Annotated in this window: 58 protein-coding genes, 1 pseudogene and 1 other annotated feature (1 of these 60 cut by a window edge); of the genes and pseudogenes, 23 read left to right on the top strand and 36 right to left on the bottom strand. The window is 66.0% G+C overall.

Translation table 11 applies throughout. The features are described 5' to 3' along the window. On the top strand, nucleotides 1–1074 hold the 3' portion of the coding sequence (locus ACFMRZ_RS31865; protein ID WP_400181926.1) for a hypothetical protein. It extends 3699 nt beyond the left edge of the window; 1074 of the gene's 4773 nt are visible here — the last part of the coding sequence; the start codon falls outside the window, past its left edge; its stop codon occupies nucleotides 1072–1074. Between the two features lie 184 nt (nucleotides 1075–1258). Here the strand turns inward: ACFMRZ_RS31865 and ACFMRZ_RS31860 are convergent, their stop codons facing one another. Next, nucleotides 1259–1471 carry a hypothetical protein gene (locus ACFMRZ_RS31860; RefSeq protein WP_400181925.1) on the bottom strand — a complete coding sequence of 71 codons (213 nt, stop codon included), beginning with the start codon at nucleotides 1469–1471 and terminating at the stop codon, nucleotides 1259–1261. A gap of 78 nt (nucleotides 1472–1549) precedes the next feature. Here ACFMRZ_RS31860 and ACFMRZ_RS31855 point away from each other — a divergent pair, with 78 nt between their 5' ends. After that, nucleotides 1550–2710, top strand: a complete 1161-nt coding sequence (locus ACFMRZ_RS31855; protein WP_400181924.1) for a pentapeptide repeat-containing protein — start codon at nucleotides 1550–1552, stop codon at nucleotides 2708–2710. A gap of 261 nt (nucleotides 2711–2971) precedes the next feature. On the opposite strand, the gene ACFMRZ_RS31850 is transcribed toward ACFMRZ_RS31855, so the two are convergent. The 3 genes from ACFMRZ_RS31850 to ACFMRZ_RS31840 all read right to left on the bottom strand — a co-directional run bounded on the left by ACFMRZ_RS31850 (nucleotide 2972) and on the right by ACFMRZ_RS31840 (nucleotide 5844). Beyond that, nucleotides 2972–3334: a hypothetical protein gene (locus tag ACFMRZ_RS31850; protein WP_400181923.1), complete on the bottom strand. Its 363-nt coding sequence runs from the start codon at nucleotides 3332–3334 to the stop codon at nucleotides 2972–2974. A gap of 117 nt (nucleotides 3335–3451) precedes the next feature. Beyond that, the gene (locus ACFMRZ_RS31845; protein WP_400181922.1) at nucleotides 3452–3706 is read right to left on the bottom strand and encodes a hypothetical protein; all 255 of its coding nucleotides are present in this window, start codon (nucleotides 3704–3706) and stop codon (nucleotides 3452–3454) included. A 1214-nt stretch (nucleotides 3707–4920) separates the two neighbouring features. After that, nucleotides 4921–5844 carry a hypothetical protein gene (locus tag ACFMRZ_RS31840; RefSeq protein ID WP_400181921.1) on the bottom strand — a complete coding sequence of 308 codons (924 nt, stop codon included), beginning with the start codon at nucleotides 5842–5844 and terminating at the stop codon, nucleotides 4921–4923. 319 nt (nucleotides 5845–6163) lie between these two features. Here ACFMRZ_RS31840 and ACFMRZ_RS31835 point away from each other — a divergent pair. After that, a protein-coding gene (locus ACFMRZ_RS31835) for an IS3 family transposase (protein WP_400177736.1) occupies nucleotides 6164–7410 on the top strand; the annotation gives its coding sequence in 2 pieces (ribosomal slippage) (nucleotides 6164–6458 and nucleotides 6458–7410; 1248 coding nt in all). Then, nucleotides 6445–6576, top strand: a sequence feature (AL1L pseudoknot). (Overlaps the previous gene by 132 nt.) Before the next feature lie 132 nt (nucleotides 7411–7542). On the opposite strand, the gene ACFMRZ_RS31830 is transcribed toward ACFMRZ_RS31835, so the two are convergent. After that, nucleotides 7543–8298, bottom strand: coding sequence for a hypothetical protein (locus ACFMRZ_RS31830; RefSeq protein WP_400181920.1), 756 nt, complete (start codon nucleotides 8296–8298; stop codon nucleotides 7543–7545). A 223-nt stretch (nucleotides 8299–8521) separates the two neighbouring features. Next, nucleotides 8522–8926 carry a hypothetical protein gene (locus ACFMRZ_RS31825; RefSeq protein WP_400181919.1) on the bottom strand — a complete coding sequence of 135 codons (405 nt, stop codon included), beginning with the start codon at nucleotides 8924–8926 and terminating at the stop codon, nucleotides 8522–8524. A gap of 926 nt (nucleotides 8927–9852) precedes the next feature. Here ACFMRZ_RS31825 and ACFMRZ_RS31820 point away from each other — a divergent pair. Together ACFMRZ_RS31820 and ACFMRZ_RS31815 are read left to right on the top strand one after the other, a co-directional pair. After that, nucleotides 9853–11745 carry an NACHT domain-containing protein gene (locus ACFMRZ_RS31820; protein WP_400181918.1) on the top strand — a complete coding sequence of 631 codons (1893 nt, stop codon included), beginning with the start codon at nucleotides 9853–9855 and terminating at the stop codon, nucleotides 11743–11745. Between the two features lie 88 nt (nucleotides 11746–11833). Further along, a complete protein-coding gene (locus ACFMRZ_RS31815; protein ID WP_400181917.1) occupies nucleotides 11834–12706 on the top strand; it encodes a HEAT repeat domain-containing protein in 873 nt (290 codons plus the stop codon). 61 nt (nucleotides 12707–12767) lie between these two features. Here the strand turns inward: ACFMRZ_RS31815 and ACFMRZ_RS31810 are convergent, their stop codons facing one another. The 4 genes from ACFMRZ_RS31810 to ACFMRZ_RS31795 all read right to left on the bottom strand — a co-directional run bounded on the left by ACFMRZ_RS31810 (nucleotide 12768) and on the right by ACFMRZ_RS31795 (nucleotide 14756). Beyond that, nucleotides 12768–13214: a hypothetical protein gene (locus ACFMRZ_RS31810; RefSeq protein ID WP_400181916.1), complete on the bottom strand. Its 447-nt coding sequence runs from the start codon at nucleotides 13212–13214 to the stop codon at nucleotides 12768–12770. A 93-nt stretch (nucleotides 13215–13307) separates the two neighbouring features. Next, the gene (locus ACFMRZ_RS31805) at nucleotides 13308–14225 is read right to left on the bottom strand and encodes an IS3 family transposase (protein ID WP_400177742.1); all 918 of its coding nucleotides are present in this window, start codon (nucleotides 14223–14225) and stop codon (nucleotides 13308–13310) included. Next, nucleotides 14225–14548, bottom strand: coding sequence for a transposase (locus tag ACFMRZ_RS31800; RefSeq protein ID WP_280330709.1), 324 nt, complete (start codon nucleotides 14546–14548; stop codon nucleotides 14225–14227). The genes ACFMRZ_RS31805 and ACFMRZ_RS31800 overlap by 1 nt, the downstream gene beginning before the upstream one ends. 64 nt (nucleotides 14549–14612) lie before the next feature. Beyond that, nucleotides 14613–14756, bottom strand: coding sequence for a hypothetical protein (locus ACFMRZ_RS31795; RefSeq protein WP_400181915.1), 144 nt, complete (start codon nucleotides 14754–14756; stop codon nucleotides 14613–14615). A gap of 249 nt (nucleotides 14757–15005) precedes the next feature. On the opposite strand from ACFMRZ_RS31795, the gene ACFMRZ_RS31790 reads away from it, so the two are divergent. The 3 genes from ACFMRZ_RS31790 to ACFMRZ_RS31780 all read left to right on the top strand — a co-directional run bounded on the left by ACFMRZ_RS31790 (nucleotide 15006) and on the right by ACFMRZ_RS31780 (nucleotide 18851). Next, on the top strand, nucleotides 15006–15470 hold the full coding sequence (locus ACFMRZ_RS31790; RefSeq protein WP_400181914.1) for a hypothetical protein: 465 nt from the start codon (nucleotides 15006–15008) through the stop codon (nucleotides 15468–15470). A 280-nt stretch (nucleotides 15471–15750) separates the two neighbouring features. After that, nucleotides 15751–17238, top strand: coding sequence for a pentapeptide repeat-containing protein (locus ACFMRZ_RS31785; RefSeq protein WP_400181913.1), 1488 nt, complete (start codon nucleotides 15751–15753; stop codon nucleotides 17236–17238). Between the two features lie 254 nt (nucleotides 17239–17492). After that, nucleotides 17493–18851: a hypothetical protein gene (locus ACFMRZ_RS31780; RefSeq protein WP_400181912.1), complete on the top strand. Its 1359-nt coding sequence runs from the start codon at nucleotides 17493–17495 to the stop codon at nucleotides 18849–18851. Between the two features lie 175 nt (nucleotides 18852–19026). Here ACFMRZ_RS31780 and ACFMRZ_RS31775 read toward each other — a convergent pair whose 3' ends face one another. The 3 genes from ACFMRZ_RS31775 to ACFMRZ_RS31765 form a co-directional block, all read right to left on the bottom strand. Next, a complete protein-coding gene (locus tag ACFMRZ_RS31775; protein ID WP_400181911.1) occupies nucleotides 19027–19431 on the bottom strand; it encodes a hypothetical protein in 405 nt (134 codons plus the stop codon). A 598-nt stretch (nucleotides 19432–20029) separates the two neighbouring features. After that, on the bottom strand, nucleotides 20030–20590 hold the full coding sequence (locus tag ACFMRZ_RS31770) for a hypothetical protein (RefSeq protein ID WP_400181910.1): 561 nt from the start codon (nucleotides 20588–20590) through the stop codon (nucleotides 20030–20032). A gap of 43 nt (nucleotides 20591–20633) precedes the next feature. Next, on the bottom strand, nucleotides 20634–23672 hold the full coding sequence (locus ACFMRZ_RS31765; protein ID WP_400181908.1) for a helix-turn-helix domain-containing protein: 3039 nt from the start codon (nucleotides 23670–23672) through the stop codon (nucleotides 20634–20636). A 155-nt stretch (nucleotides 23673–23827) separates the two neighbouring features. On the opposite strand from ACFMRZ_RS31765, the gene ACFMRZ_RS31760 reads away from it, so the two are divergent. The 4 genes from ACFMRZ_RS31760 to ACFMRZ_RS31745 all read left to right on the top strand — a co-directional run bounded on the left by ACFMRZ_RS31760 (nucleotide 23828) and on the right by ACFMRZ_RS31745 (nucleotide 25334). Then, entirely contained in the window at nucleotides 23828–24016 is a 189-nt protein-coding gene (locus ACFMRZ_RS31760; protein WP_280367154.1) for a hypothetical protein, read from the top strand. Nucleotides 24017–24099: 83 nt separating this feature from the next. Beyond that, a complete protein-coding gene (locus ACFMRZ_RS31755; protein ID WP_400181907.1) occupies nucleotides 24100–24354 on the top strand; it encodes a hypothetical protein in 255 nt (84 codons plus the stop codon). Between the two features lie 146 nt (nucleotides 24355–24500). After that, entirely contained in the window at nucleotides 24501–24818 is a 318-nt protein-coding gene (locus tag ACFMRZ_RS31750) for a hypothetical protein (protein WP_400181906.1), read from the top strand. Between the two features lie 129 nt (nucleotides 24819–24947). Continuing rightward, the gene (locus tag ACFMRZ_RS31745) at nucleotides 24948–25334 is read left to right on the top strand and encodes a hypothetical protein (protein ID WP_400181905.1); all 387 of its coding nucleotides are present in this window, start codon (nucleotides 24948–24950) and stop codon (nucleotides 25332–25334) included. A gap of 15 nt (nucleotides 25335–25349) precedes the next feature. On the opposite strand, the gene ACFMRZ_RS31740 is transcribed toward ACFMRZ_RS31745, so the two are convergent. The 4 genes from ACFMRZ_RS31740 to ACFMRZ_RS31725 all read right to left on the bottom strand — a co-directional run bounded on the left by ACFMRZ_RS31740 (nucleotide 25350) and on the right by ACFMRZ_RS31725 (nucleotide 29034). Next, complete coding sequence (locus ACFMRZ_RS31740) at nucleotides 25350–27740, bottom strand: ATP-binding cassette domain-containing protein (protein WP_400181904.1); 2391 nt, start codon at nucleotides 27738–27740, stop codon at nucleotides 25350–25352. A gap of 34 nt (nucleotides 27741–27774) precedes the next feature. Next, nucleotides 27775–28185, bottom strand: coding sequence for a VOC family protein (locus ACFMRZ_RS31735; protein WP_400181903.1), 411 nt, complete (start codon nucleotides 28183–28185; stop codon nucleotides 27775–27777). 5 nt (nucleotides 28186–28190) lie between these two features. After that, nucleotides 28191–28640, bottom strand: coding sequence for a helix-turn-helix transcriptional regulator (locus ACFMRZ_RS31730; protein WP_400181901.1), 450 nt, complete (start codon nucleotides 28638–28640; stop codon nucleotides 28191–28193). Nucleotides 28641–28734: 94 nt separating this feature from the next. Then, complete coding sequence (locus tag ACFMRZ_RS31725; RefSeq protein ID WP_280271957.1) at nucleotides 28735–29034, bottom strand: hypothetical protein; 300 nt, start codon at nucleotides 29032–29034, stop codon at nucleotides 28735–28737. A 912-nt stretch (nucleotides 29035–29946) separates the two neighbouring features. Here ACFMRZ_RS31725 and ACFMRZ_RS31720 point away from each other — a divergent pair. Then, entirely contained in the window at nucleotides 29947–30249 is a 303-nt protein-coding gene (locus tag ACFMRZ_RS31720; RefSeq protein WP_280271959.1) for a hypothetical protein, read from the top strand. A gap of 35 nt (nucleotides 30250–30284) precedes the next feature. Here ACFMRZ_RS31720 and ACFMRZ_RS31715 read toward each other — a convergent pair whose 3' ends face one another. From ACFMRZ_RS31715 to ACFMRZ_RS31705, 3 genes are read right to left on the bottom strand one after another with little or no spacing between them, the layout of a single operon-like run. Next, on the bottom strand, nucleotides 30285–30983 hold the full coding sequence (locus ACFMRZ_RS31715) for a L,D-transpeptidase (RefSeq protein ID WP_400181900.1): 699 nt from the start codon (nucleotides 30981–30983) through the stop codon (nucleotides 30285–30287). 40 nt (nucleotides 30984–31023) lie between these two features. After that, a complete protein-coding gene (locus tag ACFMRZ_RS31710) occupies nucleotides 31024–31785 on the bottom strand; it encodes a class I SAM-dependent methyltransferase (RefSeq protein WP_400181899.1) in 762 nt (253 codons plus the stop codon). Nucleotides 31786–31837: 52 nt separating this feature from the next. Beyond that, a complete protein-coding gene (locus tag ACFMRZ_RS31705) occupies nucleotides 31838–32395 on the bottom strand; it encodes a TetR/AcrR family transcriptional regulator (RefSeq protein ID WP_400181897.1) in 558 nt (185 codons plus the stop codon). A 91-nt stretch (nucleotides 32396–32486) separates the two neighbouring features. Between ACFMRZ_RS31705 and ACFMRZ_RS31700 the strand changes: the two genes are divergently transcribed. Both ACFMRZ_RS31700 and ACFMRZ_RS31695 read left to right on the top strand, forming a co-directional pair. Then, complete coding sequence (locus ACFMRZ_RS31700; protein WP_400181896.1) at nucleotides 32487–33203, top strand: SDR family NAD(P)-dependent oxidoreductase; 717 nt, start codon at nucleotides 32487–32489, stop codon at nucleotides 33201–33203. 151 nt (nucleotides 33204–33354) lie between these two features. After that, nucleotides 33355–33600: a hypothetical protein gene (locus tag ACFMRZ_RS31695; protein ID WP_280270206.1), complete on the top strand. Its 246-nt coding sequence runs from the start codon at nucleotides 33355–33357 to the stop codon at nucleotides 33598–33600. A 15-nt stretch (nucleotides 33601–33615) separates the two neighbouring features. Here ACFMRZ_RS31695 and dnaG read toward each other — a convergent pair whose 3' ends face one another. The 7 genes and pseudogenes from dnaG to ACFMRZ_RS31660 all read right to left on the bottom strand — a co-directional run bounded on the left by dnaG (nucleotide 33616) and on the right by ACFMRZ_RS31660 (nucleotide 40747). After that, nucleotides 33616–35526 (bottom strand): DNA primase, encoded by a 1911-nt coding sequence (gene dnaG, locus ACFMRZ_RS31690; RefSeq protein WP_400181895.1) that lies wholly within the window; start codon nucleotides 35524–35526, stop codon nucleotides 33616–33618. Beyond that, complete coding sequence (locus tag ACFMRZ_RS31685) at nucleotides 35507–36802, bottom strand: deoxyguanosinetriphosphate triphosphohydrolase (protein WP_280270208.1); 1296 nt, start codon at nucleotides 36800–36802, stop codon at nucleotides 35507–35509. The genes dnaG and ACFMRZ_RS31685 overlap by 20 nt, the downstream gene beginning before the upstream one ends. Before the next feature lie 17 nt (nucleotides 36803–36819). Beyond that, on the bottom strand, nucleotides 36820–37512 hold the full coding sequence (locus tag ACFMRZ_RS31680; protein WP_400181894.1) for a YdcF family protein: 693 nt from the start codon (nucleotides 37510–37512) through the stop codon (nucleotides 36820–36822). Between the two features lie 68 nt (nucleotides 37513–37580). Then, nucleotides 37581–38258: an MBL fold metallo-hydrolase gene (locus tag ACFMRZ_RS31675; RefSeq protein ID WP_400181893.1), complete on the bottom strand. Its 678-nt coding sequence runs from the start codon at nucleotides 38256–38258 to the stop codon at nucleotides 37581–37583. Nucleotides 38259–38317: 59 nt separating this feature from the next. Beyond that, entirely contained in the window at nucleotides 38318–38731 is a 414-nt protein-coding gene (locus ACFMRZ_RS31670; protein WP_400181891.1) for a VOC family protein, read from the bottom strand. Between the two features lie 38 nt (nucleotides 38732–38769). Beyond that, nucleotides 38770–39691: pseudogene (locus ACFMRZ_RS31665) on the bottom strand (NADP-dependent oxidoreductase). Between the two features lie 117 nt (nucleotides 39692–39808). Further along, a complete protein-coding gene (locus ACFMRZ_RS31660) occupies nucleotides 39809–40747 on the bottom strand; it encodes an MBL fold metallo-hydrolase (RefSeq protein WP_400181890.1) in 939 nt (312 codons plus the stop codon). An 83-nt stretch (nucleotides 40748–40830) separates the two neighbouring features. On the opposite strand from ACFMRZ_RS31660, the gene ACFMRZ_RS31655 reads away from it, so the two are divergent. Then, a complete protein-coding gene (locus ACFMRZ_RS31655) occupies nucleotides 40831–41784 on the top strand; it encodes a LysR family transcriptional regulator (RefSeq protein ID WP_400181889.1) in 954 nt (317 codons plus the stop codon). Here the strand turns inward: ACFMRZ_RS31655 and ACFMRZ_RS31650 are convergent. Then, a complete protein-coding gene (locus ACFMRZ_RS31650) occupies nucleotides 41739–42638 on the bottom strand; it encodes a serine hydrolase (protein ID WP_400181888.1) in 900 nt (299 codons plus the stop codon). The genes ACFMRZ_RS31655 and ACFMRZ_RS31650 overlap by 46 nt on opposite strands. Before the next feature lie 28 nt (nucleotides 42639–42666). Beyond that, nucleotides 42667–44058 carry a glycine--tRNA ligase gene (locus ACFMRZ_RS31645; RefSeq protein ID WP_280270214.1) on the bottom strand — a complete coding sequence of 464 codons (1392 nt, stop codon included), beginning with the start codon at nucleotides 44056–44058 and terminating at the stop codon, nucleotides 42667–42669. A gap of 200 nt (nucleotides 44059–44258) precedes the next feature. On the opposite strand from ACFMRZ_RS31645, the gene ACFMRZ_RS31640 reads away from it, so the two are divergent. Beyond that, a complete protein-coding gene (locus tag ACFMRZ_RS31640) occupies nucleotides 44259–44654 on the top strand; it encodes a helix-turn-helix transcriptional regulator (protein ID WP_228823488.1) in 396 nt (131 codons plus the stop codon). Nucleotides 44655–44657: 3 nt separating this feature from the next. After that, nucleotides 44658–45101, top strand: a complete 444-nt coding sequence (locus tag ACFMRZ_RS31635) for a Fur family transcriptional regulator (RefSeq protein WP_400181887.1) — start codon at nucleotides 44658–44660, stop codon at nucleotides 45099–45101. A gap of 99 nt (nucleotides 45102–45200) precedes the next feature. Here the strand turns inward: ACFMRZ_RS31635 and ACFMRZ_RS31630 are convergent, their stop codons facing one another. After that, complete coding sequence (locus ACFMRZ_RS31630; protein ID WP_400181886.1) at nucleotides 45201–46157, bottom strand: hypothetical protein; 957 nt, start codon at nucleotides 46155–46157, stop codon at nucleotides 45201–45203. 103 nt (nucleotides 46158–46260) lie between these two features. Here ACFMRZ_RS31630 and ACFMRZ_RS31625 point away from each other — a divergent pair, with 103 nt between their 5' ends. Continuing rightward, entirely contained in the window at nucleotides 46261–46875 is a 615-nt protein-coding gene (locus ACFMRZ_RS31625; protein WP_400181885.1) for a TetR/AcrR family transcriptional regulator, read from the top strand. Between the two features lie 10 nt (nucleotides 46876–46885). Here the strand turns inward: ACFMRZ_RS31625 and ACFMRZ_RS31620 are convergent, their stop codons facing one another. From ACFMRZ_RS31620 to ACFMRZ_RS31610, 3 genes are read right to left on the bottom strand one after another with little or no spacing between them, the layout of a single operon-like run. Next, on the bottom strand, nucleotides 46886–47293 hold the full coding sequence (locus ACFMRZ_RS31620; RefSeq protein WP_400181884.1) for a hypothetical protein: 408 nt from the start codon (nucleotides 47291–47293) through the stop codon (nucleotides 46886–46888). Further along, nucleotides 47290–48099, bottom strand: a complete 810-nt coding sequence (locus ACFMRZ_RS31615) for an isoprenyl transferase (protein ID WP_280361178.1) — start codon at nucleotides 48097–48099, stop codon at nucleotides 47290–47292. The genes ACFMRZ_RS31620 and ACFMRZ_RS31615 overlap by 4 nt, the downstream gene beginning before the upstream one ends. Before the next feature lie 48 nt (nucleotides 48100–48147). Further along, nucleotides 48148–48798 carry a hypothetical protein gene (locus ACFMRZ_RS31610; RefSeq protein ID WP_280270252.1) on the bottom strand — a complete coding sequence of 217 codons (651 nt, stop codon included), beginning with the start codon at nucleotides 48796–48798 and terminating at the stop codon, nucleotides 48148–48150. A 91-nt stretch (nucleotides 48799–48889) separates the two neighbouring features. On the opposite strand from ACFMRZ_RS31610, the gene ACFMRZ_RS31605 reads away from it, so the two are divergent. Beyond that, nucleotides 48890–49510 (top strand): TetR/AcrR family transcriptional regulator, encoded by a 621-nt coding sequence (locus ACFMRZ_RS31605; RefSeq protein WP_280361180.1) that lies wholly within the window; start codon nucleotides 48890–48892, stop codon nucleotides 49508–49510. A gap of 82 nt (nucleotides 49511–49592) precedes the next feature. After that, nucleotides 49593–50345 (top strand): NYN domain-containing protein, encoded by a 753-nt coding sequence (locus tag ACFMRZ_RS31600; protein ID WP_400181882.1) that lies wholly within the window; start codon nucleotides 49593–49595, stop codon nucleotides 50343–50345. A 34-nt stretch (nucleotides 50346–50379) separates the two neighbouring features. Here ACFMRZ_RS31600 and ACFMRZ_RS31595 read toward each other — a convergent pair whose 3' ends face one another. Continuing rightward, entirely contained in the window at nucleotides 50380–51600 is a 1221-nt protein-coding gene (locus ACFMRZ_RS31595) for an erythromycin esterase family protein (protein WP_400181881.1), read from the bottom strand. 107 nt (nucleotides 51601–51707) lie between these two features. On the opposite strand from ACFMRZ_RS31595, the gene ACFMRZ_RS31590 reads away from it, so the two are divergent. Together ACFMRZ_RS31590 and ACFMRZ_RS31585 are read left to right on the top strand one after the other, a co-directional pair. After that, the gene (locus ACFMRZ_RS31590) at nucleotides 51708–52184 is read left to right on the top strand and encodes a MarR family winged helix-turn-helix transcriptional regulator (protein ID WP_280270256.1); all 477 of its coding nucleotides are present in this window, start codon (nucleotides 51708–51710) and stop codon (nucleotides 52182–52184) included. Continuing rightward, entirely contained in the window at nucleotides 52181–52672 is a 492-nt protein-coding gene (locus ACFMRZ_RS31585; protein ID WP_280270257.1) for a hypothetical protein, read from the top strand. Before ACFMRZ_RS31590 ends, ACFMRZ_RS31585 begins: the two co-directional genes overlap by 4 nt. On the opposite strand, the gene recO is transcribed toward ACFMRZ_RS31585, so the two are convergent. After that, nucleotides 52620–53387: a DNA repair protein RecO gene (gene recO / locus ACFMRZ_RS31580; protein WP_280270258.1), complete on the bottom strand. Its 768-nt coding sequence runs from the start codon at nucleotides 53385–53387 to the stop codon at nucleotides 52620–52622. The two genes, ACFMRZ_RS31585 and recO, sit on opposite strands and share 53 nt — an antisense overlap. A gap of 442 nt (nucleotides 53388–53829) precedes the next feature. Next, complete coding sequence (locus tag ACFMRZ_RS31575; RefSeq protein ID WP_400181880.1) at nucleotides 53830–54585, bottom strand: TIGR02391 family protein; 756 nt, start codon at nucleotides 54583–54585, stop codon at nucleotides 53830–53832. Nucleotides 54586–54634: the final 49 nt, after the last annotated feature.

The following is a 54634-nucleotide window of genomic DNA, read 5'->3' as shown; positions in this document are numbered from 1 at the left end:
GACCAACCGGACCTGCCCGAGGACATCGCCTCGGTTCCGATCCAGATCTGCGATCTCGGCCGTAACCCGACCGATGGCGAGGTCTGGCACGATCACCTCGTGGGTCAGGCCTACAGTCAGCCGCGGGGTGTCGCGCTCAATTCCGTTGCCGCGCTACTCGCTCCATCAGCTACGCGCGCCGGACGGCTGGCTCTTGTCAGACCGCTTCTGAAACGGGTGACAACAGACCCATCCGAAGCCGTACGGGTATTGGTGCCGCAAGCGCTGGCGATGACATGGTCGGAAGCACCCGAACTCGTTTTCGCGCTTGCGGAGAACTGGCTTGCCGCAGCAACTCCTGCCGTTTTCGAAGCCCCCCGACTTCCCGAGTTGACATGGCTGATGAGAGAGCGATACCCGGCGTCGACGGTGGGATTCCTGCGGAATATGGCGGCGTCACCGACCGCCCACATACGCGCCACCGCGGCCCGGATGGCCACGATGCTCGCTGTCGACAATGTCGAACTGCCAGGGTTCGACCGCCCCCTGCTCGAACAATTCCTGTCCGAGACCGACGTCAGAGCCGCCGTAGCCGACTGTCTGACCCAGTTGGTGAGCAGCCTGCAGCCCTACGACCCCGACGAGCCAGACACATCTCCCGGCCAAGGACTGCTACTCAGGCTGATGAACGACGAGTCGAAAGAGGTGCGCGACCAGACAACAGCGGTGGTCCAATACATGGAAGGCCCACTGTCTGCCTACACCGACCTACTCGAAAAGATACGGGGCACAAGAATGTTCCGCGAGGCACCCGCATCGGTGCTGGACGGGCTCAGCCGCCGATTGGGAGAGCTACCGGACAATGTTGTGGCGCTATGCGAGGACTGGCTCGAACGCTGGGGCGCCGACTCGGGTGATATCAGCACACACGCTGCGGCAGAAGCCTACGAAGTCACCAACATCGCTCTGGCGACCTACAGCGCGACATCATCGGAGACGGTGATCGAACGGTGCCTCGACGTAGTCGACCGCCTCGTCGAGAACGGCGCCGGCGGAGCCAACCTCAAAGCAGACGAAATAGCAGCGCGGCTCTAAACTGCCAAACAACCGTAGTGAACGGCCGCTAGCCGACGGTTTCTCGACATGCCCAAATGCTTGACCGGGTACGGAGAACGCCGGCCCTGGGTGAGCACCGTGCCTTCGCTCTCCTCCTTCGAGTTCCTCCCTGCTGAGGCCGTGAATGCGATGACGTGCCTCGTGGCGCACAAGAACTGCTCGATTACACCGTTCGTCTGGGGTGATCGAGCACCGCGTAGATCCGCCAGATGCCACCGCCGATCGTTTCGAATTTGCCGAAGTCGGTTTGCCACACCCGATTGCAGTCCCTCGGCGGGGCGCGGAACACCTTGCGCCGCAGCATCGCCCACGACTTGCGGTCCACGCTGTACTCCTGCGGCAACAGCAGGCTGCGGCGACACAGGGCTCGCTCCACGGTAGGGATGGATACCTCGTATCCGTCGGCACAGCAGTGTTGCCGCGATGTGGGCGAATCAGTGCCAAGATCGCCCGCATGAAGAAATTTCTCGGAGTGCTCGTCGTCGTGGTCGCGGTGAGCGCGTCCTGGGCTGCGCCCGCTGTCGCACAGTCCGGGACCACCACGACGTCGAACCCGAGTTGGTTGACCCAGCCGGTGGCGACGGTCATCACCGGTGCTCTGGCAGTGACGACCGCGGTGATCGCATTGATAGGTGTACTGCTCAATCGCAGACAGACCGAGCGGCATTTCACGAAAACACATGAGCTGGAGCAGATCAAGGGCCTGAGGGAGCGGTACACGACCTGCGCCGAGCAGCTCGCGCACGCCAACCCCGCAGTCCGGCAAGCCGGTGTCTACGCCTTGGCTGCTCTAGCCGACGATTGGAATAAGACAACTATCGCCGCAGCTGTTAGTTCTCCCGGTCTCGGAGAAGGCGTCGCTATCGAGATCCATGAAGAATCTCGGGTCTGCCTCGATTTGTTGTGTGCCTATCTGCGTTCGTCCACAGAGTCGGAAGACGACGAAGTGCGGCAGTCGATCACTGCGGTCATCCGACGCCACGCACTGTCTTGGAGGTCGTATACCTACGATCTGCGCCGCGCGGACCTGACCAATGTGGTCTTGGTCGACGCGAACCTGGCCGGTGCGGATCTCATCGGCGCAGATATGACCAGCGCGAATCTCAGCGGCGCAAACCTCATGGGTGCGGATCTCATCGGCGTGACTCTCAGTCACGCGCACCTGGTCAAGGCCAACTTGGTCAGGGCGGACATGGACAGCGCACGCTTGGATAGGGCGAATCTGAAGGCCGCGAACCTGAACGAAGCGAACCTGGCCGCCGCGAATCTGAAGGCCGCAGACCTGACAGGCGCGGACCTAACCGGCGCGAGGCTGATGGGCACGGCCCTGGCCGATGCGAACTTGACTGGCGCGAAGTTGGCCAGCGCGGACCTGACGAGCGCGGATCTGAAGGGCGCGGACCTCAGTTCCGCGTATCTGGGCAACGCTTGCCTTCGCCACGCGGATCTTGCTGGCGTGAATCTGAAGGCCGCGGACCTGACGGGCGCGGACCTGCATCGGACGAATCTGAACGGCGCGGACTTGAGCGATGCGGAACTACACACGATTTCGGCAGGCGTGATCTACAACGACGACACGGTTTGGCCGGAGGGGTGGGCGCTGCCGCCGCAGTAATACCCGGTGGCCAGGTCGAGCGAGCAGTTCGAGCTCGGTCAACACGCGTGGGACATCCGCTTGGCGCAGTTCGCCGCCGCGCCAACACATTCGGTGCGGCTTCGTGCTGCCACCCGCCACAGGTCACTTCTGCAGTGAAATGGCCAGGGGGTGAGCCATCAGCTAGCTTCATCGTCGGGTGGTCTCGGTTGGCGGACGGCTTGTCGAACTCGAACACCGTTGTCGCCGTACCAGCGGTCCCCACCCCGCCTGAGCGGCCCCTCACGGCCAGTGGTGAGCCTGTACACGATCGGCTCGTGCCCGTCGTGGTAGTCGGACCAGTCCATCACGATGGTGTTCTTCACCCAGACTAGGTTCTGCCGGACCAGCACCCCGGCCGGCTGCACGCAGCGTGGTCTCGAACCGCAGGCGTTCAGAGTCGGCGTGCGTGATGTAGACCGGCACGCCAGGCCGGGCGACCGCGACCATGGAGGCGAACGCCCCACCGGGGAGATCGTCGAGATCGGTGGCAGCGTCGCCCTGGATCCGCAGGGCGTCCTTGGTCTCTCCGACATAGTCGATGCCGTAGGGCGGGTCGGTCCACACGCAGTCGGCCAGCCCGCCGTCCATCAGCGCCTCGATCACCGCGTAGTCGGTGGCATCGCCGACCGCGAGCCGGTGCGACCCCAGCTGCCAGATATCACCGGGCGCGCTGACCGCCTTATCAGAGAGATCGGGAACGTCGTCGGGATCGGTGTGGCATCACGCGGGGGCGATCTTGGCGACGAGCTTGTCGAAATTCTCGGCGCTGAACCCGGTTCCGATGAGGTCGTTCGGGCCGTCGAGGAGTTCGAACAATGCAGCGTCGTCGTAGTCGCTGAGGTCGGCGGTGTGGTTGTCGGCGGCCACGATGCGCCGCGCGGTCTGCTCGTCTACATCGATGATCCCAGCGGCCAGCCGGTCCCAGCCGAGCTGGCGCGCAGCGAGCAAGGTGAGGTTGCCCGCGATCACCTTCATTACGCGGCCTGTCAGGGAGCCTTCGTTCACCACGATCGGCCGGTACTGCCCGTGGTATCCAGCGACTGAGCGATCGCATTGATGTTGCCTCGCCGAGGGTTGTCTGCGTAGGTCCGCAGCGCTCGACTGCATGGTGTCGAACCGAATCGCGCTTACTGTCAGCGACACTTCCCCGGTCGGTCACGCCGAAACTTCCCTGCTACCAGGAGTTTCGTGGCTCTCGCGCGACGGGGAGAGATTGCCCAGTGCGGGTAGACGAGCCGAGCGCGCTCAACTTTTCGCCTGCCCTCTGGGGAGCTTGGCCGCAGGACGCTGGATGCTGGCAGGGCGGCAGTTGACCAGACACCTGGATCGGCACAGGCAGGCGTGCTGCGAGATTGACTGTTGTCAGATACGCTGACAACGCCTTTCGGATCGACTGCGACCTCCCCGCGGGGGGCCGCAGAAAGAGATGAGAGGTAGTTGGATGTCTGAACCGGAGAAAAGCGCTCGCAGCCAACGGGCGCGATGGGTAGACCGAGTCGCAAAATGGGGGCCGCTGGCCCTCGCGGTCTATCGAACATTCCGTGACAACATCTGTGATCGGCTGCTCGGCTAGTCACCGAACGACGATCAACCAGCGGGGGCGATTCGCTGGCCTCCCTGCTTGCAGGGACCGAACCTGGTCCGTCCCGAGCGGATACCTCCTCGGCCCACTGCCGACCGTGCTCGGCAGCATGACTCAGAGGTAGGATTGGTTAGAGTGCGGGCGCTCAGTCGCATTGAGGGCGCCTCGCTATCTGCACCTCGCCGATAAACCGTCATCTGCGCCCATGACGGTGCACGTACAAGCATCGCGTCCGACTCCCACGCGGTCAGAAGTCGGTTCACACTCATCGCCCTGTTTGCCGGTTCGTCGTTGCCTCGGGATCGGTTGCAGCGCAGATGACTTGCTCGCGCATTTGCTGGATTTAGTGCCAGGAGCTGTTCGAGTCCCCACGACGCCGCAACGCCGTCCGGCCATGCGGCACTGCCACCACCTCGCGCCAGAAGCGGCGAGGTATCGTCCTGATGAGGCTGCGGAAGCAGCCCCCTCCGGTCGTGAAAATGGTTAATCGTGTGGATGATTGGTTTGGTGCAATCACACAATGAGCAGGTACGGACTGGACCGGAGGCTGTCGAGACGTCGTTGTCGGGGTGCTTGCGGTCGGTTCGGATGGATACCGTGGCCGGGGCTAACTCCCCAGTCCGGTGGAGGAGGGGCGGCGGGCGTTGCGTGGTGGGGGATTGAGGAACGGCTCGAAGAGTTCTGTGATGGGTGTGGACAGCGGTGTTTCCTTTCCTATGGGCTCGAAGTAGTAGTGGAAGTCGTGATCCTGATACAGCAATTCCCGTAGATCGTCGAACGAGAAATCGTGCGCGGATGCGGGAAGATCCTCGATACCGGCCGGTGCAATCTCCGGTTCCCCGATCATCCCCTCCGCGTCGTCGAGCATCATCCACAGCGCGATCTCTTCGGCAATGCACCGCGGGCGTGGTGACTCGCCACGCCGGAGGTCATCGACCAGCGCGTCGACACGCTTGGCAAACCGTCGACGGAACTGTTTGCCCTGTCCTTGCAATTGATCAGGAAGACAGCGGTCGCCACCGAGGTCGTCATGAACTACGTCGTCGGACAACACCACCCCTGCGGTGCGCAGAGTCTCGGCTGTCCGTGGCGTGATCCAACCCCAGTAATCGTCATAGGCCGCGTCTTCGTCCTCGTCGGCGGCGGTCGCCGGAGCAACCTGTGTTTCCGGACCGAGGGGAAACCGCATGACACCACAGATGGAGGGGCGGACAAGCGCGTCGAGGTAGGGGTTCTCCGTCTCGATTGTCTCGGTGCGCAGGGCCTCGGCGACGCGCTGGACTTCGCTGCGCACCGGGCCGGGAGCGTCGTGCAGGGCCTCGGTGAGGAATTCCTCGGCCAAGCCCGCCCCAGCAAGGAGCTCATTGAGTGCGTCCGCCAATCGCACTGCCTCCCAACGGTTGTTGAACGAGGCGATGGCGGTGAGTTGATCCCATCCGTGCTCGAGATCTCGGGTGATGGCGAAGACGCGATGCTTCGATGGTGTCGATTGCGGGAGGAACAGCCGGTATGGGTTGTCGTAGTGCGTCATGGTGGACGTGGTCTCCTTATCAGGGCCGTCGGCGCAGGGCGACGTAGCGCCGAGTCGGCCGTGCATCCACACGGCAGTCCCGTCGCGGGTGTGTAGTGGGGCCACGCTGGTGACTGCGGTTCGTCCGACGGTCCCGTAGCGGGTGACACGACGCTAGCACGCCGACCAAGCCGCCCGCATCTCGATCGACGGTATTGCTCTGTGCGGCAGCAGTTTCTGATCGACAAGCAAGATGCTCGGACAGCTCCATCACTGCCTGCAAACCTGAACCGTCCTGGGTTGGTTGGAGACTCCCGTTTTTGCAAGGGAGACTGCATTCATGGGTGCACCACGGAAGTTCGACGAGGAGACCCGTGCTCGGGCGGTTCGGATGTATGAGGACCGGATCCGCGAGCACGGCGAGTCGATGGCCGCGGCGCGACGGCATGTGGGCGCGTTGCTGGATATCAAGCCGGCGACGCTGCGGAACTGGGTCGAGAAGTCCGAACGACCGGCCGCCGACCGGGATCCGGTGTCGGTTTCGGAGTCCGAGGAGTTGAAGGCGCTGCGTCGCGAGGTCTCCGAATTGCGAAGGGCCAACGACATTCTGCGGACGGCGAGCGCGTTTTTCGCGGCGGCGGAGGTCGACCGCCGACTGCGGTGATCGTCGACTACATCGACGCTCACAAGAACCGGTTCGGGGTCGACCCGATCTGCCGCGTGTTGACCGAGCACGGCGTGGCGATCGCCCCGTCCACCTACTACGCCGCACGCAAGCGCGGTATCAGCGCCGCGGTGTGGGCCGACGCGCACACCGCGAACGTCTTGTTGGACCTGTGGACGGCCAACCGGGGTGTCTACGGTGTGCGCAAACTCTGGCTCGCCGCACGCCGAGCCGGCCACATTCTCGGCCGTGATCAGGTCGCGCGCTTGATGCGGCTGGTCGGGGTCGACGGGGTGGTGCGTGGGCGGCGCACCACGGTCACAACCGACCGCGGCCGTGACCGACCCGCGCGGCACCCGGATCTGATCGGGCGGGCCTGGTCGCGGCCGACGCGTCCGGATCAGTGGTGGGTCGCCGATTTCACCTACTGCTGGACGCTGGCCGGGTTCTGCTACACCGCGTTCTGCGTGGACGTGTACTCGCGGCGGATCCTGGGCTGGCGTGTGATGACCTCGAAGGCGACGCCGTTGGTGACCTCAGTGCTCGAGCAAGCTCTGTTCACTCGCCGCAGGACCGATTTCCGTTTCACGGCAACAGGATTGATACATCATTCCGATGCCGGAGCTCAATACACCTCACTGGCCTTCACCGAAGCATTACAGGATTCCGGAATCACCGGGTCCATCGGCAGCGTCGGCGACGCCCTCGATAACGCGCTCATGGAATCGGCGATCGGGCTCTACAAAACCGAGTTGATCGACCGCCACCCCGCCTTCACCAGCCGAGCCGAACTCGAACGGGAAACAGCCTCGTGGGTGCATTGGTACAACACCGGGCGCCTGCACTCTGCGATCGGATACCTACCGCCGGTCGAATACGAACACCTCTACCATCAACAGACCATCTCGACCGAGGCGGCCTGAACCCGAGTCTCTACCGGATCCAGGACGGTTCAACCTGCCAAAACTACGACTCAACAAAGGCTTTCGGCGAACCTCCCACGACGCCAGACATTCGCCGCAGCTTGACAGTTAGCGGAATCGGAGGTCTTTCTGTCAAGGCTGGGAGGTGGGTGCGGGGTTAGCCTTGAAGGCGGGTCCGGGATGTGGCTTGTCCGAAGGGTCGGTGTGTGGGTTGGAGCCGGTCGCCGAGGGTGGTGGTGAAGGAATCCCTCGGTGTGCCTTGGGCTGGTCGGCAGAGGTGGGGTTGTCGAGGGCGGTGAGCTCCTCGCCGGCGGCCTCGATCAACGCCTTCCTGCCGATGTCGATCTGGTCGAACTTGACCTTGAATGCCTGCTCGGCGGTATGGACAGCCGATTTGGGAGACGGGTTCTGTGGATCGGCCTGTTCGGCAACGGTTTTTGCGTTGATCAGGTTGCCTGCTGTGCGAAGCAGTTCGGTGTCGGTGGCTGCGAGGTAGAGGTCCCCGCATGCGGTGGAAGCCTTGGCGGCTCCCAGCATTCCGAGCGCCGCGGCGGTGCCGTTCAGGGCGATCTCGGCGTTGCGGGACTCGTCGCGAATCTTGTCGAAGACGGTGGGGTCCGGCGGCAGTGGCAGGTGTACGAGTTTGGTGTAGCAGGCCTGCACGGTCAAGGCGTGCTCGACGGCTTCCGAGCTCAGGCGAAGCAGTGTCTCGCGGCGCCATTTGGTGTGCTCGCGGGCGTCGGCGGCGGTGATGGCGCGCAGGTTGGTGCGGTTGGAGACGATGACACCGGTGTAGGCGGCTGAGGCGATGACCAGTGATGAGGCTAGGGGCAGCCAGTCCTTCAAGGACGTTGCTCCACCGACGATCTGCACGAGGAACGGCTGCATCGGCTGATCATCGCAAACCCGCGCCCATGCTCGGCATGGGCGCGGCGATTGGGCACGCGGGCAATTGGTTCGGTGAGGGCGGGCCTGCTGTCACCGTCGCCTTGTCGGCCAAGCCCTGCGGGCGCGGAGGGGCGCAGAAAAGAGGTGCCTCGCTGTGGCGCGGCACCTCTTTGGTGGGCTTCTGCGCGTGGGCGCGATTCAGTCGCGCGTCGCGTTGGTGTGGTTAGTGTATCTCGCGGCGGATCTTTTCGGCAGCCGCCGCGATGCGCAGGCCACAGGCTGTCTCGCGCAGGGTATCGCCCAGCGAGTGGTGGTCGATCACGTAGCAGACGAAGGCGGCGGCATCGGCAGCGCCGGCGGTCAGCGTCAGTCTGTTGCGGCGCAGCCAGCCTGGGCTGTGGGCAGGCAGGTTCCGCAGTGACCTGGTCGGCGACAAGAGTTCGGGCTCGGGCGGGATGGCGTCCTGCGGGGCCGCGTCGGCCGGAGCGAGGCGGCCGGTCGGTCGCTCCGGTTCCTGGCCGCAGGCACGGGAGCGCACGAACGGGCAGGCGGTGCAGCGCCGTCCGCCTTGTGCGCGGCAGGGCAGGGGTTCTGGTGAGGGCAGTGCGGGAGTGGGTGGAAACATCATGGGCGCCTTTCGGTTTCGGTGCAGTCGGCTGTTGGCCGGTGCACCGCTAGGTAAGGCGGAAAGGCACATCGTCCTGCGGGTTCGCGACGTAAGCTCACCTGTGTGCGCAGTTCAGGCGGCCGCGGGATGGTTTCTGATTCAGATCTGACGAGGTCCGAATCAGATTGCGAGAGGACGGCCGAACGGTCGGGGCAACGATGACCGACATCGACCGGCCGGGGCTGGCGGATCTGGCCGAGGCGCTGACTGCCGCGCGGGATGCGGCCGGGATGACCAATGCGCAGCTCCTCGCGGCTGTGGTGAGGCAGTTCGATACGCAGGCTCTGGATCGGGCCGGCGGGAATCCACAACGCGCGGTTCGGTGGGAAGCTCTGCGACGGAAACCTGTTACCGCGGATAAACTTTCGCGGTGGATGCGGGGTCGGGGTTGTCCACGCGAAATTCGCGAGCTTCGTTTGGTTACAGATCTACTGATTCGCGAGGCGACCAAGCGAGACTCGCGCTACACCGCACCGGACTTCGGGGCGTTGTGGGAGCGCGCCCGCGCCGAGGTTACGGACTCCGCGCCCGGGGGAGAAGACGCCCTTCGGCGCGAGCTTCGACGGTGGTGTGTGCACACTGCGGACACGACTCGAGGTTTCCTTCGCCGCCTGCCCTATCTGGCATCTCACCCTGATCCCTCGGCGATGGCGCCTGTGACGCGGCCGAGGGAGCGTCCGTCACAGGTTCCGCAGAGCCCGTCACGCCCCCAGGGCTGGCGTCCGTCACAGACTCCTCCTCCGAGCTCATCGCGCCCGGAGGGGGGCTGGCGGACGTCACAGTCGCCATTGCCGCGCCCGCACGCGAACTGGCGGCCTGATGACCCCATCCCTGTTCTGCGGCCGCCATCCGGATGGCGCGATGAAGACGATGACACCGAACCATGCGTGCAGATCCGCAACAGCTCCACGGAGGAGTGCTCGGAGCGCATCCCGATCCGGAGAGCGGTCGAGCAATACCGAAACCTGCTGCTGCTCGGCACACCAGGGATCGGCAAGTCGTGGTCCATCCAGATGCACGCAATTCGCATGGCGGAGAAGGCAGTCGGCCAACTGGACAGTGGCATCGACCTCGACGCGATCGACCTGCCGGTCCTGATGCGCTGTGATGCACTCGCGTCACGAATGCCGGCCCGGCCCGGCTCTTCCCCGCTCACGGCGCAGGACTTGACGACGGCGGCCTTGGGGGTCCTGGCCGAGCACGATCCTGACATGCGCGCTGAAATGCGCACCTTCCTCGAGCGACGACTCAATGACGGCCACGGAATCGTCTTTCTGCTCGATGCGCTCGACGAGACCAACCCTGCGGCACGGGAAACACTCACGGTATTGCTGCGCGAGTACGCGGCCGCCAGTCCGGCCCATATCGTCGTGACCGCTCGCACGACCGCGTCGCATGTGTTCGATCGGCACAGTCCATTTCAAGCCGAGGCTACGGCGCTGGGGTTCGCCAACCCCGAACCGTATGTGCACACATGGCAACTGCCACCGGAACGCGAGCGGCAGGTCATCACGCTGATCTATCGCACGGTGTTCCGTGACCTGGCGAAGATCCCGTTGATGCTGGCGCTGCTTTGCAACCTTGCCGCGGATAACACCGACGAACTACCCACCAGTGTCACCGTGCTCTTCAGTCGTACTCTGCGGCAGTTCCTGCGCGGCGACAACCGCCGCCGCGCCGACCCTGATGCCAGCAGCCTGCCGGTCGACCCGATCGAGCGCGAGGCGTTCCTGATGGATGTCCCTGCCCCGCTGGCGTTCCGACTCGCCACCGACCCGAACGGGTGGGTCGACCGGATCCCCTCATCGGTGCTGCGGCGACACCTCTCCGCGCTTACCCAGACGACCGGTGTCACGGCGAGCCGCGCAGCCACCATGTTGACCAGCGACACCGGAATTCTGGTACGCGACGGCGACATCCGCGACGGTCGCGATTCGATGTACCTGTTTTTGCATCGCACGATGATGGAGTACCTGGTCGCCGAGTACTTGGCGACACACACCGAGCTCATCGACCCCACCGCTCGCGTGCACCTGCACCTGTCGGACGACTGGAGCGAAGTGTGGACGCACACCGCCGGAATCGATAGCGCTATCGACCCGCTCATGGGTGTTCTCACCGCAATGGTCACCAGTGGAAACGATCCTCTGCACGCTGCCCTGGCTCTCGCTGCGAGCGTCATCAACGACATGGACGTGGCCCAGCACGAGCGCAACCGAGACCACATCGAGGCGTTGATCGACTATGTCGGCTGCAATTGCGCGGACACGCCGGCCTACGAGGTGGTCTCCGAACTGTTCGTGATCCTCGCTGGGTTGCAGGCCAATCCGCATCGCTCCAATGAGGAGCGCAACTTCTATTGGAACCAATTGGGGCCTCCTGGCAGGCGTCCTCCTGGCCCAGGCGAACTCGATCGCCGCACCGTGGAGGACTATATCGACCAGTTGATCCTCTTCTTGGAATCGGCTGAGACCACCGACCGTGACTGGCTGGCTGCGGCGGAGCGGCTGATGGCGGCCACACCGCCGCGTCAGCGGTACAAACACACCGCAGTCGTTGCAGCTTTGCTGCAGTTGCCCGAGTGTGATGACTTCTGGGATCGCCCCAGGTGGTACGGGTCTGACGGCCGCGAAGTTATCCGGCCGAACGATGGCGAGTATTTCTGGAGCGACCAGTTCCAGATGGCATGCGGCCCTGGCACCAATCCCGGCCTGGGGCTCAGCCGCATCGCGAGCTTCGCCCACGGCGCGACACCGTTTCACGCGCTCGTTCCTCGATAGTAGGAGTGACGACGGTTTCGCGGCACTCGAGAGGTTGGCGAATGATCGGGACGTTACGCCATCCCGACGATGTGTCGCGGTGAGGTTCTTGGCCAGGTTGCTGCCCGGCGGCGGCGAAGCCGTTCTGCCCAGCGCGACCGATCCAGACCCTGTGATCCGCTACGCAGTGGCCCAACACCTGCGACGAGAAAGTCCGACCCAATGCGCGGCTCTGCTTAATCTCCTCATGCAGGATTCGGATCCTGCTGTGCGTGCCGCGGCTGCCAGCGCAGTGTCACGCGCCTCCACCGGGGAGGTGACACCCAAGATGATTCGAGCTCTGGTCCAGGTTCTCGTAGAAGATCCCAGTGCGTCGATGCGCGAATACGCGGCATTGACCCTTGGGCGTCTGTCGATCCCGCGCCAATTCGTCGAGCCAGTGCTCTCTGCGTTGACCAGCATGGTCGATGGGGAAGTGGACCTGCGTGTGCAGGTCCTAGCGCTCGAGGCGCTGATGCGAACCCGGCACCCTCGCGCCTTGGATGTAGCTCTCCGGCTCGTCGCCACTACTCCCAACGGTGAGGATCAAGACACCCTCTGGCGTGTTGCAGCGTGGCTATTCGCACAGAGCGAGGATGCAGGTGTGGCAGCACTGGCGCGCAATGCGAAATTGCTTGAGGCGGTGATGAACTCGGCCCTTGCAGAGGCACTCATCTATGTCAGTTTCGTTCTGTGCGAGGAAGTGACGGTGATCGGAGCACCACGACAGCCGCTGCTCGATCTGCTGAGGGCAGTGACCACTCGCGCAGCCTCTGGATGGGAATCGCACGCACAGATGTTCGTCGACCACATACAAGCCGATGTCGCCGCACGTGCAGGGCCCCACCTCGAGTGGGAACGTTGGGCGATACTCGACACGCCCAACTTCAGGAGCTTGAATCCGCACTTCACACCACCGTTCAGAGAGGTGTGCGGAATCTGAACCGCCTCGATCCAGGCCATGTCGGTTCTCGCAGATGTCTGTGAATCATGCGAGGAGAGCTTCAGGTCGCGGCTGTGAGTCGGGACAGCGGCCGCGTGCGATGTAGTGCGGCGGCAAAGCCGTGAGAACCGGACCAAACCGTCCGTGCGGGACGGACGATATCCAGGACGGCGAAGTGTCGCTCGTCACGAGCGAGCCGCCGCAATAGCCCGGCCCGCAGAAATGACGACTTTCCCGTGCCGGACGGACCGAGGATAGCGAAGATCGACCCGCTCACGCCCACCCGCATCGTGCGCAGCACGTCGAGCGCCGTTCCGATTTCGCGGTCGCGCCCGAAATATACTGCGGCGTCGACGGCTTCCAGCGGCCGCCAGCCGCGGTACGGACTGCGGTGCGGATCTTCCGGCGGCGGCCACGGGAAGTGCTCCGCGCCGATCCCCGCAGTGTCCAAACCACGCAGCAGCCTCCGGAGGCCGGCAGTCGCGAACGCAATCGTCGTGCCGTCCATGGGGATATCGACTGACGGTTCACCGAACAGATTGCAAGGCGGCACGGCTCGGCTGAGGTTCACCCCGGATGGTGGACAGGGGCTTACAGATTTTCAGGCGGCAGCGGTTCGAAGTGAACGCTCGTAGTTGTCGGGGCTTTGGTTCCCGATCGCGGAGTGCCGCCGGGTAGTGTTGTAGTAGTTCATCCACTTGTCAACCGAGACAACGAGTTCGGTCTTCGTCGCGTAGGTGTGCCGGTAGTAGTGCTCGTGTTTGAAACTTGACCACAGCGATTCGGAAGGGCTGTTGTCCCAGCATATTCCGGTCGCTCCCATCGACCGGCGCAGCCCGTGCCGCCGGCAGGCTTGCGCGGTCAGATGCGCGGTGAACTCCCCGCCGCGATCCGAGTGCAGGATCGTGCCCTGGGCTCGGCCGCCGCGCACCGCGACCGCGGCATCGATGGCTTCGGTGACCATATCGGCGCCGATATGATCGGCCAGGCTGTAGCCGAGCACCTTGCGGGTGTGGCCGTCACGGATAGCGCAGAGGAACAGATCCCCGTGACCACAGGTCAGGTAGGTGATATCGGTCGTCCAGACAGCGTCGGGGCGGCCCTGGTCGAAGCAGCGCTTCACCAGATCCGGCGGGAACGACGCCGCCGGATCGGCCACGGTGGTGCGCACTTTGAACGTTCGGGGACTGATCCCTTCGAGCCCGGCGGAGGCCATGATCTTGGCGACGGTCTTGGCTGAGACCCGTTCGCCCTGATCGCGTAGCTCACCGGTGATACGCGGTGATCCGTAGGTGCCGTGCGATTCGCGATGCACCGTGGCGATCTTCGTTTCCAGATCCGCACGCCGCTGCTGCCGGTCGGTGAGAACCGTTGCCGCCCTGCGCTTCACATACGCGTAGTAGCCCGACTTCGACACCTGCAGCAGTCGTGCCATGCGGCGAATCGAAAACCGGTGCCCTGCAGGCTGATCAGTACCAGCAACGCCGGTGACAGTGTCGGGGCCGGCGTACTCGGCCATCAGATCGAACCGGGCCGGTTCGTCTGCATCGCGGCAAAGTACGCCGACGCTTTTTTCAGGAACGCGATGTCTTTGTCCTGGTCAGCGACCTGCCTTCGCAGTCGCTGCAACTCGGCTCGCTCCGCCGCATCGAGGGGTTTTTCACCATGAATCTCGGCGGCAGCGATCCTGCGCCGCTCGTCTTTGACCCACGTCCCCAGCAGACTCTCGTGAATGCCCAGTTCCCGGGCAACTTCGGCGACCGTGCGACCGGAATCGATCACACGATGCGCAGCCTCGACCTTGTACTCGGCCGTGAACGACCGGCGCTTACGAGGAGGCATGCAGACATCCTTTCAACAGGATCAGTGATCCTGTCAACTCGGTGTCCACAACCCGGGGTGAACCTCAGGCCTCGCACCAACGCGTCACGCCCGCGTGCCGTTCCTCGTGATACCTGCGAACAGCGTCTGTCAGCGCGTCCAGTTCACCCCGGAGCATGTTCCTTTCGGACAGCAGCTGATGCCACTCGGTGTCGGTGTCGTAACCCATGAACCTCCTGCAACGCTCGCCGCCCGTGGACTGGGCGGCAAGGTCATGGAGCGCTCCTACCGCCGGAGCGCGCGGAGCCCGTCGACTCCGCACATCAATGCTGAACTGCGAATTCGACTGGTATTCAACAAAAGTCGACGACGAATCATGCTCGGTCTATCGATGAGAAGTGTCAGTCATACGCTGGTGAAAGGCAGTCAAAAAGTGGTATCAGTTGTCATAGCTGGCTGATGATGAGGAGAACCCGCCATGCCTCGGCGCTTGTCCAAACGGATCGACGTGCCTGCCAACCACGAGCAACTGATCGACATGCTGTGGCGGTTCTACATCGCGGCGAACGATCCCCCGATCCGGGAGATCGCCAGGGCCATCGAAGAACTGGACGAGACACAACTGAAGGGGACCGCCAACCACGAGACGATCCGCCGCACCTTGATCGCTACCACGCTCCCGACCTGGCCAGCCGTCGAGGTCATCTTCTTGGCGCTGTGCCAGATCGCCGATATCGATCCCGACGACATCGAACCCGACGGCGAGTATGACCGGTGGAATACACAGCCCCGGTCCCACCGCGACCGGCCCCGCACCTGCTTCGGCGTTGTGCTGAACTCCGACCTCGATATCAACCTAATCTGGATTGAGACTTCCGTCGGCGAAGACCGCGAATGCAGGCTCAGCAGCAGTTATCTCCGCTGTGCCGATTTCCCGGTCTAGTTCTGCTCCCTGGTCCAGTCGGTTCGCCCTGTTTTGTCTCGCATGCCCAGCTCCTATTTGCCCGTCCGACCAGTCCTATCAACCAGACAGATACCACCTCGAAAACCGCTGGTTGGCGGGCAAACCGGGGCGGACGTCAGGGGGGCGGATAGTAAACTCACCCGGCGTCGGCCCTCTACGAGACGGGGGATGGCTCCGGCAAAGGTTCATGCTCACGGACTGCTAACACATAGAATAACCGTTGTCGGGTCATAGCTTTCGCCGAAGGGGGGCCGTTCAGATGATCGATGAGAATAATCGAATGCTGGCGCAATTGAGAGAGACGCTGGATTGGTTTCGTGAGCCCACGCAACGAAGGCAAATATCTCGCCGCCTTGCGAACCGAATGTACGCCCTGCTGGCTATCGCCGTTCGTGTGATTATGTGGCTTGCTATCTTCGTGTTCGCTCTGTATTTGGACGCTTGGCTTGCCTGGCGCACACACCGAGAGTCAAATTTACTGGTCGTACTCCTGATTGTTCTTGGAATTCTTGCCTTCAAGATTTTCTGGCCAAGGCTTAAAACCTCATTCAGAAAGCTCCTACGCAGAACGGAGCTTTTACCAGCAGTCATTCTTGCGGCGATGGGAGGCGGCTCAATTGCATGGCTCTCCTGGTGGGGGCTACGTAAGATCCTGCATCCGACCACCAAGTCGCCAGATCCTATTGATATCACTAAGCTTGCACTTACAATTGCGGGTGGCGTAGGTGCGGTTGTTGCGCTGGTTGTAGCGTATCGCCGCCAGCGGGATGTTGAACAAGGTCGATTTGTCGAACGGTTCGGCGCTGCAGCAGCACAACTTGGTGCGAACCAGGTGGCAGTACGAATAGCGGGCGTGTATGCGATGGCTGGCGTCGCTAACGAATCCAAGGGATTGCAACGTCAGCAGTGCATCGATGTCCTCTGCGGCTATCTGCGGTTACCGTACTCACCCGAGCGTGGATCGAATTATCAAACCAAACATGTAATGAAGTCCAAGGACGTCGCCGATGCTGCTCTTGAGACCGAGGATCACTTCGAGTATCTGCAAAACGATCGGGAGGTTAGGCGGACTATATTGCATGTTATCGCTGACCATTTGCGAAGTTATGAATTCAGTTGGTCGACGGTAGACTTCGATTTCCGTGGCGCGCATCTTGAAGATGTTGACTTTTCGTATACGGTATTCAAAAGTGCGGCCCGCTTTATGGGTGCAAGATTTATTGGTGAAGCAAATTTTCAAGGCTCCAGACTTACTGGTTGGCCAAGTTTCGACGACTGCATCTTTGAGGGAGGGGCGAATTTCGATAGTGCGAGAATTCGCGAAGCCACCCTCAAGGGAGCTACTTTCGAAGGAGAAACATCATTCTGTGAGACCGAGTTCGATGAAGGGGCGAATTTCGCTAAAGCTTCATTTGGTGGTGTTCGGTTCATTGACTGTAGCTTTTCTGGCCATCGAACAGACTTCAGGGAGGTCACATTCAACGGGGAGACGGTATTCGACGGTACTGTTGCTGGATACTGTGACTTCAGTGAGGCCGCTTTTAGGGATAAAGCCAATTTCTACGCGAGCTTTCAATTCTGCGTGAAGTTTGAAGATGTGGACTTTGGTTCGGAAGAGATTGATTTTGAACGCGTACGAAAATGGGTGGGGGGTCGCTGGGCGAGATCGAAGTTCGATTGGAGTGAAAACCGATCACTCAAACCGCCTAATGTGAAACCAGATGTCTGGCCGAATGACTTTCCGTAGGGTCCCCGAATGCAACTGTGAACGACGGATGCCCTACCGGCCGCGCGGTGTTTGAAAGTTTCCCGCTTTCTCGGAGGGCCATCAACGATCGCTGACACACGAGTCCGACAAACCAGTGATCGGATACGCCCTCGGGGGTGGATGAAGACACGCCGGGGAATTGCCGTGCGTTTGTCGGACCTCTGTGCGAAGCTGTGCGGCTGCCCACACGAAGGGAGCCACACAAGATGTGACAGTTCGAAGAAGGCAAGGACGTGGAAGAGGAACAGGAAGACGACGTAGCGCAGGTACGGGAATGGGTCGGCCGGCTGGAAGAGTTTGTCGCGAGCCTCGACGGCATCGAGGGTGATGACCCGTTCGACTTCTGCGAGAACGCTTCGGACGCATGGAAGGACGGTGTTTCGCCGGACACCGCACCGCCGCCGACCAGTCCGGCGATGGTCATCATCGTCGAGACATTTCGTGCACTGGCCCAGGTGATGAGCGCGGCGATGACGGATTACGTGAACACCCTTGATGCCAGGGACCGGATGACACGTGCTGCTGCACAGGGTTCTCTTCAAAACGCTCTCGACGGTATCGTGCGCGACGGTCACCGCTGGCTGTCCGAGGGACTGCCCTCGGATGACGAGATCCGGCAGCTCATCCTGTCGGTGGGCGCCAGCTTCCGAGCAGCATTAGAGGCTGCTCAGCAGCAAATGGATCAAGACGCCGCCGACGACGCAGTTGCCGCCGCTGACCCATGCGGTGCGATCCTGGGCTACCGTGATCCCAATGTCGATGTGGCAATCATCTTCACGAAGGTGTGTTCGTTCACTGAAGACGAAAACAGGCGTTACCGCGATGCGTATGACCGGCTTCGGCGGATGTTGGACAGTGAGCTATTGCGGCACATCTCAGATGAGAGCGACAGATTCTGCGATGTGCTGATCGGGGTGCTTACCGATTTACGAGACAACCGAATCTCGTGGGCCGATGAGGATGCCATCGATGAGCGACGGCGTAGGTTGCGTTCGGCATTGATCTCGTTCACGAGTGCACTACACAGCCATAAGGATCAGTCGATCCGTGCCGTACGTGACGCCTTCGGTCGACGGACCACGCAAGAGCAAGCAGTGCTGGACTTGTTCAAGGACTTGCTGAGCACGTCGTTCGAGTATCGCTGGTTGGTGGAGATGCGCGATGCGCTGCTGCACGGCGATATCAACGCGTTCAAGTATGACTTCACGGCACGTCTGCACAGGGAACCTGCGGTGAACGTGTACATGGACCGGGGCTACATGCTCCACTTCACTAGGGAGCACAGGAACAAGCCGTGGCTGAAGCGTAGCGAGCTGGAACAGATGACTTCTGATCCCAGCGTGCTGGACATGATCAACGCCATCCAGCCGCTAATGGGCGAGCTGCAAGAGAAACTGGACACGATCCTGTACCCGAACGTGGCCGATGATGCCGCCACGGTGAAGGAACTGATCGGCCGATTCAACGGCAGGCGCGGTTTGTATGCGCTGCAGACTGGTCCAGGCTTCACGCGTCGGTTGTGGGTGCCTCCCTACATGCCTCTTGCGCCGCGCGTGCTGGCCTTCGCGGACAACTACGACACCAGCAACTAGCGAGGTTACGCGTGCTTGCAACGGTGCGGGCGGTACACCTCCACACCGCGTCCGCAGTCCTCTCCACCCCCTGACGAGCTGGGTCGACATACTCGGGCGGCGTCTGTGGCTGCTGCGCCCTCGACACCGTCGTACCCGGCGCGTTTGGCCAGCACCGCGCACCGGACATAGTCGCCTATGGTCTGTTCGACCTCGGCATCGGTGGGTTCGCGCGGAACATGCGGGCTGATCGCAGCCTGTATCGGACGGGCGCGACCAGCTCCGGATGGTCGGCGTAGCGACCGAAATGCAGGATCTGCATGGCGATCTTGCCTTTGCCGGCGTGCGCCGGGTCGGTAACCGCCCGGTGCTGTGCGACCTCCTCGTCGGTGGTCCATCGTGGCCCACCTGGGTAGGGGCGACCTGCCTCGTTCGGCGCGATGCCCCCGGTGACGATCAGACCCGCACCGCCACGTGCACGTTCGGCGTAGAAAGCCGCCATCCGCTCGAATCCGTTCGGCGCTTCCTTGAGGCAGCCTTCGTAAAGTTTGCTGACAAATTGCTGAAGTGTTTGAACCTCCGGCGTGTCGGTCGATGACATGCCGGAGGTTGCTTCCCATGACTTCCGGCGACTTCCGGGCCGCGTTTGAGGGCCGCAAGCCACTGCGCCCGACGCTCGGCCCGGGTCTCGGTGCTCCGTGTTTTGGCCCTCTCTTGACATATGTGCGGATGTTGTCGGTCATGGCTTGATTGCGGCGGTCGGCTTGAGTTGGGTCAGGCTTCAAGGCCCGCTTCGTGACTGCGGTGGGTGGTCATCGCCGGAACTTCGGTGCCGACTGAACCGTGGATGGCAACGTACCGTGACGCGTGTTGAACTGGAGACTCTCCTCGGCCGACTCGACCAGCGACACGCAAACGACACGCTTTCAGCGGGAATCGACCGGATTCAACGGGATTCGTTGGGATCCAAATTTTCGCTATCCGTGCAGCTCACGGGCATCATTGAGAACTGTCGAGAAGTCAGAAAATCCGCCTACTCGGAAACGGCAGGTTTCTGGTTCGAGTCCAGATGGGGGAGCATAAAAGCCCTCTACCAGCGCAAGCGGGTGGAGGGCGTTTTCGTTGCTCGGTGAAATATCCCCGACTCGGCTACAAGCCAGGGACTACTTTCGGGCCGGCGCGGCGACAGCGCCTCGCTTCTATGATCGGCACTCGAAGGTGAACCACTCGTCGGTCAAGGGTTCGTCACTCTGTGCGTTGCATCCTTCTTCGGCGGCGGCGCCACGGGGGCGGTGGACGAATCCGCCCGAACCTCCGGCGGAACCTGCTCCTTCGACGGCGAAGTAGGTGTTGGCGCCGGTCTTCCAGGTCTTGATGACCTGATAACTGCCGAGGGTCCGTTCGTCTCGGGCAGCCGATCGGTAGTCGTCTCCGCTGTCGGGATCGGCCCGGACCTCCGTGAGCGCACGATCGAACGACGGCTGAGCAAAGTGCCAGCGCGCCTCCAGTGGACTGATGACGAATTGCGTTCCGATCACCGCCGCTACCAGGAGCGGAGCAGCAGTCACCCAGAGCCGCGAATCCGCCGGGCGCCAGAGGCCGACGATCACCAGAATCAGCCACGCGATGGCCAGGAGGACGAGCAGCGCAACGAGTCCGAGGAACACGGAGCTGCCGCCGCCGTTCGGCTTGCTCCCGATCCAGGCGAGGCCGACGAGCATGCATGCCGTAAGCGCGAGATGTACCCGCAGTGCCGTCATCGCGCCTCGTTCTGTATGTGCCGATGTTTCGATATGAGGATAATCAGCAAAAGCGTTGAAACGGCACCTCGGGCACCAAGTTCCGCCATTCCTCCACCGTGATCAGTCCTGCCGAGTCCGCGCAGACCGCCGCCCGTACCGACTCGACAGACATCGGCCGATCGAGCGGCGGCACGGATTGCCATTCGTAGACCATCCCGTCCTGCGTGGTCACGATGAACGTCTCGCCCGCATCGGCCACAGCAACCGCGGACGTACTCTTCCCCACGCCCCGAAGGTCGTACGTGGTGCCACCCATCGCCCACGACTCGACCGGATGGCTGTCGAAATCGAAGTATTGATCCACAGTCACCATGGTCTCGCCCAGTGCGATCCCCACACTGAACCCACGGGCACCCACAGCCATTCTGGTGGCCATTCCCGCCAGCAGCACACCGGACACTTCCTGCTGGTGAGTGACCAACTCGGTGTAGTCGCGCGCGGTCAGGATGGCGAGCACGGGCTTGGATGACGAGGCGAACGTGATGTCTGTGATTCCCTGCGGCGGGTTTGGCGAGCCTCCCAGCGCTCTGTCCGGCATGCTGTCGCCGCCCTGTTCGGCCAACGTGATCGGAGCGAGCGCTCGCAGGTGACCCGTTTCGTGATCACGTTCCCAGAGCTCGACTCCCGATCCATCCGGCCTGACCGCGGCTAACAAGCGCCCGTCACCGCTGTAGTCGACCGTGATCGCGGCGTTGAGGGGGTCGGCTCGCTGCCATGCCCGGCCGTCGAAGCGCCAGCGGATCACCCCGGCCTCGGTGACAGCGGCCAGTTCCATCCCCGGCGGGTCCCACGCCAGATCACGAACAGACGCGGCCGGCCCCGGCAAGCTGAGCCTTCGTTCGGGCGCATCGACGTCGACCAGAACCACATCCGTCCCCGCCGCGGCAGCCAACAGATGCGTGCGAGGCCGAAACGCGATCGCGCTGATCGGACCGCCCAATGCTGTCGCATCGATACGGGCGTGGTCGTTGCCGTCTCGCGGGCGACGACGGTCGGTGATCTCGATAGTGGCGCCGTCGGTCAACGCCAGTAACGACGAATCCTCGGTCACCGCAACGGCCTTCACATTGATTCCGCTACGCCACTGGCGTGCTCCATCCCACTTTTGCCGGACCAGGGTCGCGGCCTCTTCGCGCGCGGACAGCTCGTAGCTGGCCAAGGCGAGCTGTATATCCAGCGTGTTCGGGTCACTGACAAGGGTGTGGCGATCGGCAGCCTGGGCCACCATCACCGACCACGCCGTTTGGCGTTCGGTCACCACCTCCGATCGTGCCCGCACGACCAGGACGACCGTGCCTACCAGCAGCAGGACAACGAGAATCAGCGCGCCGGCCGAGATCTGGAGTCGGCGGACCTGACGGCGCTCATGCAGGAACCGCTGGTGTTCTCGCTCGCGTTCTGCCGCGTGGTGGGCCGCGCTCGCTGCGACGAATTCACTCTCGGCCACGGTGAGGCGACGACGCTGACCCGGGTCGGTCTGCCACCGTTGGTACTCCTCGGTGCGCGCGGCGCTGAGCAGGGTCGACGGGTCGGCGGGATCCCAGGCGCGGGCGAGTTCGGCCAGTCGCAGGTGCAGCGCGTGACCCACGGCGTCCTCGTCGATCCAGTCCCGCAAGCGTTTCCACGCATGCAACAACGCTTCATGGGTGATCTGCACGCCGTCACCGGTCGTGGTCAACAGGCGAGCGGCGACAAACTTGCTGATCACCAGCTCAGTGGTGCCGCGGTCGAGATCGGGCCAAGCCAGTTCGGACGGCCGGACAAGGAGCCGAACCAACCCGGTGTCACCGCGGCGCGCTGCCCGGGTGAACAGCCGTTCGGCCGCCCTGCCCTGATCCGCGTCCAGTTCTCTCCAGACCTTCTCCGCGGATTGCCCGATCGCTTTGCGGATCCCGCCGGTGCTGCGGTAGTGCTCGACAGTAAGCGTGTTCGACACCGTCTTGCGCTCTACCCAGGTCTGGTCCAGGGCATGCGAGAGCAAAGGCAAGGCGCCGGGATCGTGCGCGCCGCCACCGGCGACGGCGAGCTCGTGAAGCAGCACCTCCACCAAGGCCGGCTCGACCGACACGCCACCGAGCTTCTTCGTCGGCTCGGTGATCGCCTCCTCGAGCTGGTCTTTGCTCATGGGACCGACCGGCACCGCGTCGGTGGTCAACGCCCGCTCGAGCGCGGGGACCGCGAAAGCGTGCGCGAAAAAGTCCACCCGCATCGCGAACACCACGACAACACCGGTTCCGGTCAGGTCGACCAGCCGCTCCACGAACCGCGCCGGTGATGTGGCGGGACGATCTTCATTCGCGGATTCGCTATAGGTCCACAATTCCTCGGCCTGATCGACGACCAAGACCGCGCCCTGCTCACGATCGCCGAGCGCTTCGAGTTCTGCGTCCAGCGCAGCATCCGGATCGGTGCCCGGAACCATCCGCCGGGCCGGGCGATTCAGCTCCGCCAGCGCAACCAGCAACCCCGCCTGCAATACCGACGACTTACCCGAACCCGACGCCCCCGGCACCCCGATCAACCGCGGTCCCTCGCCCGCGAGCCCCGCCACGACCCGGGCAGCGAGTTCAGCGACCAGATCGTCACGACCGAAGAACAGCTCGGCGTCCTCCGGCCGGTACGCCTCGAGACCTCGATACGGCGAATTGCGTTGCCGGGCCGGACGCGGGATGTATCGAACCCGGTTCGCCGCCTCCCACAATCCCTCGAACTGATCAGCCGCACCACAGACCTCGAGCACCCTCGCGAGAAACGGCGCCGCGTCCTTCGCCGGAACGGCGCTGCCGCCGAACCATCCACTCAGCGTCCCGTGCGACACCCCTGATCTCGCGGCGACCTGACGGATCGACAACTCCGACGATTCCCTGATGGCTCGCAACACCGTGCCGAACTGCTCTCGCGACTTGATCTGTGTCGCATCGAAATCCGGCGAATCCCCGTCCCCGTCGCTCACCCCGCCATTGAACACGAACGCCCACACCTCGACCCACCGAACGCACAGCATGATCACCGGCCCGCCCTTGTTGCTGCTCAACAGCATTAGGACTCTGACCTGGCCGTATGTAGGCGTATGGATGGTGCGGCAAGCTCTGGACGTGCCCTCGACCGCCGGTCAATCTGAACAGGCCGACCCACCGAAAGAGGCGGCAACCAACCAGATTCCGCACCGCGGAGTCATCGGCAAGGAGGACCGAGATGGGCTACAAGAAGGGCGACGACGTCGTCGCGAAGAAGGATCTCGGCGGCGTCGTTCGCGACTCGGTTCGCGCCGGTAGCGGTGGCACCGTCACCGGCGTCGACGCCTTCGGCAACCCCACCAAGGTTGCCTTCCGCGACGGCGACCGCACGAAGGAGATCCGCGTCAACGCGCGCGAAGTCCGCTGACACCAAGGCGGTGCTGGATCGCCCACGATCCAGCACCGCCCGCAGCCGCCCATCACCCGAGACCGTCAATCACAGGAGCCACCATGTTCAAGTCCTTCGCCGCCGCCGGTCTGATCGCCATCGGCGCCGCCCTCGGCATCACGGTCATCGAAAGCACCGCGGTCGTCGCCACCGCGCAGGCGCAGTCCGGCCTCGCGTTCCGTTTCGACAGCGAGCAGGAGTGCCGCGCCTTCGAGAGCTACCAGGCCGGCCAGGGCTGGCGCGTCCTCGCGGGGTGCCACCAGCATTCCGGGTACGACGGCTTGGGCCCCGGCTGGTACACCAGGCTGACCGCCTGATTCGGCGCCCACGAAAGTGTCCGTCCGATTGCCGTCGCGGGCCGGCGATGGGTCCACCGGTACCCGGTACCACGCTAAAGTTTGCGATCGAGAGGTCGGCTCCTCGGAGCCGTAGGCCTTATCGGTTGAGTTTCCCAGAGGACATCATGATCAAGCTCTTCTCCGCTGTTCTGTTGGCTGCGACGGCGGCCGCCGTTTTGCAGGTTGTGCCCGCGGCTCCCGCGCGGGCGATGTCGCCCAGTTGTGCCAAGGCTATCGAGCTGATCAATGCCGCGGTCGACACCAGTGGGGGGACCATGGACGATGCCACCACGCGGGCCTTGTCCGAGCGGTTGACGGGCGTGGCGGTGGTGGCCGTGGGCGAGGAAAGGGACGTGATCACCGGTTATGCCGATGCCTTGATCGATGAGAATGTCACCGATCTGACTCCTGCCACGGATGAGCTGAATCGGGTGTGCGCCTGAGCCTTCGGCACATAGAGAACCTCGGATAGTCCGGACTTCAGCCCCGGACCAGCGGAAATTCTCCGCCGGTCCGGGGCTGTGGTTGTAGTAGGTTCTGGCCGTGTGGAGGACGGGCAACGGGAGGACCGCATGTCGGACGAGCGCGGGGTGATCGTCGTGGATGCCGCGAATGTGGTGGGGTCCCGGCCCGATGGGTGGTGGCGGGATCGTGCGGGCGCGGCGCGGCGGTTGCTCGCGGCGCTCGAGGCGAGTACGGAGTTGCCGGACGTGGTTGTCGTGCTCGAAGGGGCGGCGAAAGCCGCTGCGGGCGAGGAGTTTCGGCGGTTGCGGATCGTGTCGGCGGAGGGGTCGGGGGACGACGCGATCGTCGGCGTGGTGGCGGAGGCAATCGACAGCGCCGGTGGTCCGATCACCGTGGTGACGGCCGACCGCGGACTCCGAGGGCGGGTGGAGGCCCTCGGAGCCGGCACGGTCGGTCCGCGGTGGTTGCTCGAGCGCGTCGAGCCGACGAGGTGATGGCTCGAGTGCGGCTCAGCCGCCGACGTAGGCGGCCAGATGTTTGCCGGTCAGGGTGGTGTGGTCGGCGACCAAATCGGCGGGGGTGCCTTCGAACACCACGCGCCCGCCGTCGTGACCGGCGCCGGGGCCGAGGTCGATGATCCAGTCGGCATGCGCCATGACGGCCTGGTGATGTTCGATCACGATGACCGACTTGCCGGACTCCACCAGGCGGTCGAGCAGGCCGAGCAACTGCTCGACGTCGGCCAGGTGCAGGCCCGTGGTGGGCTCGTCGAGAACGTAGATGCCGCCCTTGTCGCCCATATGGGTGGCCAGCTTGAGCCGCTGCCGCTCGCCGCCGGACAGTGTGGTGAGCGGCTGGCCGATGGTGAGGTAGCCGAGGCCGACATCGGCGAGCCGTTCCAGGATCTTGTGCGCGGCCGGTGTGCGCGCCTCGCCGTCGGCGAAGTACCGCTCGGCCTCGTCCACAGACATGGCGAGCACCTCGGCGATATTGCGGCCGCCCAGGTGGTAATCGAGCACCGCGGCCTGGAACCGTTTGCCCTCGCAGACCTCGCAGGTGGTGGCGATCCCCGCCATCATCGCCAGGTCGGTGTAGACCACACCGGCACCGTTGCAGTTGGGGCAGGCGCCCTCGGAGTTCGCGCTGAACAGCGCCGGCTTCACGCCGTTGGCCTTGGCGAACGCCTTGCGGACCGGGTCGAGCAGGCCCGTGTACGTCGCCGGGTTGCTGCGCCGCGAGCCGCGGATGGGAGTCTGGTCGACCGACACCACTCCCGCCGCGGCCGGGACGGAACCGTGGATCAGCGAACTCTTGCCCGAACCCGCGACCCCGGTCACGACGCAGAGCACGCCGAGCGGCACGTCGACGTTCACGTCCTGCAGGTTGTTCGCGTTCGCGCCGCGAATCTCCAAGGCGCCGGTCGACTCTCGCACCGACTTCTTCAGACCCGCGCGGTCGTCGAAATGACGGCCGGTGATGGTGCCGCTGGTGCGCAGCTTCTCGACGGTGCCCTCGAAGCAGACGGTGCCGCCGCCCGCGCCCGCGCCGGGACCGAGGTCCACGACGTGGTCGGCGATCACGATGGTCTCCGGCTTGTGCTCGACGACCAGCACCGTATTGCCCTTGTCCCGCAACCGCAGGAGCAGGTCGTTCATCCGCTGGATGTCGTGCGGATGCAGACCCGCGGTCGGCTCGTCGAAGACGTAGGTGACATCGGTGAGCGAGGAGCCGAGGTGCCGGATCATCTTCACCCGCTGCGCCTCACCGCCGGACAGGGTGCCCGCCGGCCGCTCGAGCGAGAGGTAGCCCAGGCCGATCTCGACGAACGAGTCGAGGGTGTGCCGCAGCGAGTCCAGTAGCGGCGCCACCGACGGCTCGTCCAGCCCGGCAACCCATTCGGCGAGGTCGGTGATCTGCATCGAGCAGGCGTCGGCGATGCTGACCCCGGCGATCTTCGAGGACCGCGCCGCCTCGCTGAGCCGGGTGCCGCCGCACTCGGGGCAGACCTGGAAGGTGACCGCGCGCTCCACGAAGGCGCGGATGTGCGGCTGCAGCGCGTCGACATCCTTGGACAGCATCGACTTGCGGATCCGCGGGATCAGGCCCTCGTAGGTGAGGTTGATGCCATCGACCTTGATCTTGGTCGGCTCCTTGTGGAGCAGGTCGTTGAGCTGCTTCTTGGTGTACTTCTTGATCGGCTTGTCCGGATCGAAGAAGCCGCAGCCGGTGAAGATGCGGCCGTACCAGCCGTCCATGCTGTAGCCGGGGATGGTGAGCGCACCCTCGTTGAGCGACTTGTTCTCGTCGTAGAGCTGGGTCAGGTCGATGTCGTTGACCGAGCCGCGGCCCTCACAGCGCGGGCACATGCCGCCGGTGATGCTGAACTCACGCCGCTCCTTCACCTGGGCCCCGTTGCGCTCCACGGTCACCGCCCCGGCGCCACTGATGGAGGCCACGTTGAAGGAGAACGCCTGCGGCGACCCGATGTGCGGCTGCCCCAGCCGGCTGAACAGGATGCGCAGCATGGCATTGGCATCGGTGGCGGTGCCGACCGTGGAGCGCGGGTCCGAACCCATCCGCTCCTGGTCGACGATGATCGCCGTGGTCAGCCCCTCGAGCACATCGACATCGGGACGCGCCAGCGTCGGCATGAAACCCTGTACGAACGCGCTGTAGGTCTCGTTGATCAGCCGCTGCGACTCCGCGGCGATCGTGCTGAACACCAGCGAACTCTTGCCCGAACCGGATACGCCGGTGAACACCGTGAGCCGACGCTTGGGGATCTCGACGCTGATATCCCGCAGATTGTTCACCCGCGCGCCGTGCACGCGAATCAACTCGTGGCTGTCGGCGGCGCTCGGCGCAGACGGTCTCGCCTCCGTCGTGGTGGCCTTGGTCATGGTGCCTCTTTCTTGCTGGGGCCGGTCCGGCTGCTCAGGGCAGTTCCTGGACACGGACCATATTGCCCGCGGGGTCCCGAACGGCGAAGTCGCGAATCCCGTACGGCTGCTCGGTCGGCTCCTGGATCACTTCGGCGTCACCGGTCTGCAGGCGCTCGAACGCGCCGTCGAGATCCTTGGTGCCCAGGTTGATGCTGGCGTAGGTGCCCTTGGCCATCATCTCGGCGATCGCGCGGCGCTCGTCGTCGGTCTGGCCCGGAGTGGCGCCCGGCGGGTACAGGACGATGGACACGTCGGGCTGGTTCGGCGGGCCGACGGTGAGCCAGCGCAGCCCGTTGTAGCCGACGTCGTTGCGGAGTTCGAAGCCGAGCACGTCGCGGTAGAAGGCCAGCGCGGCTTCGGGGTCGTCTTGCGGCAGGTAGCTGTGATTGATGGTGATGTCCATGGCAATCACGCTAGCTGCGACGTGCTGACCGGAGCTTCTCGATTCCTGATCGGTCTGGTGACCTGCTTGGCCACGCAGGACGGCATGCCCACGGTCGCCTCCGCCGCCTCACGGCGGTAGGTACTGGGCGGCATGCCCACCAATTCGGTGAAGCGGGTGCTGAACGTGCCGAGCGAGGAGCAGCCGACCTCGAAACAGACCTCCGTGACGCTGAGATCGCCGCGGCGTAGCAACGCCATGGCGCGCTCGATGCGCCGGGTCATGAGGTAGGAGTACGGCGATTCGCCGTAGGCGAGCCGGAACTGGCGGCTCAGATGCCCGGCCGACATATTCACCCCGCGGGCCAGCGCCTCCACATCCAACGGTTGCGCGTACTCCCGGTCGATCCGGTCGCGAACCCGGCGCAGCAGCGCGAGATCGCGGAGGTGCTGCCGAGGAGATGGTTTGCTGGTCACCTAGCAAATCGTGCCATACGCCACCGACAAGTAAACCGCGAACGTCGCACATGCGCCGGTGTGCGCCGGAATCCGGCTACCTCGGGAAACGGCCTTACCTGCCCGCGCGAAGTCCGCGATCGTAACTGGGCCACCGATACCGACGGCCACGGTTCGAGGGGCCGCGCATGGGCGGCAGCGTCGTGCTCGGCCGGCCGAGCACCCAGCGCGCGGTCGCCTGCGCCTCGGAACAGCAGGCGATGAGCCGGAGGCGGTCGGCCGGGCCGTAGTCGGCGTCGTCGATCTCGGCACGCAGATCCACCGCCCGACGCTCCATCAGCCGCGCGTCGGCCTCGTCCAGTCCGCGCCGAGCGTGCTGGACAGTCGTCAGAATCCTGCGTTGCAGATCATCCATCCGGACCCACTCTCCCCGCCACATCGGAATGATGACGATGCCGGATCTCACTGCTACGGAAGCCGACCTCGCCGCCCTAAATCGGTGGGTACCCGTGCACGACAGCGACAAACAGATCCGATCGGTCGATACGATCCGTGCGACGTAAGTTGTACCGCCACAAATCTTTCGATGGACGCAACTCGTCGACGGAGGCAAACGCCTTGTGGCAGAACATAATTCTGGACTCCGCGCGAACAGCCGACGGTCCGGTACCGAAGATAACGTTTCGATAACCGCCCTCCCGGGTACACCCTCTCTATGACAGCCATGAAGCACTCACTCGCGCGATTGGCGGGGGTGAACAGCGGATCAGCGATTCTGGCTGCGATGATCTGTTTGATTGCACTGCTCGGAATCGGCGTAATGACACGCTCCGCACCCACCACCGCGATCGCTACGGCCGCGGTCACCGTGGGAGTGGTCGCGACATTGCGGATCCTGCCGCACGACCGTTAGGTTCGCAGTCCCACACGGCGAGTGCGGCATGGTGAGTAATACTCGCCCTCAACAGCGTGTCGACGCGAGGCATAAGCCTCTCTGCCGCAACATTTTTCGACTCAGTTCACATTGAATTCCGCCAGGAAGCTTTGCAACGCAAGGCATTTCGCCCACCTCAGCGCAGAGCCCGCGCATCCGGCAACCACGGCCCCTTGCGCTACAGCAGGCCACCGACGGACCGCTCCGTGACGTACCACGATCTGGTGGCGCAAACCGCTAGCGCGTCTACCCTTCCCACCCGACTCCCCCGCATAGCCCACAAAAACCCCTTCCTTCTCACCTCGACTCTATGTACCATCAAATGGCGGCACATTAGTCAGGTGCAACACGGCGCCCGGCCGGAGCCTCGCCGCACTCATGAAGGACACAGCGATGAGCACAGCACATCGGATAATCGCCGGAACCCTGATCGTGGGCGCCCTGACGGTGGTCCCGGCTACCGTCGCACCGGCGGCGTTCGCGGCGCCCGGCGGCTCGACCTCGGGCAACAGCGAGAACCACTCGGGCACCCGCAACGGCGGCACTCGGGAAAACTACGGCAGCAACGCCAACGGCACCGGCTTCGGCGATGCCGGCGGCACCGACTCGCAGACCCGGCGCCGGTCGCCCTACCTGGACCGATACGGCTACCCGGGTGGCCCCTACCGCCCGCACAACCCGTACGGCAGCCGCTAGGCTCCGCTCCGGAGTCGGCCGGACATGAAACCCGTTCAGCTCGAATACATTCCGATGACCGGTCGCCGCGAGGGCTGCAAGGCGCCGAGCAGGGACCGCATCACCTCCGCGGCGACCGCGACACATCCCGCGGTCGCCGCCCCCGCCTCGACGTGGACGAAGAACGCCGATCCCCTACCCGCCACAACCGGATCGCGGTTGTAGTCGATGACCAGGGCGTAGTCGTACTGCGGCACGGTTCTGCCCAGATTCTCCGCCGCCCGGGTATCGAACGGGCACTCCGCCTCGGCACACCGATAACTCCGGTTGTACAGCGGGCTCGCCGGATCGGAGACCCACCACCAGGTATTCGAGGAGTCGACCGGCAGGTACGGCAGCTTCGATTCCACCGGTGACCGGCCGAAGCCTTCGGTCAAGGTGAAGATGCCTTCCGGCGTATACGCCGACCCCTCGGCGGCTCGATCCGAAATCCCTTGCTTACCAACCCATGCCGGTGTCGCGAGGGTGCGCTCCCACTTTCCGGAACCACCGCGCTCCCACAGTTCGAGCGTGCCGCGATCGGCGCCCTGCGCCGCGGTGACCCACACCACCTGGGTACCCGGCACCGATGCCGGATCGAACGGCGGTCGCGCACCGGAGATCCGGGGCAGCACGACGAGCCCGGCGGCCACGATTGCGGCGGCAAGGACCGCCCAGCCCACCTTTCCACGGAACACATTGCGGTGCAGCCTCATTCACACTCCTGTCGGTGCTGAACGGAGTCGCCGACGACCGTCACGTCCGGTACGGCACACACTCCAACAGAAGGAACAGCGGGCGGACGAAGTGCTCGTCCCACCACGGATCCTGCTCCCGCAGTTCGTCGGTCGGGTGCGGCTCCAGCAGCCGCGTGATCGCGAATCCCGCCGCGGTGATCATGCCCAGATACGCCTCCAGCGAATAGAAGCTCTGGACCGACGGCGCGGGCGAAACCCTCCCCGCTACCTCGAACCGTTGTTCCACGGTGCGCACACCGAAGTAGGCGTCGACCGCGAAACCGGTTCCGGCGCTGCCGCGTTCGGTCCTGGCGGCGTAGAAGCACGGGTGCATGCCCAGCAGCAGCATCCGTCCCGACGGCCGCAGCACCCGGGCGAACTCGGCGAAACGCCGCTCGGGCCCGGCGATCCCGTTCGGCAGGCGGTTCGCGATGATCACGTCGATACTGTTGTCCGCCAACGGTAATGCCGCCACGTCGGCGTGCCGGAAAGTCGACGAGTCGGGCCGATGGTCGGGATGGGTGCGCGCGGCGACGATGAACTCCTCGCAGGCATCGACCCCGTACACGTGCGCGGCGCCGCGCCGGACCAGTTCGCGAGACAGATAGCCCTCGCCGCACCCGGCGTCGAGAACGGTCGACCCGCCACAGTCACCGAGTAATTCGAGCAACGCCGGGTCGGTCAGGCGGGCCTGATACGGATCGAGCCGCTCGCGCACGATCTCGATCCAATATTCCGCATTCCGCGCGTAGGCGCTGGTCACCGGCTCGTCACCCAGCACCCGCTCCTCGCTTTCGCCTCGGGGACACCGCCGTCATCGTAGCCAGTCCGAGTCACCGACGGCCGGCGCGCAACCCGTCGAGGACGAACGGCAGCGACTCCCGCCATGCCGACGCCCCGGTGTTCTCACCGAGCAGCGACAATGCCCAAACCAGATGCACCACATTCTGATCGGTGGCATCGGCGCGGATCACCCCGGCGCGCCGGGCACGGTCGAGGACCGCCGAGAAGTGCGTCATCCCCCGCGCGCAGGCCTCGGCCAGCCGAGCGGCAGCCGGATGGTCGCCGGTGAAAGCCTCGAGCAGACCGCGGTCGGTCGTGAGCTGGGTCAGCATCCGCTCCACGAAGCCGGCGAACGCGAGCCACGGATCGGGTTCGGCCGCAGCCTGTTCGGCGAACTCGTCGAGGGCGTTCAGCCGGGGCGGAAGTAGGGCGTCGACGAGCGCGTCACGGGTGGGGAAATGGTTGTAGAGGGTGCCGATGCTGACCCCGGCCCGGCGCGCGATCTCCTCCAGCGACGCCGCCAAGCCCTGCTCGGTGAACACACCGGCGGCCTCCTGCAGCAACCGATCACGGTTGCGGGCCGCGTCGCGGCGCATCGGTTTCGTCACCGGCTCAGTCTACAAACTTGAGGGCTCCCTCAATCTAGTGCTAGCCTTCGATTGAAAATGAGGCACCCCTCAATATTCTGGAGGAACAACCATGAGCACACCCGTCGCCGCGATCATCGGGGTCGGCCCCGGCCTCGGCATGTCGATGGCACGCCGCTTCGGCCGCGCCGGATTCCGGGTCGCCGTGGTCTCGCGCGGCGCGGACCGGCACGACGGTTATCTGGCCGATCTCGCGGACCGCGGCATCGAGGCGACCGCGCACACCGCCGACGTCACCGACCGGGACCGCCTCGCCGAGGCGCTCGCCGACATCACGAAGATCGGCGACATCGACTTCGCCTATTACGGCCCGGGACCGACCACGCAGTCGATCGTCCCGATCACCGACCTCGACATCCCGACCGCGCAGTCGGCCTTCGACTGGGTCTGGCCCGCCGTGCAGGTCGCGCAGGCCGTGCTGCCCGGCATGCTGGAACGCGGCAGCGGCGGGCTGATGTTCGCCGGTGGGTTGTCCAGCGTCCGGCCGATGCCGATGCTCGGTCAGCTCGCCCTGGCCGCCGCGGCCCTGCGCAACTACGCCCTCACCCTGCACACCGCCATGGCCGACCGCGGCGTGTACGCGGGCACACTCACCATCGGCGGCCTGGTGGAACGCGGCGACATCCACGCCATGGTCACCGCGGACCCCGCGAAATACGGTGCCGCCGAAGGACATACCCTCGACCCCGACCCGATCGCCGACACCGCCTGGGAGATGTACAACTCGCGCGAACGCGCCGAAACGGTATTCGACGCGCTGGGCGGATAAGCGCGGCGAGGCGAGTGCGCGGTGCGAGTTGTCGGACCCTTCTGGCATGGTGGGGCTGGTGTCGTCGGGCGTGGGGGCAGCCGGATCGACAGCACAACGGGGCGTCGGGCAGGATGTACGGCGCGGACAGTGACTGGGAGGAGCCCAAGGAATGCTGCGGTTGATCATCGGCCTCGCAGCCGGATACGTGCTCGGCACCAAGGCCGGGCGAGCCCGCTACGAGCAGATCAGCAAGACCACCCGCGCCATCACGTCCAGTCCGGTCACCCGCAAGCTCGTCCAGCTCAGCCGTCAGAAGCTGTCGGACAAGCTCAGCACCCAGCCCAAACTGGAACCGATGCAACCGATCGACGAGCGCACCACGATCCTGGTCCCCCAGGACCAGCTCCGCCGCTGAGCTAGAGCTCCGCGACTACCCCGCTGCGAAGTCGGGGCCGTTGCCCATCGCCTGGGCCAGCAGGCTTTTCCGGTACTGCTCGAGCGCGACGAGGTCGCCGAACAATGCCATGTAGGCGTCCGGCTGCTCCGTGGAGGAGACCCGCTGCAGTTTGGATTTCAGCTCCGCGATCTGGCGGCCCACCCAGGCCTCCTGGGTGCGGGCCAGCACGCCGGTGACGAAGCGTTGGATGTCGTCGACCGACTTCACCGGCAGGGGCTCGGCGGACAGTTCGGAAACCAAGGCGCGCAAGGTCAGGTCGTCGGTGTGATCGGCGACCCGGCTCACCCATTCGGACCCGCCCAGCCCCGCGCCCGTGCCGCCGGCCTCCGCGATCGCGGCGCGCACCGCGACGAACGCCGGGTGGGTGAACGCCTCCGGCTCGAGCGAATCGAACACCGGCCCGGCCAGCGCCGGATACTGCAGCGCGGCCGCCAGCACCTGCCGCTGCGGCACCAGCACCGGATCGTTCGGATTGGGCCGTGCCGCGGGATGCTCGGAAACCGTTGCGGCCGAAGCGGATTCACGGACCGGAACGCCACTCTTGCGGGGCCCGCGCCGGGCGGCGTCGCCGACCCGCCGCACCACCAGCTGAATGTCGTCCCAGCCGACCCACCCGGCCAGCTTGGTCGCGTACGCCTTGCGCAGCGCGTTGTCCTTGATCTGCGCCACCACCGGCACCGCGCGCCGCAGCGCGTCCACCTGGCCCTCCGGCGCATCCAGGTTGTGCTCGGCGAGCAGGCCACGAATCACGAACTCGTACAAGGGAACCCGGCGCGCCACCAGATCGCGCACCGCGCCGTCACCGGAGCGCTGGCGTAGCTCGCACGGATCCTGACCGTCGGGGGCGACCGCGATATAGGTCTGGCCGGCCAGTTTCTGATCACCGGAGAACGCCTTCAGCGCCGCCGCCTGACCCGCTTCGTCGCCGTCGAAGGTGTAGATGATCTCGCCGCGCCAGAAGTTGTCGTCCATCAGCAACCGGCGCAGCACCGACAGATGCTCGTCGCCGAAGGCGGTGCCACAGGACGCGACGGCCGTCTTCACACCCGCCAGATGCATGGCCATCACATCGGTGTAGCCCTCGACCACGACCGCCTGGTGACTCTTGGCGATATCCCGCTTCGCCAGGTCCAGGCCGAACAGCACCTGAGACTTCTTGTACAGCACCGTTTCCGGGGTGTTGATGTACTTGGCGGTCATCTGGTCGTCGTCGAACAGGCGGCGCGCGCCGAAACCGATGATGTCGCCGCCGAGGTTGCGGATCGGCCACAGCAATCGGCGGTGGAAGCGGTCGATGGGGCCGCGCCGACCCTGCTTCGACAGCCCGGCCGCCTCCAGCTCCTTGAATTCGAATCCCTTGCGCAGCAAGTGTTTCGTCAGCGTGTCCCAGCCGCCGGGGGCGTAACCGCAGCCGAACTGGCGGGCGACATTGCCGTCGAAATTGCGCTCGGTGAGGTACTTGCGGGCCGTCTCGGCCTCGTGCTCGTTCAGTTGCGCGGCGTAGAACTCGTGCGCGGCGGCGTTGGCGGCGACCAGTCGGGAGCGGGTGCCGCGGTCGCGCTGCACCGACGTGCCGCCGCCCTCGTAATTGATCTTGTAGTTGAGCCGGTCGGCCATCTGCTCGACGGCCTCGACGAACCCGATGTGCTCGATCTTCTGCAGGAAGGCGAATACGTCGCCGCTCTCTCCGCAGCCGAAGCAGTGGAAGTGACTGTGGTTGGGCCGCACATGGAACGACGGTGATTTCTCGTCGTGGAACGGGCACAACCCTTTCAGCGAATCGGCACCGGCCCGCTTGAGCGACACGTACTCGCCGACGACGTCCTCGATGCGGACCCGCTCACGGATTGCCGCGATGTCACGATCAGGGAGTCTTCCGGCCACGATCACCGAGTCTAGCCCCGCCGCTCAACCCCGCGGCGACCCGCTCCAACCGGCTCTCGGTGTAGGAGGCGATCTGGTCGACGATCACCCGAACGCGTGCGGTGTCGTCGGATGCCTCGTTCCACCAGGGCAGCAGCACGGCGTCGAGGCTGTGCGGGGCGGACGTCAGCAGATGCTCGGCGACCAGCAGCAACTGCTCGCGCTGGGCGGCCTGCCGCTTGTTGTGCTCCGGGTCGGACATCACGTAGCGCAGCGCGACCGTCTTGAGCATCGCGACCTCGGCCGCCACGATCCGCGGAACCTCCAGGTCGGCGCCGTAACGGCAGAGCCGCCGACCGCCCCACGTCGCGCGGGTGGCCTCCACGGCCGCGGTCGCGAACCGGCCCACCAGGTCGCTGGTCAGCCGCTTCAACGCGACCGACGCGCGCAGGGTGCCGTCGTACTCGGCGGCCGCCGCGATCACCGGCAGCTCGGACAGCCGACCGGCCGCGGCGACCAGTTCGTCGAGACTCAGCGTGCGGTGCTGGGTGCGGCCGAGTTCGGCGAGGGCCTGCTGCTCGCTCGGATCGGCGAGGGCGCGCAGATCGATGCGGCCCGCGATCACCCCGTCCTCGACGTCGTGCACCGAGTAGGCGACATCGTCGGACCAGTCCATGACCTGCGACTCCAGGCACTGCCGACGTTCGGGCGCGCCCTTGCGCACCCAGTCCAGTCGCGGCAGGTCCACGTCGTACGCACCGAATTTCGTGCCCGGAGCCGTTCTGCCCCAAGGGTATTTGACCGTGGCGTCCAATGCGGCGCGGGTCAGGTTGAGCCCGAAACTCTCGGCGTCGTCGAAGACCTTCGGCTCCAGCCGGGTGAGGATGCGCAGATTTTGCGCGTTGCCCTCGAATCCGCCGTGCGCGTCGGCGAATTGGTCGAGGGCGCGTTCGCCGTTGTGGCCGTAGGGCGGATGGCCGATGTCGTGCGCCAGTCCGGCCAGGTCGACCAGGTCGGGGTCGCAGCCCAGGCCCTCGGCGATGCTGCGGCCGATCTGGGCGACCTCCAGCGAATGGGTGAGCCGGGTGCGTGGTGTGTCGCCGTCGCGCGGACCCATCACCTGGGTCTTGTCGGCGAGCCGGCGCAGTGCCGCCGAATGCAGCACCCGGGCCCGGTCGCGCGCGTAGTCGCTGCGCCGCGCGGGCACCGGCGACCAGCTCAGTCCCGCGGTGTCGGAGGTCTCGGCGACCATCCGCTCGCGATCCGGATCACCGTAGGCGTCCGTGTCGCCATTCATGCCTGCTCCTGCGAAAGTCACTGCTCCGCGGTGTATTTGAAGTCCGCGGAGAAATGGGTGAGGTGGTACCACAGCAGCGCCACGGTCTCCCGGGCGATGCCGTGCAGCTGGGATTCCCGGGTGTAGACGGCCGGTCCGGTGCGGGTCGGCGCCGTCCACGCCCGCAGGTTCTCGTCGCGGGTCATGGTGCGGGTGCGCAGCGAATGCCACGGATCGCTGACCAGCACCGCCGACGACAGCTCGCGCTGGTGCATCGCGGAGGCGACGGCCTCGATGCTCTGCAGTGTGTCGGAGCCGGTCTCCACGGCCAGGATCCGGTCCGCGGGCACGCCCTGATTCTCCAGGTACTGCTTGCCGGAGGCGGCCTCGGTGTAGTTGTCGCCGGTGCGTTTTCCGCCGACGGTGATCACCAGCGGGGCCACGCCGCGGCCGAACAGCTTCTGCGCCTGCTGTAACCGCGCCTCGAACACCGACGACGGGGTGCCGTCGTACTGCGCCGCGCCCAGCACGACGATGGCGTCGGCGCGGGAGTAATCGTCGATGCGGGCCACCTGCCACACCCGGATCGCGGTGCCGCCCACGACCACCACCGCCATCAGCACCGTGCCCGCGATCAGCCGGCGCGCCCAACGCAGTATCGAGGAACCGCTGGTGCGGGGCGCGGGCATGGCCGAGCGGGCGGGCGCGGGACGGGTCGGGGCCGAGGGCATTCCCCGAGTCTGCCAGTGCTCGATCACGCCGAGGTTGCGGTGTGACGTGTGCTGCACCCAGCGGGTTTTCACCAACCGCGCTGACGCCACTCGGCCAGTTGCGGGCGCTCGGCGCCGAGCGTGGTGTCGTCGCCGTGACCGGGGTAGACCGCCGTGTCGTCGCCGTAGCGGTCGAACAGCTTGCCGGTGACATCGCCGAACAGCGAGTCGAAGTCCGCCGGTGACGTGGTGCGACCCACGCCGCCGGGGAACAGCGAATCCCCGGTGAACAGGTGGGTGCGCCCGGCGCCGTCGGTCAGTGCCAGCGCCACCGAGCCCGGCGTGTGCCCGCGCAGATGGATCACCTCCAGCGCCAGCTCGCCCAGGCGGACCGTCTCGCCTTCGGCCAGTAGACGATCCGGCGAGACCGGCAGTGGCTCGGCGTCCAGCTCGTGAGCGGCAGTCGGGACGCCGGTGCCCGCGACCACCTTCTCCAGCCCCTGCCAGTGGTCGAAATGCTGATGGGTGGTGACGATCTGCCGCAGCTGCCCGGGAACCTCCTGGCCGAGCAGCTCGAGAATGCGGTCCGCCTCGTTGGCCGCGTCGATCAGCAGCGCCGCGCCGGTGGCGGTGTCCTGCACCAGATAACAGTTGTTGTCCATCGGGCCGACCGACATCTTCACGATGCGTGCGCCCGGCACGTCGCGTTGCTGCGGATTCGAGCCCGGCGAGACATGACCCGTGTACGGGGTATCGATCGCGATCATCCTCCCGATCGTAGTGGCAGGGTCCGACCGGACGGACGGGCGCGAACGCGGGAACCCGGTCAGCTCGCGGGTGGCACCGGCTCGCCGGAGCGGGTGGTCAGCCACTGCTGGATCTCGATCAGGTTGCCTTCCGGGTCCCGCAGGTAGGCACAGCGGATCCGGCCGTCGAATTCGACCGGGCCCGCGGCGATTTCGGCGCCGCGGGCACCGAGTTCGGTCAGGTACTCGCCGAGGTCGTCCACGCGCAGCGACACCAGCGCGGAGTCCGGCGCTCCCGGGCGCAGGATGCCGCCGAGCGCGGCGTCGAGGTCCTTGCGGTCGTGCAGGGACAGACTGCTGCCGAGTTCGGGTTTGAAGGCCACGTACGGCGGCTCGGGCTGGTCGAGCTGGGGTTTCAGGCCGACGACGTCGCGATAGAACTCGAGGCAGCGGTCGAAGTCGGAGACGAGCAGCCGAATCTGGGTCAGGTGCACGACGTCGAACCTACGCTCCGCCTATCCCACGGCCTATCTCACGGATGGAGGACGATCTTCCCGCGCGTGTGACCCCGCTCGAGTTCGCGGAAGGCCTCGCGGACCTGGTCCAGGGTGTAGGTGGCGGCGATGGGAACGGTGAGGGTCCCGGCGGCGGCCAGTTCGGCCAGTTCGGCGACGACGTCGATGGTGTCGGCGGCGCCGTTGCCCTCCGCCTTCACGCCGTACTTCTCGACCGCCGGGAAGTCGATGACCGTGTTGACGCGCTCCGGCGGCACGCCGAGCTTCCAGGGCGAGTTCCACATAGCCGGTGCCCTGGAAGTCGAGAAAGGCGTCGAGTCCGCCGGGAGCGGCGGCGCGAATGCGTTCGGCGAGCCCGTCACCGTACTCGACCGGAACCACGCCGAGCGACCGCAGCCAGTCCGCGTTGGCGGGACCGGCGATGCCGATGACCGTCACGCCGCGCGCCCGAAGCAGTTGCACCGCAACGGTTCCCACTCCCCCGGCCGCCGCCGAGACCGCGACGGTGTCGCCCTCCTTCGCCTCCACCGCGCGCACCGCCGCGAACGCCGTCGTGCCCGCCACGAACAACGCGCCCGCGACATCCCACGACAGTCCGGCGGGCTTCGGCGCCACCTGGTCCACCGGCACGACCACGTGCGTGGCGTGACTCGCCCGCTGATGGGTGAACCCGACCACCTCGTCACCCACCGCGATACCGCTCACCCCCGCGCCGAGGGCGGCGATCCGGCCCGCGAAGTCGCTGCCCTGCCCGGACGGGAACGTCGCCGGCCAGCGCTCGTGCAGCAGCCCGGCCCGAATCTTCGACTCACCCGGGTTGATACCGGCCGCGACCACCGCGACCACCACCTGCCCGGCCCCCGGTTTCGGATCCGGTACCTCCACCACGTCCAGCACGTCGACATCGCCGTACCGATCGAACCTGACCGCCCGCGCCATGGGTCGCCCTTCCTGTTGGAGGTCCTCTGTGCAGGCCGAACAGCGCACCGGGCGCCGATATTTCCGGCCCACACCTCTACAGTTTCCGGTTCCGGCCGGGTTCACACTCCCGGCAGGTCAGGGCGTGAAGGATTGCAGGTGTCCCAGCACGACGAATTCGCTGTCCGGGCTCGCCGCCGCCACGGCGCCACGCAGCGGCTCCAGGCCACCGGCGTCGCGGGCGGGTTCGGCCAGCGGGTAATCGAAATCGTCCCAGTGCGTCGGGAGCACATACCTCGGGTGTCCGACCGCGCGCAGCAGCCGCGTCACGTAGTCGCGCACCTTGGCGCCGCCCGTCGGCAGCATCACCACGTCCGGGCGCAGCCCGGCCACCTCGGATTCGATGTAGTTGGCGCCGCCGAAGTTCAGCATGCTCACGCCGCCGCCGGTGACCTGGTAGGCCAGCGTGCCCCCCTCGACCAGATCGCTGATCACCTGCGGCCGTTCGAGTTTCACCGCTCCGAGGCCGGGACGTGTTCCCGGATAGGGGATCTGGGCGCGCGCGCCGAGTTCGGAATGCAGGGACCGCAGTACCCGGATCGAGTAGCCGTCGAAGGCGAGGTCCTCGCCGCCGGTCACCAGCGCCAGCTGCGACTCCGGAGTTCCTAGCGCGGCAAGCAGATTCAGGTGCGTCTCGGTACCCAGCACGGTCGCCCCGGTGCGCTGCGCGAGGTACGGGACGTCGGTGAGATGGTCGTAGTGGCCGTGGGTGACCAGGATGTGGTCGGCGCGCAGCCCGGCGGCGAGATGGGCATCGATCAGCGCGGTGTCGACCGACAGCGGCGTCCGCGGGTCCGCGCCGTCCTTGCCGTACGTGCCGGTCCGGAAACGGGTCAGCCACGGATCGATGAGCACGCTCCTGCCGCCGATCCGGATCTCCCAGCCGTTGTTGCCCCACCAGCGCAGGGTCGCACCGCTCGCGGCCGGCCCGCCGCCTCGGCTCGCACAGGCCGCCGTCAGCGCCGCCGCGGCGGCCGCGCCGACTCCGAACAACCGTCTCCTGTTCAGGTCTGTCATGCCGGTACCGAACCACGGGGATGAGACATACGTCCAAGACCGATCGTCGCGCCGACCCATAGCGCGTCCACTATCGTCGCAGCGTGGACCCGCTGCGCAAGCTCCGATACTTCGTCGCCGTCGCCGAGGAACTGCATTTCGGCCGGGCCGCCGATCGCCTCGGAATAGCGCAGCCGTCGCTGAGCCAGCGCATCCGGGAACTGGAACAGGACCTCGCCGCGCGGCTGTTCGACCGGACCAGTCGCAGCGTCGAACTCACCCCGGCCGGGCGGATCCTGCTGGCCGAGTCGCGCGCGCTGCTGGCCCGCTGGGATCGCACGAAAGCCCTTGTCGGCAAGGCGCATCGGGGCGAGATGGACGCGCTGCGGGTGGGCGTGCCGCCGGATCTGGCGGGCCGCGTGCTGGCCGCGATCCGCACGGAGTTCGAGCGCGAATGTCCCGAACCGAGCCTGGACCTGCAGGAGCTGACCACCGCCGAACAAGTGCGCCTGCTCGCCGATCGGCAACTCGACGCGGGCCTGCTGCAGCATCCCGCCGACGTCACCGGCCTCGAACTCGGCCCGGCGGTCGACACCCCGCTCGGCGTGGTGCTGCCGCGCGATTCGCCGCTGGCGGCGCGGGCGGAACTGGCACCGGCCGAGCTCGCCGGGCACGGCCTGGTGCTGTTTCCGCGGGCGGCCGCGCCGGGTGCCTACGACGCCACCCTGCACGCCTGCGCGGAACACGGCTTCCGCCCGACCGCGGTGGTGCACGCGCAGAACCCGGAATTCGTGCTGGGACTGGTTCTTTCGGGTCAGGGCGTGGCGTTCGACCAGGGCATGGTGGCGCGGAAGGAGCCGCGGGTGGTCTGGCGGCCGATCACGGGCGGCGTGCTGCGGCGGCGGATGTCACTGGCCTGGCCGTCCGACGCCCCGCATCCGGCGGTCCGGCGGCTCGCCGATCTGATCATCGGAGTGCTTCGCACGGACGGGGTTTCGATGCCGGCCCCGGCTCAGGACGAGGCACTGCCCTGGCACGTACTGATCGGGCGGCGATGATCGATGGTTTCGATCGCCGCGCGCGCCGCCTCCCCGATCGCCCTGTCCACGTGCGGCATTCGCGTGTCCAGCACGTCCGCGCGCGTGAAAACCGCGACGGCGCAGCGCAATCCGCCGGGATACTCGACGACGCCGATCTCGTTGCGCACGCTCGGCAGCGTTCCCGTCTTGCTCCACACCCGTACGCCCGACGCGAACGCGGAACCGAGCCGATGCTGGTTGAGCTGTAGGCCCATCAATTCCCGTACCCAGGCGCAGGCCTGCGGCGATCCGGCGCGGTCGTGCGCGATCGACTCCAGCAGCCGGGTCATCTCGCGCGGTGTGCTCGCCGAGGTGCGGGCGGGATCGAGGATGCGCAGCGCGAACACCTCGGCGTCGGACAGCGCGGGGTAGCGGCGCGCGAACTCCGCGGCGTCGGCGGCGCCCATATCCTCGGCCATCGAGGCGAGCAGGTCACGCAGCGAGCCGACGATCCGGGTGCGCTCGAGCCCCAGTTCTCGCACCAGGGATCGGACATTGTCCAGCCCCACGCGGTCGAACAGCAGGTCCGCGGCGGAGTTGTCGCTGACCGACAGTGCCAGGTATGCGGCATCGCGCAGACTGAACTCGACATCGTCGCGGCACCCCGACGTGCCCGGACCGCCCAGGCGATAAGCCGCCGTCGACCGCACCCGGTCGGCCGGATCGAGCTGCCCCGCGCCGAACTGCCGCGCCAGCTCGAGTACCAGCGGCACCTTCACCACCGACGACAGCACCACGGGTTCGTCTGCGCCGCAACCGATTTCACCACCGCATCCGAGGCACCGGGCGTGTAGCCAACCCCGCACGCCCACGGCATCGAAAACGGCTTTCATGCGGGCGATTTCGGTGCGCGGACGCCGCCTACGCCCCGATCAGCCGCTGTGCCAGGTAACCCTCGACCTGGTCCAGCGCGATTCGCTCCTGCGCCATCGAGTCGCGCTCGCGCACGGTCACCGCCTGGTCCTCCAGGGTGTCGAAGTCGACGGTGATGCAGAACGGGGTGCCGATCTCGTCCTGGCGGCGGTAGCGCTTGCCGATCGCCTGCGCGTCGTCGAACTGCACGTTCCAGTTCTTGCGCAGCCGCGCGGCGAGATCGCGCGCCTTCGGCGACAGGTCGGCGTTGCGGGACAGGGGGAGCACGGCCGCCTTCACCGGGGACAGGCGGCGGTCCAGCCGCAGCACGGTGCGCTTCTCCATGACGCCCTTGGCATTCGGCGCTTCGTCCTCGGTGTAGGCGTCGATCAGGAACGCCATCAGCGAGCGGGTCAGACCGGCCGCCGGCTCGATGACGTACGGGGTATAGCGCTCGCCGGTGGCCTGGTCGAAGTAGTTCAGCTCCTGGCCCGAATGCTCCGAATGCGTCTTCAGGTCGAAGTCGGTGCGGTTGGCCACGCCCTCCAGCTCGCCCCATTCGCTGCCCTGGAAGTGGAAGCGGTACTCGATGTCGACCGTGCGGGTCGAGTAGTGCGAGAGCTTTTCCTTCGGGTGTTCGTAGAGCCGCAGGTTCTCCGGGTCGATACCGAGGTCGGTGTACCAGGCCAGGCGGGTGTCGATCCAGTACTGGTGCCACTGCTCGTCGTCACCCGGCTTGACGAAGAACTCCATCTCCATCTGCTCGAACTCGCGAGTGCGGAAGATGAAGTTGCCGGGGGTGATCTCGTTGCGGAAGCTCTTGCCGATCTGCGCGATGCCGAACGGCGGCTTCTTGCGCGCGGTCGTCATCACGTTGGCGAAGTTCACGAAGATGCCCTGCGCGGTCTCCGGGCGCAGGTAGTGCAGGCCCTCCTCGGATTCGATCGGGCCGAGGTAGGTCTTGAGCATCATGTTGAAGTCGCGCGGCTCGGTCCACTGGCCGACGGTGCCGCAGTCGGGGCAGGCGATGCCGCTCATCGGCACGGTGTCCGGATCGGCGATGTCGTTCTTCTCCGCGAACGCCTCCTGCAGGTGGTCCTGCCGGTGCCGGCGGTGGCAGTTGAGGCATTCGACCAGCGGGTCGTTGAACACCGAGACGTGACCCGAGGCCACCCACACCTGACGCGGCAGAATGATCGAGGAGTCCAGGCCGACCACGTCGTCGCGACTGGTCACCATGGACCGCCACCACTGCCGCTTGATGTTCTCCTTCAGCTCCACACCCAGCGGGCCGTAGTCCCACGCCGACCTGGTGCCTCCGTAGATCTCGCCACTGGGGAAGACGAGACCCCGGCGCTTGGCGAGGTTGGCGACGGTGTCGACCTTCGACTTGGGTGCCACGACTGGAGCTTCTCCCTCTGGATGAGTGTGGTAAGCGATTCGGTCCAGAGTATCGGCACGACCCCGGCGCGGTCGAAGCAGTATCCGCACATCACGGGCACCGTGCCCGCGATCACTCGACTCGCGCACAGAGTGTCGGATTGACATGCGCACCTTTGCATACCAATAATGGCATCGGTTTCCAATAAGGAGTTGGTTCGATGACCGCCGACAGTGGTGCCCCCGCACGGCGTAGCCGCGTCGCCGTGGAGGCGCCCACCCCCATCCCCCACGACCCATATCCGTATCGGGCTCCCTCCGCTCCGGCGGTGCCACCGCGAGGCATCCTGGACAACGCGGGTGAGCTGCTGCGTGCGCTGGCCGCACCGGTGCGCATCGCGATCGTGCTGCAGCTGCGCGAGTCGCCGCGCTGCGTCCACGAACTCGTCGATACCCTGGGCGTGACGCAGCCGCTGGTGAGCCAGCACCTGCGCATCCTGAAGTCGGCGGGCGTGGTGCGTGGGGAACGCACCGGGCGCGAGGTGATCTACGAACTCGTCGATGATCACCTGGCACGTATCGTCGTCGATGCCGTCGCACATGCCGAGGAAGGGTGATTCGTGCCGGACAACACGGGCACAAAGGACAAGACCGTCGGAGTTCGCAGCACTCGCCAGCGCAGCGCCATCGCGGCGCTGCTGGGCGACATCGAAGAGTTCCGTTCCGCCCAGGAACTACACGACGAGCTGCGCCGCCGCGGTGAGGGCATCGGCCTGACCACCGTCTACCGCACGCTGCAATCCCTGGCCGAGGCCGGCAAGGTGGACGTGCTGCGCACCGACACCGGCGAGTCGGTCTACCGCCAGTGCTCCAAGGGACACCATCACCACCTGGTGTGCCGGCACTGCGGCCGCACGGTGGAGGTGGAGGGCCCGACCGTCGAGGCCTGGGCCGAGTCCATCGCCGGCCAGCACGGTTTCACCGAAATCAGCCACACCATGGAAGTTTTCGGCACCTGCCGCCACTGCGCCGTCGTCCGAGAAAGCCACCCCGCCCCCGCCTGACCCACCGCCGCGCAGTCACTCCCACACAGCGCGCGGGATACCGTGCGCCGCGCACAACCGCGCCCCGGCCGATTCAGCCGGGGCGCGCTCGACTATCGATCAGGCGGGCACCGGCTCCGCGGCTGGGGAGCGGCGGGGCAGGAGTGCGCCCGCGCCCAGCATGAGCACCGCGGCGGCGGCCCAGCAGAGCAGCACGATCAGCGGAGCGGCGGCGCCGTGGCCGTCGAAGAAGGCGACCGAGCGGATCAGGGTGGCGGCGGCGCCCGGCGGCAGTAGCTGGCCGACCGCGCCCCACGGCTGCGGCAGCAGTTCGGGGGCGGAGGTCGCGGCCGAGAACGGGTTGCCGACCAGCAGCATGAGCAGCGCGCCGAGACCGATTCCGGCGCGCCCGATCAACGTCGCCAGCCCGGTCACCGCTCCCGCCACGGCGAAGGACACCAGCCCGGCGATCGCCGCCAGCGTGAGGTAGGAGCCGGGCACCAGCTGCATCCAGGTCTGCACCACCACCATGCTGAGCAGTCCCCCGGCGATCCCGAACGCCAGCACGCCGACCGACCGCGCCGCGGCCGTCGGCACCAGCAGGCTGAGCAGCACCCCGCCCGCGATACCGGCCATCACCAGCGGCAGCACCATCGCGCCGAAGCCGGTGCCGCGCGGATCGTCCGGGTCGGCGGGCACCACATCCTGCACCGCGGCGGCCGGAGCGCCGGACATCTGCTGCGCGATGGCCGTGAGTTGTTGCGCCACAGCGGGACTCGCGGCCGAGGCGACCAGCACCCGCGGCGGTCCGCCGTCGGTCACCACGGCGCCGTAGGCATCGCGCTGCTCGATGGCCGTGCGGGCGGCCGCCTCGTCGGCCACGGTGGTGATGTCGAAGGCGTCGCGATCGCGCTCGGCCAGCTTGCCGGCGACCATGCTCGCCGCCGGGCCGGACACCGCGACCGGAAGCTCGCGCGGCTTGATATTCGCGGCCGGCCAGGCGAAGGCGATGAGCATGACAGCTTGCACCAGGGCGGCGGCGAGGCCCACCGCGACGGCGCGCGACGTGGCATTCATGACGTGCTCCCAAGAAAATCGGAGGGTCGTTCTCTTTTGTGTCCCCACCGTCGCATCGGGGATCGAGCTTGTCAAGAACGGATATTCGTTTTATTTTGGAACCATGCCCCGTGTCAGCGAGGAACACCTCGAACGCCGTCGCCAGCAGATCCTCGACGCGGCACAGACGTGTTTCGCGAACAAGGGCTTCCACTCCACCTCGATGCAGGATGTGTTCACCGAGTCGGGCCTGTCCGCGGGCGCCGTCTACCGGTACTTCAAGAGCAAGGACGACCTGATCGCCGCCCTGGCCGCCGACGCCACACAGCTGCTGCGCGGCATCCTGGACGACATCATCAATCGCGATCCGCTGCCGACCCCCGGCGGCCTGGTCGGCGCGCTGACCACGGAGCTCGTCCAACTCGGCGAGCGCACCGGTCGCGTCCGCCTGGCCCCGCAGGCCTGGGCGCTCGCGCTCACCGACGAGGCGGCCGCACACTACGTGCGGACGGCGATGGGCGCGCTGCGCGACCGTTGGCGGGACTACGCCGACCGGATGCGCGTGATCGGCTGGCTACCGCCCGATGCCGACACCGACGCCGTGGCCAAGGTACTGCTGGGCATCATGCCCGGCTTCATCCTCCAGCATCTGGTGCTCGGCGATGTCACACCGGACGAGATGAGTCGCGGCCTCGACACGCTGTTGCCCGGCTATCGGCACGCCCCGACCGCGGGCTAGCGCGAAACCCTCAGGGCACCAGCCCTTTCCGGGCCTCCCCCGCCCCGGCCAGCACGAGCAGCAGCATGGTCGACAGCGCGTCGTCACCGAGCCCGGCGGCCGGGAAGGTGTAGCGCAGCATCACGTCGGCGAGCTTGTCGCGCACCTTCACCGTGAGCGAGCCGAATTGCAGTGCGCCGTTGCGGTCGGCGACGCGCTTGTGCAGCTGCGCCTTCAGCGGGCGGTCCCAGGCCAGCAGGCAGGTGAGGGTCAGCACATCCAGTCCGGGCGCCAGGTTCACCCCGCGCAGCGAGCACAGCGCGCCGTCGTATTCGAAGCCGAGCCCGCCGTCCTCGACGCGGACGTCGATGTCGAAGCCCGTCAGGCAGGCGCCCGCGCGGACCTGCAGTTCCTGGGCCGCGGCCGTCTCGCTGGTCACTTCACGCCGCCGAAGCGCCGGTCCCGTTTGGCGTACTCCACGCAGGCCTCCCACAGGTTGCGGCGGTCGAAGTCGGGGAACAGCGTGTGCTGGTACACGAACTCCGCGTATGCCGACTGCCAGATCAGGAAGTTCGAGCTGCGCAGTTCGCCCGAGGGCCGCAGGAACAGGTCCACATCGGGCATGTCCGGCTCGTCCAGGTACTGCGCGAAGGTCGACTCGTTGATCTTCTCCGGGTCGAGCTCACCGGCGGCCACCCGGCGGCCGATTTCCCTTGCGGCATCGGCGATCTCGGCGCGCCCACCGTAGTTGACGCACATGGTGAGGGTCATCACCGTGTTGTCCTTGGTGAGTTCCTCGGCGACCTCCAGCTCCTTGATCACGCTGCGCCACAATCGTGGTCGGCGTCCGGCCCAGCGCACCCGCACCCCCATCTCGTGCATCTCGTCGCGGCGGCGGCGGATCACGTCGCGGTTGAAGCCCATCAGGAAGCGGACCTCGTCGGGGCTGCGACGCCAGTTCTCGGTCGAAAAGGCATAGGCCGACAGCCATTTCACGCCGATCTCGATGCACCCCTCGACGGTGTCCATCAGTACCGCCTCGCCGCGCTCGTGCCCGGCGGTGCGGGGCAACCCCTGCTCCTGCGCCCAGCGCCCGTTGCCGTCCATCACCAGCGCCACATGCCGGGGCACGAATTCCAGCGGCAGGTTGGGCGCCGTCGCGCCCGACGGGTGCGGCGTGGGCGGGCGAATCGTGCGGGCGGGCGACGCGGCGGTTGGGGTGCGGTTACCGATCACGGGTTCCATCCTGCATCACGCGGCCGCGGCCCGGTCCGCGGATCCCCGCGTCTGCGGTCATCCCCGCAGCAAGGTCACGCTGTAGACGACGATCCAGCCGATCCACCCGAGCCAGCCGACCAGGCCCGCGAGCGCGATCCGGTGGGTGCCCTCGACGTTGTACGGACTGGCCGACGCCGCGACGAACAGCAGTGCGGCACCGGCGTATCCGAGCCAGGCGTGCCAGTCCGGGATGAATCCCGCGGTGGACCCGGCGGCCGAGAAACCCAGCAGCGCGACCGCGAGGAACATCTGGTTGTAGCCGAACAGCACATTGCTCAGTCCCCACAGTGCGACCGTGGACCCGCGGTCGTGCCGCGCCGCCGCGGCCATGGCGAAGCGCAGCGCTTCCACGCACGCGAAGGCGACGTTCTGCATGAGCACACCGGCGAACCCCACCAGCGCCCAGGCCCGCGCCGCCGAGCCGGCATCCCACAGCCGGTCGACCAGCCCGGCGGCGAAAACGGTCGTGCACAACCACAGCGTCGGCACGAGCACCGACGGCAGTTTCAAGGCGTTGCCGACGGTCGCGAACGATTCCACCACCGCATCGAGGCTCTGGCCCGCCATCGGCATGGGCAGCCGCCCGCGCACATAGATGATGTTGATGACAACCCCCGAGAGCACGAACCCGAGACCGCCCAGGGCCGCCAGATCGGCGAAACTCATGCGGGCACCCCTTTCACCAGGCAAGGCAACCCGCCCGATATTGGATTTACACTACTTATATTGAATATAGGCATACGAGAACGGGAGGGCAATGACCCAGCCGGAACGACGGCGCTACGACTCGCTGCGCCGCCAGGAGCAAGCGCACCGGACCCGCGCCGATATCGCCGAGGCCGCGCGCCTGCTGTTCGTGCGCCAGGGCTGGGCGGCGACCACGGTGCGGGACGTGGCGCGCGAGGCCGGGGTCTCGGCGCCGACCGTCTATGCGGCCTATACCAACAAGTCCGGCTTGGTCTGGGCACTCGTCGAGGCGGCGGACCTATCCGCCGACATGTCGCGGATGCTCGCCGGCCTGGAGGGTTCGGCGGATCCCCGCGAGCAGCTCGCCGCGATGGCCGGTTACGACCGGAGATTGTTCGAACGATCGGGAGACCTCATCGGTTTGATCCGCGAGGCGGGCCGCACCGAACCCGAGCTCGCGGAGGTCTACCGGCAGGCGCGGCGGCTGGCCGACGCCACCCGCGTCGAGGTGTTCTCCTCGTGGCCCGCCGCAACGCTGCGCCCGGACCTCGACATCCCCGCGGCCGTCGACATCTTCGCGGCGCTGTGCAACATCGACGTCTACAACACCCTGACCGGCGAACGCGGCTGGTCCCCCGACCGGATCGAGCGCTGGTGGGCGGACACGCTCGCCCGCGAACTGCTCCACTGACCCGCCATCCGCGCAACCGCCCCCGGCCGCGACATCGCGATACGGTGGGGTCGACCGCCGCCGAACGACGAAGGGTATCGCCGTGACCAGCGAAAGCACGACCAGGCTAGCGGTGCTGATCGATGCCGACAACGCACAGCCGGCGATCGCGGACGGCCTGCTGGCGGAGGTCGCCAAATATGGCACCGCCCATGTGAAGCGGGCCTACGGCGACTGGACGAGCACCAACCTGAAGGGCTGGAAGGACCGGTTGCTGGAGCAGTCGATCCAGCCGATCCAGCAGTTCGGATACACCACCGGCAAGAACGCCACCGACTCGGCGATGATCATCGACGCGATGGATCTGCTCTACACCGGCAAGCTCGACGGCTTCGTCATCGTCTCCAGCGACAGCGATTTCACCAGGCTCGCCAGCCGCATTCGCGAATCCGGGCTCACCGTCTACGGTTTCGGCCAGCGCAAGACGCCGCAGCCGTTCGTCGCCGCCTGCGACAAGTTCATCTACACCGAAAACCTCACCGACACAGCCGAAGAGGCGCCGACCAAGCCGCAACGCACGGGCGCCAATCAGCTCAAGGGCGACGCCAAACTGATGAATCTGCTGCGCAATGCCGTCGACGCGGCCTCCGACGATTCGGGCTGGGCGATGCTGTCGGGTGTCGGCTCGATCATCAACAAGCAGCGTCCCGACTTCGACCCGCGCACCTACGGTTTCCGTAAGCTCGGCGACTTGTTCACTGCCACAACATTGTTCGATATCGAGGGCCGTAGCCCCGGCGAGGGTAAGCCGGAGATCACCTACGTCCGCGACATCCGGTATCGGCGGACGACCTGACCGAGCCGGATATCTCGCACGCGCAGACGAGGTGCTAGCGAGCCGAACGGGGCGGGTCGAGGGGCTGGGTCGGGGTCACGGTACGCACGCGGAACAGCAGATCGAACCAGTCGCCGAGCCCCGCGCCGGAGATGTGGTGATCGGCGTCGCGGTCGGGGCGGTAGGTTCCGACGATCAGGCGCAGCCGCGCGGGCCGATGCAGCCACTGCCGGACCGAATCCGGTTGCGGCGTGCGGAGATCGAGCAGGTAGCCGTCGCGTTCGGGGATATCGAGTACGGCATCGGCGAACTCGCTCGCCGGGGCGGGCACCGTGAGATGCGCGCGCAGGTGGCCCTCGTGGAAGGTGAGCCCCACGGAGAGGTAGTCGGCTCCGAAGCGCTTGCGCAGCAGGTATCCGGTGGTCGGGAACTCCTGCGCCAGCGCCGACACCGTGAGGCGCTCGGCGACAACGGTATTCGACAGGCCTTCCCAGTACACGATCCGCTGTCCCGTGGCGTCGTGCCAGGCGGCGATGCGGTCCGCCGCGGCCACCGCCTCCGCGGCGAGGTCACGACCACCGGCCGCGAGACTCGACTCGTGGTATCGCAGGATCAGCCGCGCCGCGTCCGGCACGGCGGTCGAGCCGGGCAGCGATTCCACCAATGCCAGTGCGTCCCGGGCATGTTCGGCGAAGGGGCGTCCGGGGTGCGTACCGTCGGCCCGCTGAATGTGCTCTCCCAGCCGGTGGGCGGTGATGATCGGGTCGTAGTGCGCGCGCAGTTCGCCGAGGCGCTCCGGGGCCGCGTGCGCGACGAAGTCCGATACCAGCGCATAGCGCGACGGCTTGGCGGCCTCGGACGTCAGGCCGAACAATCGCAGGGGATCGTCCGGGTGGGCGCGATTGAACGTGCGCGCCCAGTCCAGGACCGCAAGGGTTTCGGCGGTGCGCCACGGCACCCAGGCAGTGCGCAGGAGCGCTGCCGGATCTCCGTTTCCGCCCCGGACGAAATCGTCGAGTGCGGCGACGACCGTCTCATCGTCCAGCAGTGCCAGCGCTCGAAAACCCTGCCGCTCCACCAGTTCTCGCAAGATCCGATGCGCGAGCACCGAGATCTCGTGTGCGGCGCGAGTTGCCATGCCCAGGCCGACGACGACCGCGTCGCCGATCCGGTCGTTGCAGGGCAGCGGCGCATCGGACGCCGGGCCGTCGAACGGCTGGGCCGCGCCGCGGATCCATTCCGCGACCTCGTCGGTGTCGAATTCCCGATGTGCCATGGCGCCCTCCTACAGTTGAGCCGTGCCGCGGGCACGAGCGAAGCGCATATACCTTTGCAGTCAAAGCTATTTACCTTTGACCGCAAAGGTAGATGGAGGTGGGATGGATGTCAACGGCGAGTGACGCGGGACCGGATACCGACGACGCGATCCGGGCGATGCTGCTGCTCATGCCCCGACTGGTCGGCCGGGCCAAGCGCACCCAACCGCCCGCGGAGCTGCGCTCGCTGGCGCCCCGCCACCTGTCGATGCTGTCGTACCTGCTGTTCGACGGACCGATGACGGTGAACGAACTCGCCGCCCGCCTGGCGGTCGCGCCGACCACGGTCAGCCTGATGGTCAGCGACCTGTCCCGGGAGGGCGTGCTCGAGCGCACCGAGGACGACGCCGACCGCCGCCGCAAGATCGTCAGCATCGCCGAGGCGAGATTGCCGGCCATCCGGGACTGGCTCGCCCGCGGCGCCGACGCCTGGCGCACCGCCCTCGCCCCATTGACCCCCGCCCAGCGGCAGACGGTGATCGACACCCTGCTCGCCTACGAGAAAGCGGTCACGGAGCCGACCGAGGGGACGGCGGCGCGATGACACGGTTCGGACTGTGGCGGCCCTCGGTCACCTTCTGGCGGGTGTGGACTCTCCTCCTGGTCGTACTTCCGCAGACGCTCGCCACCCGCTTTCCGGATCTGACGTACAGCGACATCGCGCCGGTCCCCGGCGACGGGACGGTAATCGGGGTGGCCTACCTGCCGTCGCCACCGCTGCCCGAGCAATGGCTCGAGTACGTCACCGAATCCGGCCTCGTGGTGCTACTGCCCGCGATCGCCTTCGTCCTGCCGGAAAAATACGCACGGACCGGAACTCTTTGGGCCGCAGCGATTTTGGCCGCACTCGGCATGGTCGACGGATATCTCGGCAAGGCGGCGCTGGAGAGCGATACCGGCGGCTCGAGCTCCCTGCTTTTCATGTCGCTGTTCTACGTACCCGCCGCGGTCACGCTCGTGCTGAGTGAACGCGGACGCCTCAGCCGACGCGACTCTCCTCCTCCACCCCGTGCGGGCGAGAGCGCTCGATGAGGGGCAGGGTGCGCAACTGGCGCTCCAGGTGCCATTGCAGGTGGGCGGCGGTCAGTCCGCTGGCCTGGCGGCGGACCGGTTCGGGAACGGCGTCGACGCCCGACCATTCGCCGCGATAGAGGGCATGCATCAGATCCAGCACACCGACGGACGGAGTCGCCGAGCCCGGCGGCCGGCAGTGCACGCACACCGCTCCCCCCGCCGCCACGTGGAAGGCCCGGTGCGGGCCCGGGGTGGCACAGCGGGCACATTCGTCCAGCGCCGGGGCCCAGCCCGCGAAACCCATGGCGCGCAACAGGAATGCGTCCAGGATCAGCTCGTGCGGCCGCTGGTGCGCGGCGATCGCGCGCAGGGCGCCGGCGGTCAGGGTATGCAGCCGCGGGGCCGGGGCACGCTCCTCACCGGCCAGCCGCTCGGCGGTCTCGAGCACCGCGCACGCGGTCGTGTAGCGGCCGTAATCCGCGACGATGCCCGACGCGAACGCCTCCACGGTATGCACCTGGGTAACGGTGTCGAGGTTGCGCCCCGGATACAGCTGAATGTCGACATAGGCGAACGGCTCCAGCCGAGCCCCGAACTTCGACCGCGTCCGCCGCACCCCCTTGGCCACCGCCCGCACCAGCCCATGCTGCCGCGTGAGCAACGTGACAATACGATCCGCCTCGCCCAGCTTGTGCTGGCGCAGCACCACCGCATGGTCCCGATACAAACGCACGGCCCCATCCTCCCACGCCCCGGCGACGATGCGAGACGCCACACTGTCACGGCTGGACCCCCACCGCATCCACCTGGATGATGCGGATTCCGGCCGTCACCTCGATCTTGCGGACATCTCAGACGAATCCGGTGATTCTGGCCGCGTTGTCCGCATCCCTGCCGACGAGGCTTCGACAGCGGGAGCCGCATGACTTCCTACATGCCCTTCAACGTCTCGATATGCTGGAGGATTGACGCCGACAAGTCGTCGCCCTGCTCTTGAGCATCGCCATGCTATCGGCGCTCGCCTTGATCCGACCATCAGATCCAGGGCTCTGCGGTAGTCATGGAAATTTGTACGGAGGCCGGATCTTAGGCACGTACCTCCGGCAGAGAAACCGCCTGGCTGCCGCGTCCAGACAGTACCTTGACAGTGTCATTCTCCTGCCGCTGTCCTCCGACTAGGGGTTCTCCACATCGGCTTCGTCGATCCAGCGCGCGAACAGACTCAACGCTGCTAATCGCTCAAGTGCTGTGTGCTCGTCCAGTTCAATCTCGTCGTTAGGCAGGTGTCCAACTGGATTCCGGATTGCGCCAAAGCACCCGGCGCCGAAGTCCATTACACCTTGTCTCATCGACCTGGCAGTCTGGTCGTTGCTGTACCTCTTGTATCGCAGCCGCGCCCTGCCTGGCTCCGGCGGCTTTTCGGAAAGCGCTTGCTTAACTAGGTCAATCTCCGAGGCATCCCGGCGCCCAACTTTCTTCTGCAACAATGAATTCACTGCCTTGGACGCCGCCAGCACCGCTTCGTGACGATGTCCAGTCGACCACTGCGCGCTGGCAGCCTGCCATATTATCGGATGAAGAGACATTGCAGTAATCCGCGGCGAGCTATCGCAGCCACCGAGCCGTGCAGTTACTTCAGCGTGGCTGGCAAGCCTGGCGAGTAGGCGCTGCGCGGCGTCGCGCTCGGCACCGAACTCGTCGTAGTCGTTGGTGCCGTTTTCGGACCGCCATTGCGGGTACAGGCGGTCTAAAATGGGACCGGTTATCTCTCCAAGCTCGATTGCTTCCGCTCGACCACATGCAGGGGCCGTCTGGGGAGTAATGAAGATCGCACCGTCGCCGACACTGGACTGATTGACCGGCCTGGTCTTCTCGACATACTTCTCCAACTGCTGACGCACCCAGTCAACATCAACCCCGTCCAATTGCATATCAACATCATCGCGCGTCGGGTCGATGTTGTTAGACCCCTGCGAGCAC

It is taken from the genome of Nocardia sp. N2S4-5 (assembly GCF_044628355.1).
GTDB classification, from domain to species: domain Bacteria; phylum Actinomycetota; class Actinomycetes; order Mycobacteriales; family Mycobacteriaceae; genus Nocardia; species Nocardia wallacei_B.
Note: the sequence above shows the minus strand (reverse complement) of the source record. Positions and strands in the feature narration are given on the sequence as shown.

Bases quoted from the DNA above. Each gene is read 5' to 3' on its own strand.
- ACFMRZ_RS31575 (WP_400181880.1), bottom strand. From the start codon at position 54,585: ATGCAATTGGACGGGGTTGATGTTGACTGGGTGCGTCAGCAGTTGGAG.
- ACFMRZ_RS31805 (WP_400177742.1), bottom strand. From the start codon at position 14,225: ATGGCCGAGTACGCCGGCCCCGACACTGTCACCGGCGTTGCTGGTACT.
- ACFMRZ_RS31795 (WP_400181915.1), bottom strand. From the start codon at position 14,756: ATGGGTTACGACACCGACACCGAGTGGCATCAGCTGCTGTCCGAAAGG.
- ACFMRZ_RS31830 (WP_400181920.1), bottom strand. From the start codon at position 8,298: ATGCAGCCGTTCCTCGTGCAGATCGTCGGTGGAGCAACGTCCTTGAAG.
- ACFMRZ_RS31855 (WP_400181924.1), top strand. From the start codon at position 1,550: ATGAAGAAATTTCTCGGAGTGCTCGTCGTCGTGGTCGCGGTGAGCGCG.
- ACFMRZ_RS31610 (WP_280270252.1), bottom strand. From the start codon at position 48,798: ATGAGTTTCGCCGATCTGGCGGCCCTGGGCGGTCTCGGGTTCGTGCTC.
- ACFMRZ_RS31790 (WP_400181914.1), top strand. From the start codon at position 15,006: ATGCCTCGGCGCTTGTCCAAACGGATCGACGTGCCTGCCAACCACGAG.
- ACFMRZ_RS31650 (WP_400181888.1), bottom strand. From the start codon at position 42,638: ATGAAAGCCGTTTTCGATGCCGTGGGCGTGCGGGGTTGGCTACACGCC.
- ACFMRZ_RS31680 (WP_400181894.1), bottom strand. From the start codon at position 37,512: ATGCCCTCGGCCCCGACCCGTCCCGCGCCCGCCCGCTCGGCCATGCCC.
- ACFMRZ_RS31615 (WP_280361178.1), bottom strand. From the start codon at position 48,099: ATGGAACCCGTGATCGGTAACCGCACCCCAACCGCCGCGTCGCCCGCC.
- ACFMRZ_RS31825 (WP_400181919.1), bottom strand. From the start codon at position 8,926: ATGATGTTTCCACCCACTCCCGCACTGCCCTCACCAGAACCCCTGCCC.
- ACFMRZ_RS31695 (WP_280270206.1), top strand. From the start codon at position 33,355: ATGCTGCGGTTGATCATCGGCCTCGCAGCCGGATACGTGCTCGGCACC.
- ACFMRZ_RS31750 (WP_400181906.1), top strand. From the start codon at position 24,501: ATGATCAAGCTCTTCTCCGCTGTTCTGTTGGCTGCGACGGCGGCCGCC.
- ACFMRZ_RS31755 (WP_400181907.1), top strand. From the start codon at position 24,100: ATGTTCAAGTCCTTCGCCGCCGCCGGTCTGATCGCCATCGGCGCCGCC.
- ACFMRZ_RS31740 (WP_400181904.1), bottom strand. From the start codon at position 27,740: ATGACCAAGGCCACCACGACGGAGGCGAGACCGTCTGCGCCGAGCGCC.
- ACFMRZ_RS31625 (WP_400181885.1), top strand. From the start codon at position 46,261: ATGCCCCGTGTCAGCGAGGAACACCTCGAACGCCGTCGCCAGCAGATC.
- ACFMRZ_RS31785 (WP_400181913.1), top strand. From the start codon at position 15,751: ATGATCGATGAGAATAATCGAATGCTGGCGCAATTGAGAGAGACGCTG.
- ACFMRZ_RS31590 (WP_280270256.1), top strand. From the start codon at position 51,708: ATGTCAACGGCGAGTGACGCGGGACCGGATACCGACGACGCGATCCGG.
- ACFMRZ_RS31605 (WP_280361180.1), top strand. From the start codon at position 48,890: ATGACCCAGCCGGAACGACGGCGCTACGACTCGCTGCGCCGCCAGGAG.
- ACFMRZ_RS31845 (WP_400181922.1), bottom strand. From the start codon at position 3,706: ATGAAGGTGATCGCGGGCAACCTCACCTTGCTCGCTGCGCGCCAGCTC.
- ACFMRZ_RS31630 (WP_400181886.1), bottom strand. From the start codon at position 46,157: ATGAATGCCACGTCGCGCGCCGTCGCGGTGGGCCTCGCCGCCGCCCTG.
- ACFMRZ_RS31800 (WP_280330709.1), bottom strand. From the start codon at position 14,548: ATGCCTCCTCGTAAGCGCCGGTCGTTCACGGCCGAGTACAAGGTCGAG.
- ACFMRZ_RS31595 (WP_400181881.1), bottom strand. From the start codon at position 51,600: ATGGCACATCGGGAATTCGACACCGACGAGGTCGCGGAATGGATCCGC.
- ACFMRZ_RS31760 (WP_280367154.1), top strand. From the start codon at position 23,828: ATGGGCTACAAGAAGGGCGACGACGTCGTCGCGAAGAAGGATCTCGGC.
- ACFMRZ_RS31720 (WP_280271959.1), top strand. From the start codon at position 29,947: ATGAGCACAGCACATCGGATAATCGCCGGAACCCTGATCGTGGGCGCC.
- ACFMRZ_RS31640 (WP_228823488.1), top strand. From the start codon at position 44,259: ATGACCGCCGACAGTGGTGCCCCCGCACGGCGTAGCCGCGTCGCCGTG.
- ACFMRZ_RS31725 (WP_280271957.1), bottom strand. From the start codon at position 29,034: ATGGATGATCTGCAACGCAGGATTCTGACGACTGTCCAGCACGCTCGG.
- ACFMRZ_RS31700 (WP_400181896.1), top strand. From the start codon at position 32,487: ATGAGCACACCCGTCGCCGCGATCATCGGGGTCGGCCCCGGCCTCGGC.
- ACFMRZ_RS31770 (WP_400181910.1), bottom strand. From the start codon at position 20,590: ATGACGGCACTGCGGGTACATCTCGCGCTTACGGCATGCATGCTCGTC.
- ACFMRZ_RS31810 (WP_400181916.1), bottom strand. From the start codon at position 13,214: ATGGACGGCACGACGATTGCGTTCGCGACTGCCGGCCTCCGGAGGCTG.
- ACFMRZ_RS31745 (WP_400181905.1), top strand. From the start codon at position 24,948: ATGTCGGACGAGCGCGGGGTGATCGTCGTGGATGCCGCGAATGTGGTG.
- ACFMRZ_RS31715 (WP_400181900.1), bottom strand. From the start codon at position 30,983: ATGAGGCTGCACCGCAATGTGTTCCGTGGAAAGGTGGGCTGGGCGGTC.
- ACFMRZ_RS31685 (WP_280270208.1), bottom strand. From the start codon at position 36,802: ATGAATGGCGACACGGACGCCTACGGTGATCCGGATCGCGAGCGGATG.
- ACFMRZ_RS31765 (WP_400181908.1), bottom strand. From the start codon at position 23,672: ATGCTGTTGAGCAGCAACAAGGGCGGGCCGGTGATCATGCTGTGCGTT.
- ACFMRZ_RS31675 (WP_400181893.1), bottom strand. From the start codon at position 38,258: ATGATCGCGATCGATACCCCGTACACGGGTCATGTCTCGCCGGGCTCG.
- ACFMRZ_RS31585 (WP_280270257.1), top strand. From the start codon at position 52,181: ATGACACGGTTCGGACTGTGGCGGCCCTCGGTCACCTTCTGGCGGGTG.
- ACFMRZ_RS31660 (WP_400181890.1), bottom strand. From the start codon at position 40,747: ATGACAGACCTGAACAGGAGACGGTTGTTCGGAGTCGGCGCGGCCGCC.
- ACFMRZ_RS31840 (WP_400181921.1), bottom strand. From the start codon at position 5,844: ATGACGCACTACGACAACCCATACCGGCTGTTCCTCCCGCAATCGACA.
- ACFMRZ_RS31735 (WP_400181903.1), bottom strand. From the start codon at position 28,185: ATGGACATCACCATCAATCACAGCTACCTGCCGCAAGACGACCCCGAA.
- ACFMRZ_RS31775 (WP_400181911.1), bottom strand. From the start codon at position 19,431: ATGTCATCGACCGACACGCCGGAGGTTCAAACACTTCAGCAATTTGTC.